45 protein-coding genes and 1 pseudogene (1 of these 46 running past the window's edge) are annotated in these 57671 nt (G+C 71.1%); 25 read left to right on the plus strand and 21 right to left on the minus strand.

What is annotated here, in order from left to right; translation table 11 throughout:
* A partial coding sequence (locus ACZ7P3_RS21395) for a carboxyl transferase domain-containing protein (RefSeq protein ID WP_472083908.1) occupies positions 1-386 on the minus strand: 386 nt, incomplete at its 3' end.
* Between the two features lie 111 nt (positions 387-497).
* Between ACZ7P3_RS21395 and ACZ7P3_RS21400 the strand changes: the two genes are divergently transcribed.
* Positions 498-1358 (plus strand): biotin--[acetyl-CoA-carboxylase] ligase, encoded by an 861-nt coding sequence (locus ACZ7P3_RS21400; RefSeq protein ID WP_472083910.1) that lies wholly within the window; start codon positions 498-500, stop codon positions 1356-1358.
* A 1062-nt stretch (positions 1359-2420) separates the two neighbouring features.
* Positions 2421-3539 carry an adenylate/guanylate cyclase domain-containing protein gene (locus ACZ7P3_RS21405; protein WP_472083912.1) on the plus strand — a complete coding sequence of 373 codons (1119 nt, stop codon included), beginning with the start codon at positions 2421-2423 and terminating at the stop codon, positions 3537-3539.
* Positions 3540-3564: 25 nt separating this feature from the next.
* On the opposite strand, the gene ACZ7P3_RS21410 is transcribed toward ACZ7P3_RS21405, so the two are convergent.
* A complete protein-coding gene (locus ACZ7P3_RS21410) occupies positions 3565-4191 on the minus strand; it encodes a hypothetical protein (RefSeq protein WP_472083914.1) in 627 nt (208 codons plus the stop codon).
* 216 nt (positions 4192-4407) lie between these two features.
* Here ACZ7P3_RS21410 and ACZ7P3_RS21415 point away from each other — a divergent pair, with 216 nt between their 5' ends.
* The 3 genes from ACZ7P3_RS21415 to hutH all read left to right on the plus strand — a co-directional run bounded on the left by ACZ7P3_RS21415 (position 4408) and on the right by hutH (position 8249).
* Positions 4408-5202, plus strand: a complete 795-nt coding sequence (locus ACZ7P3_RS21415) for an enoyl-CoA hydratase/isomerase family protein (protein ID WP_472083916.1) — start codon at positions 4408-4410, stop codon at positions 5200-5202.
* A 243-nt stretch (positions 5203-5445) separates the two neighbouring features.
* Entirely contained in the window at positions 5446-6600 is a 1155-nt protein-coding gene (locus ACZ7P3_RS21420) for a GGDEF domain-containing protein (RefSeq protein WP_472083918.1), read from the plus strand.
* A 110-nt stretch (positions 6601-6710) separates the two neighbouring features.
* A complete protein-coding gene (gene hutH, locus ACZ7P3_RS21425) occupies positions 6711-8249 on the plus strand; it encodes a histidine ammonia-lyase (protein WP_472084587.1) in 1539 nt (512 codons plus the stop codon).
* A gap of 140 nt (positions 8250-8389) precedes the next feature.
* Here hutH and ACZ7P3_RS21430 read toward each other — a convergent pair whose 3' ends face one another.
* Positions 8390-8752, minus strand: a complete 363-nt coding sequence (locus tag ACZ7P3_RS21430; RefSeq protein ID WP_472083920.1) for a hypothetical protein — start codon at positions 8750-8752, stop codon at positions 8390-8392.
* Positions 8753-8862: 110 nt separating this feature from the next.
* On the opposite strand from ACZ7P3_RS21430, the gene ACZ7P3_RS21435 reads away from it, so the two are divergent.
* The 5 genes from ACZ7P3_RS21435 to ACZ7P3_RS21455 all read left to right on the plus strand — a co-directional run bounded on the left by ACZ7P3_RS21435 (position 8863) and on the right by ACZ7P3_RS21455 (position 16642).
* A complete protein-coding gene (locus ACZ7P3_RS21435; RefSeq protein WP_472083922.1) occupies positions 8863-9210 on the plus strand; it encodes a hypothetical protein in 348 nt (115 codons plus the stop codon).
* A 222-nt stretch (positions 9211-9432) separates the two neighbouring features.
* Positions 9433-10677, plus strand: coding sequence for a L,D-transpeptidase (locus tag ACZ7P3_RS21440; protein WP_472083924.1), 1245 nt, complete (start codon positions 9433-9435; stop codon positions 10675-10677).
* Between the two features lie 139 nt (positions 10678-10816).
* Positions 10817-12289 (plus strand): ABC transporter permease, encoded by a 1473-nt coding sequence (locus tag ACZ7P3_RS21445; RefSeq protein WP_472083926.1) that lies wholly within the window; start codon positions 10817-10819, stop codon positions 12287-12289.
* Between the two features lie 124 nt (positions 12290-12413).
* Positions 12414-13097 carry an ABC transporter ATP-binding protein gene (locus ACZ7P3_RS21450; protein ID WP_472083928.1) on the plus strand — a complete coding sequence of 228 codons (684 nt, stop codon included), beginning with the start codon at positions 12414-12416 and terminating at the stop codon, positions 13095-13097.
* 242 nt (positions 13098-13339) lie between these two features.
* The gene (locus ACZ7P3_RS21455) at positions 13340-16642 is read left to right on the plus strand and encodes a S8 family peptidase (protein ID WP_472083930.1); all 3303 of its coding nucleotides are present in this window, start codon (positions 13340-13342) and stop codon (positions 16640-16642) included.
* Between the two features lie 274 nt (positions 16643-16916).
* Here ACZ7P3_RS21455 and ACZ7P3_RS21460 read toward each other — a convergent pair whose 3' ends face one another.
* The gene (locus ACZ7P3_RS21460; protein ID WP_472083932.1) at positions 16917-17864 is read right to left on the minus strand and encodes a helix-turn-helix domain-containing protein; all 948 of its coding nucleotides are present in this window, start codon (positions 17862-17864) and stop codon (positions 16917-16919) included.
* 180 nt (positions 17865-18044) lie between these two features.
* Here ACZ7P3_RS21460 and ACZ7P3_RS21465 point away from each other — a divergent pair, with 180 nt between their 5' ends.
* Entirely contained in the window at positions 18045-19088 is a 1044-nt protein-coding gene (locus ACZ7P3_RS21465) for an NAD(P)-dependent alcohol dehydrogenase (RefSeq protein ID WP_472083934.1), read from the plus strand.
* A gap of 364 nt (positions 19089-19452) precedes the next feature.
* Here the strand turns inward: ACZ7P3_RS21465 and ACZ7P3_RS21470 are convergent, their stop codons facing one another.
* Entirely contained in the window at positions 19453-20571 is a 1119-nt protein-coding gene (locus tag ACZ7P3_RS21470) for a hypothetical protein (protein WP_472083936.1), read from the minus strand.
* Between the two features lie 509 nt (positions 20572-21080).
* Between ACZ7P3_RS21470 and ACZ7P3_RS21475 the strand changes: the two genes are divergently transcribed.
* The gene (locus ACZ7P3_RS21475) at positions 21081-22235 is read left to right on the plus strand and encodes a cystathionine gamma-synthase (protein WP_472083938.1); all 1155 of its coding nucleotides are present in this window, start codon (positions 21081-21083) and stop codon (positions 22233-22235) included.
* Between the two features lie 9 nt (positions 22236-22244).
* Here ACZ7P3_RS21475 and ACZ7P3_RS21480 read toward each other — a convergent pair whose 3' ends face one another.
* The 3 genes from ACZ7P3_RS21480 to ACZ7P3_RS21490 form a co-directional block, all read right to left on the minus strand.
* A complete protein-coding gene (locus ACZ7P3_RS21480; protein ID WP_472083939.1) occupies positions 22245-22493 on the minus strand; it encodes a hypothetical protein in 249 nt (82 codons plus the stop codon).
* Between the two features lie 25 nt (positions 22494-22518).
* A complete protein-coding gene (locus tag ACZ7P3_RS21485; protein ID WP_472083941.1) occupies positions 22519-23025 on the minus strand; it encodes a sigma factor-like helix-turn-helix DNA-binding protein in 507 nt (168 codons plus the stop codon).
* 133 nt (positions 23026-23158) lie between these two features.
* The gene (locus tag ACZ7P3_RS21490) at positions 23159-23665 is read right to left on the minus strand and encodes a MarR family winged helix-turn-helix transcriptional regulator (protein WP_472084588.1); all 507 of its coding nucleotides are present in this window, start codon (positions 23663-23665) and stop codon (positions 23159-23161) included.
* Between the two features lie 161 nt (positions 23666-23826).
* On the opposite strand from ACZ7P3_RS21490, the gene ilvA reads away from it, so the two are divergent.
* The 3 genes from ilvA to ACZ7P3_RS21505 all read left to right on the plus strand — a co-directional run bounded on the left by ilvA (position 23827) and on the right by ACZ7P3_RS21505 (position 27179).
* Positions 23827-25056, plus strand: coding sequence for a threonine ammonia-lyase (gene ilvA, locus ACZ7P3_RS21495; protein WP_472083943.1), 1230 nt, complete (start codon positions 23827-23829; stop codon positions 25054-25056).
* A 285-nt stretch (positions 25057-25341) separates the two neighbouring features.
* Complete coding sequence (locus ACZ7P3_RS21500) at positions 25342-26325, plus strand: ATP-binding cassette domain-containing protein (protein WP_472083945.1); 984 nt, start codon at positions 25342-25344, stop codon at positions 26323-26325.
* Positions 26322-27179, plus strand: coding sequence for an ABC transporter permease (locus ACZ7P3_RS21505; RefSeq protein WP_472083947.1), 858 nt, complete (start codon positions 26322-26324; stop codon positions 27177-27179). Before ACZ7P3_RS21500 ends, ACZ7P3_RS21505 begins: the two co-directional genes overlap by 4 nt.
* 62 nt (positions 27180-27241) lie before the next feature.
* Here the strand turns inward: ACZ7P3_RS21505 and greA are convergent, their stop codons facing one another.
* Both greA and ACZ7P3_RS21515 read right to left on the minus strand, forming a co-directional pair.
* A complete protein-coding gene (gene greA / locus ACZ7P3_RS21510) occupies positions 27242-27742 on the minus strand; it encodes a transcription elongation factor GreA (protein ID WP_472083949.1) in 501 nt (166 codons plus the stop codon).
* Between the two features lie 211 nt (positions 27743-27953).
* Complete coding sequence (locus ACZ7P3_RS21515; protein WP_472083951.1) at positions 27954-28352, minus strand: DUF4307 domain-containing protein; 399 nt, start codon at positions 28350-28352, stop codon at positions 27954-27956.
* Between the two features lie 148 nt (positions 28353-28500).
* Between ACZ7P3_RS21515 and mca the strand changes: the two genes are divergently transcribed.
* Complete coding sequence (mca, locus tag ACZ7P3_RS21520) at positions 28501-29382, plus strand: mycothiol conjugate amidase Mca (protein ID WP_472083953.1); 882 nt, start codon at positions 28501-28503, stop codon at positions 29380-29382.
* On the plus strand, positions 29375-29638 hold the full coding sequence (locus tag ACZ7P3_RS21525; protein ID WP_472083955.1) for a hypothetical protein: 264 nt from the start codon (positions 29375-29377) through the stop codon (positions 29636-29638). Before mca ends, ACZ7P3_RS21525 begins: the two co-directional genes overlap by 8 nt.
* A gap of 63 nt (positions 29639-29701) precedes the next feature.
* On the opposite strand, the gene ACZ7P3_RS21530 is transcribed toward ACZ7P3_RS21525, so the two are convergent.
* Complete coding sequence (locus tag ACZ7P3_RS21530; RefSeq protein ID WP_472083957.1) at positions 29702-32905, minus strand: tetratricopeptide repeat protein; 3204 nt, start codon at positions 32903-32905, stop codon at positions 29702-29704.
* Between the two features lie 431 nt (positions 32906-33336).
* Between ACZ7P3_RS21530 and ACZ7P3_RS21535 the strand changes: the two are divergent.
* From ACZ7P3_RS21535 to ACZ7P3_RS21565, 7 genes and pseudogenes are all read left to right on the plus strand, one after another.
* A pseudogene (locus ACZ7P3_RS21535) lies at positions 33337-34134 on the plus strand (thioredoxin domain-containing protein); the annotation flags it as partial.
* Between the two features lie 56 nt (positions 34135-34190).
* The gene (locus tag ACZ7P3_RS21540) at positions 34191-35849 is read left to right on the plus strand and encodes a recombinase family protein (protein WP_472083959.1); all 1659 of its coding nucleotides are present in this window, start codon (positions 34191-34193) and stop codon (positions 35847-35849) included.
* Positions 35850-36238: 389 nt separating this feature from the next.
* Positions 36239-38284: a thioredoxin domain-containing protein gene (locus ACZ7P3_RS21545; RefSeq protein ID WP_472083961.1), complete on the plus strand. Its 2046-nt coding sequence runs from the start codon at positions 36239-36241 to the stop codon at positions 38282-38284.
* A 214-nt stretch (positions 38285-38498) separates the two neighbouring features.
* Entirely contained in the window at positions 38499-39767 is a 1269-nt protein-coding gene (locus tag ACZ7P3_RS21550; RefSeq protein WP_472083963.1) for a glycosyltransferase, read from the plus strand.
* Complete coding sequence (locus ACZ7P3_RS21555) at positions 39764-41416, plus strand: ArnT family glycosyltransferase (RefSeq protein WP_472083965.1); 1653 nt, start codon at positions 39764-39766, stop codon at positions 41414-41416. The genes ACZ7P3_RS21550 and ACZ7P3_RS21555 overlap by 4 nt, the downstream gene beginning before the upstream one ends.
* Positions 41413-42591, plus strand: coding sequence for a glycosyltransferase (locus tag ACZ7P3_RS21560; protein WP_472083967.1), 1179 nt, complete (start codon positions 41413-41415; stop codon positions 42589-42591). Before ACZ7P3_RS21555 ends, ACZ7P3_RS21560 begins: the two co-directional genes overlap by 4 nt.
* Entirely contained in the window at positions 42588-44984 is a 2397-nt protein-coding gene (locus ACZ7P3_RS21565) for a galactose oxidase-like domain-containing protein (RefSeq protein WP_472083969.1), read from the plus strand. The genes ACZ7P3_RS21560 and ACZ7P3_RS21565 overlap by 4 nt, the downstream gene beginning before the upstream one ends.
* Before the next feature lie 56 nt (positions 44985-45040).
* On the opposite strand, the gene ACZ7P3_RS21570 is transcribed toward ACZ7P3_RS21565, so the two are convergent.
* The 4 genes from ACZ7P3_RS21570 to trhA form a co-directional block, all read right to left on the minus strand.
* Entirely contained in the window at positions 45041-45769 is a 729-nt protein-coding gene (locus ACZ7P3_RS21570; protein ID WP_472083971.1) for a Mut7-C RNAse domain-containing protein, read from the minus strand.
* 33 nt (positions 45770-45802) lie between these two features.
* On the minus strand, positions 45803-46435 hold the full coding sequence (locus ACZ7P3_RS21575) for a TetR/AcrR family transcriptional regulator (protein ID WP_472083973.1): 633 nt from the start codon (positions 46433-46435) through the stop codon (positions 45803-45805).
* 5 nt (positions 46436-46440) lie between these two features.
* The gene (locus tag ACZ7P3_RS21580) at positions 46441-48009 is read right to left on the minus strand and encodes a DHA2 family efflux MFS transporter permease subunit (protein WP_472083975.1); all 1569 of its coding nucleotides are present in this window, start codon (positions 48007-48009) and stop codon (positions 46441-46443) included.
* A 111-nt stretch (positions 48010-48120) separates the two neighbouring features.
* Positions 48121-48834, minus strand: a complete 714-nt coding sequence (gene trhA, locus ACZ7P3_RS21585) for a PAQR family membrane homeostasis protein TrhA (protein WP_472083977.1) — start codon at positions 48832-48834, stop codon at positions 48121-48123.
* Between the two features lie 292 nt (positions 48835-49126).
* Here trhA and ACZ7P3_RS21590 point away from each other — a divergent pair, with 292 nt between their 5' ends.
* Positions 49127-50950 carry a phosphoenolpyruvate carboxykinase (GTP) gene (locus ACZ7P3_RS21590; protein WP_472083979.1) on the plus strand — a complete coding sequence of 608 codons (1824 nt, stop codon included), beginning with the start codon at positions 49127-49129 and terminating at the stop codon, positions 50948-50950.
* 250 nt (positions 50951-51200) lie between these two features.
* Here ACZ7P3_RS21590 and ACZ7P3_RS21595 read toward each other — a convergent pair whose 3' ends face one another.
* The 6 genes from ACZ7P3_RS21595 to ACZ7P3_RS21620 form a co-directional block, all read right to left on the minus strand.
* The gene (locus ACZ7P3_RS21595) at positions 51201-51803 is read right to left on the minus strand and encodes a hypothetical protein (RefSeq protein WP_472083981.1); all 603 of its coding nucleotides are present in this window, start codon (positions 51801-51803) and stop codon (positions 51201-51203) included.
* Entirely contained in the window at positions 51790-53331 is a 1542-nt protein-coding gene (locus ACZ7P3_RS21600) for a substrate-binding and vWA domain-containing protein (RefSeq protein ID WP_472083983.1), read from the minus strand. Before ACZ7P3_RS21600 ends, ACZ7P3_RS21595 begins: the two co-directional genes overlap by 14 nt.
* Complete coding sequence (locus tag ACZ7P3_RS21605) at positions 53328-54527, minus strand: toxic anion resistance protein (RefSeq protein WP_472083985.1); 1200 nt, start codon at positions 54525-54527, stop codon at positions 53328-53330. Before ACZ7P3_RS21605 ends, ACZ7P3_RS21600 begins: the two co-directional genes overlap by 4 nt.
* 15 nt (positions 54528-54542) lie before the next feature.
* Positions 54543-55637: a hypothetical protein gene (locus tag ACZ7P3_RS21610; RefSeq protein WP_472083987.1), complete on the minus strand. Its 1095-nt coding sequence runs from the start codon at positions 55635-55637 to the stop codon at positions 54543-54545.
* Between the two features lie 320 nt (positions 55638-55957).
* Entirely contained in the window at positions 55958-56377 is a 420-nt protein-coding gene (locus tag ACZ7P3_RS21615) for an SCO4983 family protein (protein ID WP_472083989.1), read from the minus strand.
* A 121-nt stretch (positions 56378-56498) separates the two neighbouring features.
* On the minus strand, positions 56499-57671 hold the 3' portion of the coding sequence (locus tag ACZ7P3_RS21620; RefSeq protein ID WP_472083991.1) for a pyridoxal phosphate-dependent aminotransferase. It continues 39 nt past the right edge of the window; the window shows 1173 of its 1212 coding nt (coding positions 40-1212); the start codon falls outside the window, past its right edge — the gene reads right to left on this strand; it ends in the stop codon at positions 56499-56501.

Raw genomic sequence — 57671 nt, forward strand, 5'->3', positions numbered from 1 at the left:
GTCTTCAGGGCGAAGTCCATCACCTTGACGATCTTCTGTCCGTAGACCTCGCCGAGGGCGCCGCCGAAGACGGTGAAATCCTGGGAGAAGACGGCTACGGGGCGGCCGTCGACGGTGCCGTAGCCGGTCACGACGCCGTCGCCGTAGGGGCGGTTGTTCTCCAGGCCGAAGTTGGTGGAGCGGTGCCGGGTGAACTCGTCCAGTTCGACGAAGGAGTCCTCGTCGAGCAGCAGCTCGATCCGCTCACGGGCCGTCAGCTTGCCCTTGGCGTGCTGCTTTTCGACGGCGCGTGCGGAGCCGGCGTGCGTCGCTTCGTGGATACGGCGCTGCAGATCCGCGAGCTTGCCCGCGGTCGTGTGAATGTCGATCTCTTCCGGCTCGGACATCGGGATCGCGGCTCCCTGCCTGCTCAAAAGGGGGGACGGTTACTCATCCGTAGCGTAGTGGCGCGCCTCGGTGTCGGCAGTGCGGCGTTTCCCACACCTAGGGTGACTTGCATGACGCCGCACAATGCATCAGACGACAGCCGTTGGTCCGACCTGGAACGTCCTCCGCTGAACGCCGCGGCGCTGCGGCGCGGGCTGCTGCGGGAGGGCAGTCTGTGGTCGCAGGTCGAGGTGGTCCAGCGGACCGGGTCCACCAACTCCGACCTGGTGGCCCGGGCCGCGGCCGGCAAGGCGGGCGAGGGCGCGGTCCTGGTCGCCGAGGAGCAGACCGCCGGGCGCGGTCGGCTGGACCGCCAGTGGACGGCTCCGGCGCGCTCCGGGCTCTTCTTCTCCGTCCTGTTGAACCCGGCGGAGGTGCCGGTGGCACGCTGGGGGTGGCTGCCGCTGCTCACCGGGGTGGCGGTGGCGACCGGGCTGGCCCGGGCCGCGGGCGTGGACACGGGGCTGAAGTGGCCCAACGACCTGCTGGTGAGCGTGGGCGGTGAGGAGCGCAAGGCCGGGGGCATCCTTGCGGAGCGGGCCGGGGACGACGGTGTGGTCATCGGTGTCGGTGTCAACGTGACGCTGCGGGCCGAGGAGCTGCCGGTTCCCCGGGCGGGGTCGCTGGTGCTGGCCGGGGCCGTGGGGACGGACCGGGATCCGCTGCTGCGGGCGGTGCTGCGGTCGCTGGAGGAGTGGTATCGGCGGTGGCGGGAGGCTGGGGGGGATCCTGTGGGCAGTGGGTTGCAGGAGACGTATGCGGCGGGGTGTTCGACGCTGGGGCGGGTGGTGCGGGCCGAGTTGCCGGGGGATCGGGCGATCGTGGGGGAGGCCGTGGCGGTCGATGGGGACGGGCGGTTGGTCATCGCGACCGAGGAGGGGGTGCAGGAGCCGGTGGGGGCGGGGGACATCGTTCATCTGCGGCCTGCGTGACGGTGCCCGCGGTGCCTGCGGCTGGGTGACGGTGCCTGTGCCTGGGTGGGGGCGCCTGCGGCCTGCGTGACGGTGCCTGCGGCTGGGTGACGGTGCCTGCGGCTGGGTGACGGTGACGGTGCCTGTGGCGGTGACGGTGCCTGTGCCTGTGCGGCTGGGTGGGGGTGCCTGTGGCGGTTGTGCCTGCGGCGCCTGTGCGGCTGGGTGGGGGTGCGCGTGGCGCCCCGGGGCGGTGGTGGGTCGGGGCCGCGTCGGGGGGTGTCCGTCCTCGGAACGGCGCGGAATCGGTTGTCTGCCGAAGTTCCGGTGTTGACGCGCCAACCGCTGCGGGCGGACACCCCCCGCCCCGTCCCCTTCCCGCCGTGGGCGTCTGGCGCCTGCGCGTGGACCTCCCCGTCCCGACCGCCCTGCGCCCTCCCCCTTCGCGCCATGGGTGACGACCGTGGATGGGGCGGCCCCCATGTTTCTGCGCCGTGGGTGACGCCGCCTGTGGGGTGACGCCGTCTGTGGGGTGGAGAGCCGCCGCCGTCCCGGTTCCTTCGCGCCGTGGGTGCCTGCGGGGAGATCCCGATCCCCGTCCCGCCGTCCCGCCGTCTCCCCGTCCCGCCGTCCCGCCGTCCCGCCGTCTCGCCGTCTCGCCGTCTCGCCGTCTCGCCGTCTCGCCGTCCTGCCGTCTCGCCGTCCCGCTGTCCTGCCGTCCCGCCGTTTCGCGTTCCCCTCGTCCCCTCGTCCCCTCCCCCTTTCGTTTCGTTGCCCTCGCCTTGTGCGCCTCGCTGTGGGCGGCTGCGGCTGCGGCTGCGGCTGCGGCTGCGGCTACGACGGCTACGGCTACGGGTGCGGCTACGGGTGTGGGTGCGGGTGTGGCTGTGGAGGTGGGAGTGGCGTGGCTGCTTTTTCTCTTGTTTTCTGGGGGGTGCGGGGTGGCTCGTTGTGGGGGTGGGTGGGCTGGGTGGTGTCGATGACCTGGTGTCGGGCCAACCCAACGGAGTGAGCTGGCGCACAGCTGCCGTAGAGTTGAGGCCGGTCGATACCTGACCGTGGCAGATCGGAAGGGCAACAGGCGTGACCGTCGACGACACGGGCTCCGGCGCGGACGGCCGCGTGGACCCCCACGCCGCCGACTCCGGCGAGGACCCGCTCGCCCTGCGTCTCGAACACCTCATCCTGGGCGCGGAGCGCCGCTACACCCCCTTTCAGGCCGCCCGCAGCGCCGGCGTCTCCATGGAGCTGGCCTCACGCTTCTGGCGGGCCATGGGGTTCGCCGACATCGGGCAGGCCAAGGCGCTCACCGAAGCCGACGTGCTGGCTCTGCGGCGTCTTGCCGGTCTCGTCGAGGCGGGGCTGCTCAGTGAGGCCATGGCCGTCCAGGTGGCGCGGTCCACGGGACAGACCACCGCCCGACTGGCCGAATGGCAGATGGACTCTTTCCTGGAGGGCCTGACCGAGCCCCCGGAGCCGGGCATGACCCGTACCGAGGTCACCTATCCGATCGTCGAGCTGCTCCTGCCCGAGCTGGAGGAGTTCCTCGTCTACGTCTGGCGCCGCCAGCTCGCCGCCTCGGCCGGCCGTGTCGTGCAGACCGGCGACGACGAGGAGATGGTCGACCGGCGCCTGGCCGTGGGCTTCGCCGACCTCGTGGGGTTCACACGGCTGACCCGCCGGATGGAGGAGGAGGAGCTCGGCGAGTTGGTCGAGGCCTTCGAGACCACCGCCGCCGACCTGGTGGCCGCGCGCGGCGGCCGGCTCATCAAGACCCTCGGCGACGAGGTGCTCTACGCCGCCGACGACGCGGGCACGGCCGCGGACATCGCCCTGCGTCTGGTCGAGACGATGGCGAACGACGAGACCATGCCCGAGCTGCGTGTGGGCATGGCCTTCGGCACCGTGACCACCCGTATGGGCGATGTCTTCGGTACGACGGTGAACCTCGCCTCCCGGCTGACCTCGATAGCACCGCGTGACGCCGTGCTGGTCGACAGCGCCTTCGCCCAGGAGCTGATCCGCACCAGTGAGGCCCCCGCCTCGGAGGCCGAGGCGGCCGAGGCCGCGGCCGCCGCGGAGAAGGAGGGCGAGGAGCCGCCGGCGTACCGCTTCGCGCTCCAGCCCATGTGGCAGCGCCCGGTGCGCGGGCTCGGCGTGGTCGAGCCATGGCTGCTCGCTCACCGCGAGGACCAGTCCTGAATCCCGTCGGCCCGTCTTCCCGGGCCTAACCCGGCAGGTCCACACACAGGCCGATCACCGGCACGCACACCCCGCCGCCCTGCGCGGGCGGCGGCGAGCTGTGGCTCGGGGCCGGTGCCGGGGCCCGGGTGGGCGTGGGTGTCGTGGGCGAGGGGCGCGGCGGAGGGGCGGACGCGGTGGCCGTCGGGTACGGGGCGCCGGTCGGGATGGTGGTCGGGACGTCGGCGTCCGTGCTGCCGGGGGGTGTGGTGGGGGTGGCCCCTGCCGTGGCTCCGGCCGTGGGGTCGGTCGTGGCCGTGGTCAGCGGGTCGGCGCTCGCGCCGCCCATGGCGGATGTGGCCGAGGGGCGGGGGGTGGGGGCGGAGCCGAGGGTGGCGGAGGCGTCCGCCGGCCGGTCCGTGGCGCTGCCGCCCGGGTCGAGCCGGGGCTCGGCCTCCGCGGTGCCGGGGGTGCCCACCCCCGGGTCCGGGGCGACGCGGACGAGGCTGAGGACTCCGGCCGCGAGCGCCAGGCCGCCGGCGGCCAGCAGGACCTTGCGGGGGCGGGGCTTGCGGTGCCGGCCGCGGCGGACGGCGGGCAGCGTCGGCTCCGCCGCCGGCCCGGGCCGCTGGTCCGTCTCGGCCGTACGGGACTGAGCGCGTATCGGTGTCATGAGGTTCCCTCCCCGCCGCGCGCCCGGGGCGCGCCGTGGCGGTGCGCACGCTATGCGCTGCTGTGGGCGGTGTGGGGTGAGACGGCCGGGATGTCACTCGAACGGGCGTAGTACGCCGGGCGGGATCGGCTCTTTTCAGGGGCTCTTTCCCGGGGTGGGGTACGGCTGCGATGATCGGGCCGACAGTGAGTTAACCCGCGTTAACCGGAGGGTGTCATGGGCGAGGAGCGGTTCGGGGAGTTCGTGCTGGTGCGGCGGCACGGGCACGTGGCGGAGCTGGTGCTGGACCGGCCGAAGGCCATGAACGCCGTCTCGACCGGGATGGCCCGCTCCGTCGCGGCCGCCTGCGCGGCGCTCGGCGCCGACCGGGAGGCGCGGGTGGTCGTGGTGACCTCCTCCCATGAGCGGGCCTTCTGTGTCGGGGCCGATCTGAAGGAGCGGAACTCCTTCAGCGACGCGGATCTGGTGCGGCAGCGGCCGGTGGCGCGGGGTGCGTACACCGGGGTGCTGGAGCTGCCGATGCCGACGATCGCGGCGGTGCACGGCTTCGCGCTGGGCGGTGGTTTCGAGCTCGCCCTGTCCTGCGATCTGATCGTGGCGGACCGTACGGCGGTGGTGGGGCTGCCGGAGGTGTCCGTGGGGGTGATTCCGGGCGGTGGCGGTACGCAGCTGCTGCCGCGGCGGGTCGGGGCGGCGCGGGCGGCCGAGCTGATCTTCTCCGCGCGGCGGGTGGAGGCGGCGGAGGCTGCCGAGCTGGGGCTGGTGGACCAGCTGGTGGAGGAGGGGCGGGACCGGGAGGAGGCGCTGGCGCTGGGTGCGCGGATCGCCGGGAACTCTCCGGTCGGGCTGCGGGCGGCGAAGCGGGCGCTGCGGCTGGGGCACGGGCTGGATCTGCGGGCCGGGCTGGAGGTCGAGGACGCGGCCTGGCGGTCGGTGGCGTTCTCGGGGGACCGGGCCGAGGGGGTCGCGGCCTTCAACGAGAAGCGGAAGCCGCAGTGGCCCGGGGAGTGAGCCGGGAGGGGGAGTGAGTGGAGTGGGTGGAGTGGGTGTGGTGGTGGTGAGCTGGTCGGGCTGCTGCTCCCCGGGGGTGCGGGGGGTGCGGGGGTGTGTGGGCGGTTCCGGTCTGCGAGGGCCGTGGGGATCGGAAGTGTCGGAAGTGGTGGGTGGGGGCCGACCGCGGCCCACATTGTCTCCGGCCACCTGATCGCCTTATCGGTCTCACCGTTTGCCGGATTTCCTCCTTAATCTGGTGGAATGGCTGAGGACGAGCGGCTGGCCGCTGTGGTGTCGCTGGCCCAGGGCATGGCGGCGGCCCGGACGCCGCAGGACTCGTGGCGGGCCGCCGCGCTCGGTGCGTGCCGGGCGCTGGACGGCGGCTTCGCCGCGCTGTCGGTGTGGGAGCGCGAGCTGGGGCGGCTGCGGGTCCTGGTGAACGTCGGGGAGCGCCGGGCGGACGAGGAGGAGTTCCCGGAGGCCGAGGCCTATCCGGTGCACCAGTTCCCGGAGATCACCGAGTTCCTGCACGAGCGGTGGGCGGGCGGGGGCGGACCCACCGCGTGGGTGGAGACCGCGGAGGGCACGGCGGCCGGTACCCCCGGCTACTTCCACCACCGCGTCGCCGCCCTGCGCCGCAGGGGACGCGGCTGCTGTCTGGTCGCACCCGTCGTGCTGCACGGCAGGGCCTGGGGTGAGCTGTATGTCGCCCGTGCGGTCGGTGCGCCGGTGTTCGGGCCGGCGGACGCCGACTTCGCCACCGTCCTGGCCGCCGTCGTCGCCGCGGGACTCGCCCAGACCGAGCGGCTGGAGGAGGCCCGCCGGCTCGCGTTCACCGATGCCCTCACCGGCCTCGCCAACCGCCGCGCCGTGGACGTGCGCCTGGAGGAGGCCGTCGAGCGGCACCGCGCGGACGGGGTGGTCGTCAGCCTCGTCGTCTGCGATCTCAATGGGCTCAAGAGGGTCAACGACACGCTCGGGCACGCCGTCGGCGACCGTCTGCTGGAGCGGTTCGGCTCGGTGCTGTCGCTGTGCGGGGCGATGGTGCCGGGCGGGCTCGCCGCGCGGCTCGGCGGGGACGAGTTCTGTCTGCTGGCGGTGGGGCCGCCCGCCGACGACGTGGTCAAGGCGGCCGATGAACTGTGCCGCCGCGCGGCCGAGTTGGAGCTGGGCGAGGGCGTGGCGTGCGGGGTCGCCTCGACCGAGGATCCGATCGGGCCGGTGCGGGACGCCCGGCGGCTGTTCCGGCTGGCCGACGCCGCGCAGTACCGTGCCAAGGCCGTGCGCGCGGACCGGCCGGTGGTGGCCGGGCGGGAGGGGCCGGACGATCCGGTCGTACGGTTGGCGGACGAGTCCCCGCTGGAACCGCCGCCCGCGCATGCCGATCGCCGTCGTTTCCGCGGCCGGAGGTCGTGAGGTGAGGCGGGGCGCGGACCGTGAGGCGAAGCACACGGTCCGGTAAGGGGTGGACCCGTTCCCCACTAGTGACATCAACGCATTCAATGCGTACGCTCCTGAATATGGATATGCACACTGTGGTGGTGGGGACGTCCGGTGTCACCGCGTCCGACGTTCTCGCCGTGGCGCGCGGCGGCGCCCGCATCGAGCTGTCGGCCGAGGCGGTGGCGGCCCTCGCGGCGGCCCGGGAGATCGTGGACGCCCTGGCGGCGAAGCCGGAGCCGGTCTACGGCGTCTCCACCGGTTTCGGAGCGCTCGCGACCCGGCACATCAGCCAGGAACTGCGCGCCCAGCTGCAGCGCAACATCGTCCGCTCGCACGCCGCGGGCCTGGGGCCGCGGGTCGAGCGGGAAGTCGTGCGCGCCCTGATGTTCCTGCGGCTCAAGACCGTCTGCTCCGGACACACCGGCGTCCGTCCCGAGGTCGCGCAGACCATGGCGGACGTGCTGAACGCCGGGATCACCCCGGTCGTGCACGAGTACGGCTCCCTCGGCTGCTCCGGCGACCTGGCCCCGCTGTCCCACTGCGCCCTCACCCTCATGGGAGAAGGGGACGCGGAGGGCCCCGACGGCAGCGTCCGGCCCGCCGGCGAACTGCTCGCCGAGCACGGGATCCAGCCGGTCGAGCTGCGCGAGAAGGAGGGCCTGGCGCTCCTGAACGGCACCGACGGCATGCTCGGCATGCTGGTCATGGCCCTGGCCGACCTGGACACCCTGTACAAGTCCGCCGATGTCACCGCCGCCCTCAGCCTGGAGGCGCTGCTCGGCACGGACAAGGTCCTCGCGCCCGAGCTGCATGCCATCCGCCCGCACCCCGGGCAGGGCGCCTCCGCCGCGAACATGCTGGCCGTGCTCAAGGGTTCGCAGCTCACCGGGCACCACCAGGACGACGCGCCGCGCGTCCAGGACGCCTACTCCGTGCGCTGCGCTCCGCAGGTCGCCGGTGCCGGCCGGGACACGATCGCCCACGCCCGGCTCGTCGCCGAACGCGAGCTCGCCTCCGCCGTCGACAACCCGGTCGTGCTGCCCGACGGCCGCGTCGAGTCCAACGGCAACTTCCACGGCGCCCCGGTCGCCTATGTGCTGGACTTCCTCGCCATCGCCGCCGCGGACCTCGGCTCCATCGCCGAGCGCCGCACCGACCGGCTGCTGGACAAGAACCGCAGCCACGGCCTGCCGCCGTTCCTCGCCGACGACGCGGGTGTCGACTCCGGCCTGATGATCGCCCAGTACACCCAGGCCGCGCTGGTCAGCGAGATGAAGCGGCTGGCCGTACCGGCCTCCGCGGACTCCATCCCGTCCTCCGCCATGCAGGAGGACCACGTGTCCATGGGCTGGTCGGCCGCGCGCAAGCTGCGCACCGCCGTCGACAACCTGGCCCGGATCATCGCCGTGGAGCTGTACGCCGCGACCCGCGCCATCGAGCTGCGTGAGGGCCTGACCCCGGCGCCCGCCTCCCGGGCCGTGATCGACGCCGTGCGCGCCGCGGGGGTGCAGGGCCCCGGTCCCGACCGCTTCCTGGCGCCCGACCTGGCCGCCGCCGACGCGTTCGTGCGCGGGGGCCGTGTCGTCGCCGCCGTGGAGCCGGTCACGGGGCCGCTGCGGTAGAGCCGCCGCACGAGCCGACCGCAAAGGGGTCCCGTCCCGGAGGACGGGGCCCCTTCCGCCGCTGTTCCCGCGTCACTTCGGCCCGGCCGACCGGGCCCTGACCGCTGGGGCGGCCCTTGCCGCCCGGGCGTCGGGGGAATTCAGAAACCGAGGCGCTCCCGGCGCACCGAATACACCACGAATCCGGCGCCGATGGCGAGGAACGCGCTGCCGCCGATGACGTACGGCGTGGTGTCGAAGCTGCCGGTGTCGGCGAGTTCGGTGGTGTCCTGTGCGGCCTCGGTGGTGGCCGTGGTGGTGGCCTCGGACACCGCCCGGGCCTGCTGGGCGACCCGCGTCGCCGTGGTGGCCGAACCGGTCTGCGCCGTGGTGGCTGCACCGGTCCGCGCCGCCGCTCTCGCCGGTCCGTCCTGGGAGGCGTTGGCGGACGGGACGAACCACAGCGCGCAGAGCAGGGTCCCCGCGGCGGTGGCGGTCAGCAGCGAACGGCGAGCGGTTGACACGGAATATCGATCCCCCTTGTGGCGCTGGCGAATTGGCCGTGTGGGGCGATGTTAGTGAAAGTCGCGGGTCACAGGAAAGTCACGGGAGGTTTCGGTCGTACGCTCCCGGCATGAGAGCTGAAGAGACATCACGGTTTGTACGGCTTCGGGTGGAGCTGGTCCTCGAGGTGCAGGACGAGGACGGGCTGACCAAGGCCGCGTTGCGCCGGCTCGCCGGTGATCCGGAGCTGCCGCCGGAGGAGCGGGCTCACGCCGAGGGGGCTGTGACGGAAGACACCGCGGAGGCCCTCGCCTATCTCGTGGATCCGTTCGACCTGGTCAGCGAGGTGCCCGGAGTGGAGCTCCAGCAGGCCTCCTGGTCCAGCGAGCGGATCGAGTACGACCCGGACTCGCCGGACTGGGAGCTGGACGAGGATGATGGGGCGGACGACGACGAAGAAGAGGTCGGCATCGGCTGAGCGTTCCGGGGGTACCCCATGACCCCGGGCGGCAACCGCCGTCCGGGGTTTCGTCGTCTCAGGGGGCGCACGGACGACTTCCTCACCACCCCGCTCGCGGGCGGACGTGGGATGGCCCACATCCACAAGCCATGTGGAACGGGGCGGATCGGCCGTACTTTTGAAGGTTCCCCGGCGGGGGCCCGGGGTTTGACGTATTCGGCAACGATGGAGAAGCGTGTGATGACGGACAGTAAGCGGCGCAAGGGCCTGACGGTCGCGTCCGCACTGCTCGGTGGTGTGCTGGCACTCACCGGATGTTCCGGCGGCGGCAACACCAAGGCGGCCGACGACAAGACATCCCAGGCCAAAGCCGACGCGGCGGCGGCCAAGAAGTCGTCCGAGGCACAGATCACGATCACGCCCAAGGACGGCACCGACAACGCCTCCATCAACAACTCGGCCGCCGTCCGGGTCGCCAAGGGCTCCCTCACCGGTGTGTCCATGACCACCGCCGACGGCAAGGCCGTCGCGGGCGCGCTGTCCGCCGACAGGACCAGCTGGAGGCCCACCGCCCAGCTGGAGCGCTCGACCACCTACAAGGTCGCCGCCGAGGCCAAGGACTCCGCCGGCCGGGTCGCCCACGAGAACGCCTCCTTCACCACGGTCTCGCCGACCAACAGCTTCATAGGCAGCTTCACGCCGGAGAACGGCTCCACCGTCGGCGTCGGCATGCCCGTGTCGATCAACTTCGACAAGGCGATCACCAACAAGGCCGCCGTCCAGAAGGGCATCACGGTCACCTCCAGCAGCGGTCAGGAGGTCGTGGGCCACTGGTTCAACGCCAACCGCATCGACTTCCGTCCGGAGCAGTACTGGAAGGAGAACTCCACCGTCACGCTGAAGCTGGCGCTCGACGGTGTCCAGGGTGCGAGCGGCGTCTACGGCGTGCAGCAGAAGACGGTCACCTTCCACATCGGCCGCAACCAGATCTCCTACGTCGACGCGCAGACCAAGCAGATGAAGGTCACGCAGGACGGCAAGGTCGTCAAGACCATCCCGATCTCGGCCGGTTCGCCGGAGCACAAGACGTACCAGGGCATCATGGTGATGTCCGAGAAGTTCAAGGAGACGCGCATGAACGGCGCGACCGTGGGCTTCACCGACGGTGACGGCAAGGGCGAGTACGACATCAAGGACGTGCCGCACGCCATCCGGCTGACCAGCTCCGGCACCTTCCTGCACGGCAACTACTGGGGTGCGAAGTCCGTCTTCGGCAACGTGAACACCAGCCACGGCTGTGTGGGCCTGTCCGACACCAAGGGCGCGAACGACCCGAGCACCCCCGCCGCGTGGATGTACAACAACTCCCTCACCGGTGACGTGGTCGTCATCAAGAACACCGGCGACAAGACCGTCGCCCCGGACAACGGCCTCAACGGCTGGAACATGGACTGGGCCCAGTGGAAGGCCGGTTCGGCCGTCTGACGTCCGGCACCCGGTCCACAGCTCTTCCGATGCCGCCCCCAGGGGCGGCATCGGTGTTTCCGGGCATGGTCACAGGCTTCTCATGCTTCTTTTATTTCGGCCTTATCGAGTCATCACGCACCGTACCTAGCTTGCGGGCATGTTCTTCACCTACCTGAGGCGCGAACTGCGCCGCCGCAGAAAGGCGGCCCTCGTCGTCGCCTCCGGTCTTGCGCTGGGCATCGCCCTCGTCATCGTGGTCAGCTCCGTGTCCAGCGGCATGGGGAAGGCCCAGGACAAGGTGCTCCAGTCGCTGTACGGCCTGGGTACGGACATGACCGTCACCAAGGCACAGACACCGACCGGAAGCAGCTCGCAGCGGCCCCGCTTCCAGTTCGGCGCGCGGGGCAACGACGACAAGTCCACCCAGAGCAGCGACCGGGTCATGGTCCAGGGCTTCACCACCCTGGCCTCCTCCACCGTCACCAAGGTCGCGGCCCAGAAGGGCGTCTCGTCGGCCGTCGGCGGGCTGAGCCTCAATGTGTTCAAGGTCAGCGGCCAGTTCACCCGCGGCCAGTTCCAGCAGAACGGCAACGGCGGCGGGTTCCGGCGCGGCGGCGGCAGCGGCGCGCCGCAGGGCGAGGTCAGGGGCGGCGGCGCGAACTTCGACATCAACCAGTACAGCGTCTTCGGCACGGACGTCACCAAGTCCGCGCTCGGGCCGCTGACCTCCTCGAAGATCACCAGCGGCCGCACCTTCGCGGCCACGGAGACGGACGCCAAGGTGGCCGTGGCCGATTCGGCCTACGCCAAGGAGAAGAAGTACAAGGTCGGCTCGACCGTCACCGTCAAGGGCGTCGCGTTCAAGGTGATCGGGATCGCCACCGCCGACAGCGGCGACCCGGCGGCCAACCTCTACATCCCGCTGCAGCAGGCCCAGACCCTCGCGGGCCAGAAGGACAAGGTCACGACGGTCTACGTCAAGGCGACCGACTCCCAGCAGATCGACACCGTCAAGGGCGCGATCCAGAAGAACGTCTCGGGCACGACGGTCACCACCTCCTCCGACCTCGCCAAGACGGTCTCGGGCTCCCTGTCCACCGCGTCCTCCCTCGCCACCAAGGTCGGCAAGTGGCTGTCCATCGCGGTGCTCGTGGCCGCGTTCCTGGTCGCCGGTCTGCTCACCTCCTCGGCGGTCTCCCGCCGGGTGCGCGAGTTCGGCACGCTGAAGGCCCTGGGCTGGAAGTCGGGCCGGGTGACCCGGCAGGTGGTCGGCGAGGCCGTCGTCAACGGCCTGGTCGGCGGCGCCCTCGGCATCGCGCTCGGCCTGGCGGGCGCGTACGCCGTCACGGCCGTCAGCCCCACCCTGCAGGCGCAGCTCGGCGGGGGCACCGGTGGCGGTGGCTTCGGCGGGGGCGGCTTCGGCGGGGGCGGCTTCGGCGGTGGTGGCGGCGGCTTCGGCGGACGGCGTGCGGCGAAGACCCTGGAGGTGGCGCTCACCGCACCGGTCAGCGTGACGACGATCGTCCTCGCGGTGGGCCTCGCCGTGGCCGGCGGCCTGATCGCGGGAGCGTTCGGCGGCTGGCGGGCATCGAGGCTCCGCCCGGCGGACGCGCTGCGGCGCGTGGAGTAGCGCTGCGTCGGCCGCATCCGGCGAGCCCGCCGGCCCGAGGGGCGCGGGTCACCGCGCGACCGGCCCCCGCCGGCCCGCGGCCGACGACGACCCGCACCACCCCGAACCCCACCCAGGAGCCACCATGTACGACCTCAGAAACGTGACCAAGCACTACACCAGGGGCAAGGACACCGTCCGCGCCCTCGACGGCATCGACCTGACCATCGGCGACGGCGACCGCCTGGTCATCCAGGGCCCGACGGGCGGCGGCAAGTCGACGCTCCTGCAGATGCTCGGCGGCCTCGACCGTCCGAGTGCGGGCGAAGTCGTCCTGGACGGCATCGACCTGGCCCAACTCTCCGAGGCCCGCCTGACGAAGGTCCGCAGCGAGAACATCGGCTTCGTCTTCCAGTCCTTCAACCTCATCCCCACGCTCACCGCACAGGAGAACGTGGAGACCGCCCTCGTCCCGCTCGGCATCAAGGGGAAGGAGCGGCGCGAACTCGCCGCCGAGGCGCTGCACTCCGTCGGTCTCGGCGAACGCCTGTCCCACCTGCCCTCCGAAATGTCCGGAGGGCAGCAGCAGCGCGTCGCCATCGCCCGCGCACTGGTCAAGAGGCCCAAGGTGCTCCTCGCCGACGAGCCGACCGGCAACCTCGACGAGGGCATGCGCGACGAGATCATGGACGTACTCGAACGCCTGTGGAAGGAGCACGGGCTGACCTTCATCATGGTCACCCACGACTCCGCGATCGCCAGGAAGGCACCACGCCTGGCCACCCTCCGCAAGGGCCGGATCAGCGTGCAGGAGAACGCGGGTGCCTGACGGCGCATAACACCGTTGGGACGCACGGGACTTCGCGATCGTGTAACGGAGTCCCGCCCGGTGCGTAACAGTTCCGGGCAGCGCTTTCTCACTGTCTTCTCATCTATTGAGCCGTCAGATCACCCCCCGGCATACTTCGGCATCCGGGGGGTTGACGCGCAGTTGTGCGGGACGACCCCCCGCCGGGTGAATGGGGAATTCGCCCGGTACTCCATCTCCAGGGGGAGAACTTGCGCAGACAAGTGAAAAGAGCAGCTGCGGCCACCGTGGCCACCGCCGCAGCCGTCGCCCTCGCCGCGGGTATGACCAGCCCCGCGTCGGCGAAGGCCGGGCAGCGTGACGCTTCCGCCGCCTCCTCGTTCACCGCCGAGCACCACGTCACCCTGATCACCGGCGACCGTGTCGCCCTCGATGCCAAGGGCCGCGTCGTCGGCCTGCAGCGGGCCAAGGGGCGGGATCACATACCCTTCCAGGTCCGCAAGGCGGACGGGCACACCCTCGTCGTCCCCGCGGACGCGGCCCGCCTGGTCGCCTCCGGCACGCTGGACCGGCGCCTGTTCGACATCACCGAGCTGAACAGGGCCGCCACCCGCAAGGCCCAGAAGAACGGCCTGAAGGTCATCGTCGGCTACAGCGGCACCGCCGCGGCCGCCAAGGCCGACGTCCGCGACGCGGGCCACCTGCGCCGCAGCCTCAAGGCGCTGAACGCGGACGCCGTGCAGACCCCGGTCAAGGACACCACCGAGCTGTGGCACGCCGTCACCGACGGCGACCGGACCGCCTCGGGCATCGCGCACGTCTGGCTCGACGGCGTCCGCAAGGCCTCGCTCGACAAGTCCGTGCCGCAGATCGGCGCCCCGACGGCGTGGGCGGCCGGCTACACCGGCAAGGGTGTGAAGGTCGCCGTCCTGGACACCGGTGTGGACACCACCCACCCGGACCTCAAGGACCAGGTGATCGAGTCCAAGAACTTCACCCCGGCGGCCGACGCCAAGGACCACTTCGGCCACGGCACGCACGTCGCCTCCATCGTGGCGGGCACCGGCGCCAAGTCGGGCGGCAAGTACAAGGGTGTCGCTCCCGACGCCAAGATCCTCAACGGCAAGGTCCTGGACGACACCGGCTCCGGTGACGACTCCGGCATCCTCGCCGGCATGGAGTGGGCGGCCGCGCAGGGCGCCTCCGTCGTCAACCTGAGCCTCGGCGGCTACGACTCGCCCGGCATCGACCCGCTCGAAGCCGAGGTCAACAAGCTCTCCGCCGAGAAGGGCGTTCTGTTCGCGATCGCCGCGGGCAACGACGGCCCGCAGTCGATCGGTTCGCCGGGCAGCGCGGACGCCGCGCTCACCGTCGGCGCCGTCGACAAGAAGGACAAGCTGGCGGACTTCTCCTCCACGGGTCCGCGCGTCGGCGACGGCGCGATCAAGCCGGACGTCACCGCGCCCGGCGTGAGCATCACCGCCGCCGCGGCCAAGGGCAGCGTCATCGACCAGGAGGTCGGCGAGAAGCCCGAGGGGTACCTGACCCTCGACGGCACCTCGATGGCCACCCCGCACGTCGCCGGCGCCGCCGCGATCCTGAAGCAGGAGCACCCCGACTGGGGCTACGCCGAGCTGAAGGGCGCGCTCACCGGCTCCGCCAAGGGCGGCAAGTACACGCCGTTCCAGCAGGGTTCGGGCCGGATCGCGGTCGACAAGGCGATCAAGCAGTCCGTGATCGCCGACCCGGTCTCGGTCGCCTTCGGTGTGCAGCAGTGGCCGCACACCGACGACAAGCCGGCCACCAAGCAGCTGACGTACCGCAACCTCGGCGACAAGGACGTCACGCTCAGCCTGACCACCACGGCCACCAACCCCAAGGGCCGGACGGCTCCGGCGGGCTTCTTCAAGCTCGGCGCGACCACGGTGACGGTCCCGGCGCACGGCAAGGCCTCCGTCGGCCTCACGGTCGACACCAGGCTGGGTGGCACCGTCGACGGTGCCTACTCCTCCTACGTGACCGCGACCGGCGCCGGACAGACCGTCCGCACGGCCGCCGCGGTGCAGCGCGAGGTGGAGTCGTACGACGTCACGCTCAAGTTCATCGGTCGTGACGGCAAGCCGGCTCCCTACTACAACACCGACCTGACCGGTGTGGCGGGCCTGGCGAGCGGCCAGGAGCTGGCCCCCTACGACAAGTCCGGCACGGTGAAGGTGCGCGCGCCCAAGGGCACGTACATCCTCAACACCGCCGTCTTCAAGAACCCGCAGGACGCCACCAAGGGCCTCGACTGGATCGCCCAGCCGAAGCTGACCGTCGCCAAGAAGCAGACGATCACGGTCGACGCGCGCAAGGCCAGGCCGGTGGACATCACCGTCCCGGCCACCGGCGTCAAGTCCGTGTTCGCCGCGCCGGAGTGGGACGTCACGATCGGCGGCAACCAGTACGGCTACGGCTGGTTCCTGGACACGTACAAGAACTTCCGCACCGCCCACCTGGGCCCGGCGCTGCCCTCGGGCGCGCTGTTCCAGCAGTGGGACGGCCACTGGTCCAAGGGCGCGAGCGAGCAGTACGACGTCACGTCCGGCGGCCCGGTCAAGCGGCTCGCCACCGGCTACACCAAGCACTACAGGGCGAGCGACCTGGCCACCGTCAAGGCCGGGCTCGGCGCCGCCGCCGGCGGCAAGACGGGCTCCGTCACCGCCTCGGGCTGGCTGCCCGGCAGCTCCAGCGCCTCCGGCATCAGCATCCCGCAGAAGCTGCCCGGCACCCGCACCCTGCACCTGTCCGCCAAGGGCGGCGTGAAGTGGGGCCTGGAGTTCGAGCAGGACGGCGCGGTCGACCAGGACGGCTTCCCGGTCCCCGACTCGTCGTACTCGGTCGGCGCCCAGTCCTTCACGGCGGGCAAGACGTACACGAGGACCGTCAACACCGCGGTCTTCGCCCCGCTCGTCAACACCGACCTCGGCCTGTTCCGCGACGGCAACACCATCTACGGCTCGCTGCCGCTGTTCGCCGACGGCGCCGGGAACATCGGGTACTCGACGTTCACCTCGGTCAACACGAGCCTGTACCGCAACGGCACCAAGGTCGGCTCCAACGACGACCCGCTGTTCGGCGACAAGGTCTTCACGGTCCCGGCCGGTGACGCCGCCTACAAGCTGACCACCTCCGTCAAGCGCTCGGCCAAGGTCGCGAACGCCTCCACGCGGATCGACGCGACCTGGACCTTCCGCTCCAAGAAGCCGGCCGGCGCTCTCGCCAAGCTCCCCGCCTCGGCACTGTCCTTCGGCGCCAGGACCGGCCTGGACAGCCGCGTCGGGGCCGGCAGGACGATGACCTTCCCGGTCGCCGTGGAGGGCTCGGCCGCGGGCCGCAACCTGAAGTCCCTGTCCGTCTACGTCTCCTACGACGGCAAGACCTTCAAGAAGGTCGGCGTCCACAACGGCAGGATCACCGTCAAGAACCCGGCGAAGGGCAAGGGCATCTCGTTCCGCGCCCAGATCGCCGACAAGAAGGGCAACACGTCGACGATCACGATCTACAACGCCTACTTCGGCAAGTGAGCCGTACCAGCTGAACAGGCCGTGAGCGCGCGGCCCGCCGGAGCAGCGGCTTCCGGCGGGCCGTTCGTGTTTCCGGGCTCGCCCGACGGCTCACGTTTCCGGGCTCGCCCGACGGCTCACGTTTCCGGGCTCGCCCGACGGCTCACACGGTCGCCCGCATCCGGTGGCGCGCCCCCGGACAGCGGCGGGCGGACCTCCGGTCCGCGCGCACCCGCGCCGGCCCTTCGGCCGGGCAGCCGGTGCCGAGGCGGAACCGGGGAGCGACGCCGTCGTATCAGGGGTGATCGGCGCGGGCGCCGTCGTGCGTCCGGTGTGCCGGCGCCGGACCGTCCGTGCCCGCGCGGGTCGCGTCCGTCCCCCAGCTCGCCAGGAGACGCAGGGCCTCCGCCGACGGGGAGTGCGGCTCCGCGTGATAGATGATCAGCGCCTGGTCGCCGTCGTCCGCCACCCGGAACGTCTCGTAGTTCAGGGACAGGTCCCCGACCAGCGGATGGCGCAGGCGCTTGACCCCGTGGCTCTTCTCCTTGACGTCATGGGTCGCCCACAGCCGGCGGAACTCCTCGCTCTTCACGGAGAGTTCGCCGACCAGGGCGGACAGCCGCGGGTCGTCGGGATAGCAGCCCGCGTCCATCCGCAGGGCGCAGACGATGTCGATCGCCTTCGACTCCCAGTCGATGAACAGATCACGGTACTCGGGGTGCAGGAAGACCAGCCGGGCCCAGTTCCGCTCGGCGGCCGGGAGCTCCGGCCAGTCGCCGAAGACGGCCGCGGCCATCCGGTTCCAGGCGAGGATCTCCGAGCGGCGGCCGACGATGTACGCCGGCACGCCGTCCATCGTGTCCAGCAGGCGGCACAGCGCCCCCCGCACCTGCTGCTGCCGTGCCGCGGGCTTCTTCTTGTGGGCCTTCGGCTTGGCCAGGTGGGTGAGATGGGCGTGCTCGGCGTCCGTCAGCCGCAGGGCGCGGGCGATCGAGTCCAGGACCTCGGCCGAGACGTTCCGTCCGTTGCCCTGTTCCAGCCGGGTGTAGTACGCCACCGACACCCCGGCCAGCTGGGCCAGCTCCTCGCGCCGCAGCCCGGGCACCCGGCGGTGCCGTCCGAAGTCGGGCAGCCCCACGTCCTCGGGCTTCAGCCGGGCCCGCCGGCTGCGCAGGAACTCGCTCAGCTCGGCCCGCCGGTCCAGGGACCGGCCGGCGGCGGCTGCTTCCGGCTGTTCGTCCATACGGCCAGTATCTGCCCTGTCACCTGGTCCTATGCCCGCGAGCCTGACCCCGCCAGTGGTAGGCACGGCGGTCGTACGCAAACCGGGGGACTGGGTGGCGCACGGGGATCGGATGCAGGCTGGAGACGTGCCCGGTCGGAAGGTCACCGGGCACGGAACCTCTGCTAGGAGAACACCGGCATGACCACTGTTGCTGCCTATGCCGCGCCCGCACCGAAGGCCCCGCTGGAGCGGACCACCATCGAGCGGCGTGCGGTCGGCGAGTTCGACGTCCTCATCGACATCAAGTTCGCCGGTATCTGCCACTCCGACATCCACCAGGCCCAGGACGGCTGGGCCCCGGGCATCTTCCCGATGGTCCCCGGCCACGAGATCGCGGGCGTCGTGGCCGAGGTCGGCCCCGGCGTGACGAGGTTCGCCGCCGGTGACCGGGTGGGCGTCGGCTGCATGGTCGACTCCTGCCGCGAGTGCGACAACTGCACGGCCGGTCTGGAGCAGTACTGCTCCAAGGGCGGCCCCACCTGGACCTACAACGCCGTCGGCAAGGACGGCGAGCCCACCTACGGCGGCTACTCGGAGAAGGTCGTCGTCGACGAGAACTACGTCGTCCGTGTCCCCGAGGGGCTCTCGCTGGACTTGGCCGCGCCGCTGCTCTGCGCGGGCATCACCACGTACTCGCCCCTGAAGCACTGGAACGCCGGTCCCGGCAAGAAGGTCGCCGTCGTCGGCCTCGGCGGGCTCGGCCACATGGGCGTCAAGATCGCGCACGCGCTCGGCGCCGAGGTCACCGTACTGTCGCAGTCCCTGCGCAAGAAGGACGACGGGCTCCGGCTGGGGGCCGATCACTACTACGCCACCAGCGACCCGGACACCTTCGAGGACCTGGCGGGCACGTTCGACATCATCCTGAACACCGTCTCGGCGCCGCTCGACTTCTCCGCGTACGTCTCCCTGCTGCGCACCGACGGCACCATGGTGAACGTCGGCCTCCCCGAGGAGCCGGTGCAGATCGTGCTCCAGTCCCTGTTCGGCAACCGCCGCAGCATGAGCAGCTCCGGCATCGGCGGCATCGCCGAGACCCAGGAGATGCTCGACTTCTGCGCCGAGCACGGCCTGGGCGCGGAGATCGAGCTGATCCGCGCCGACCAGATCAACGAGGCGTACGAGCGGGTGCTGGCCAGCAACGTCCGCTACCGCTTCGTCATCGACACCGCCACGATCTGAGCCGCGGGCAGCGGGCAGCGGGCGGCGGGCGGCGGGCCGCGCTGCCGGCGCCGTCACGATCCCGGCGCCGGCAGTGCCATCCATCCCGTCAGGGTCACGACGCCTCCCGGCGCAGGCACGACCCGCATCCCCGATCGATGCTTGAGCAGGGCCTGCAGGATCACAGGCCTACCGGCTTGCCGGCTCACTGGCCTGCCGGCCTACTGGCCTACGGGCTTGTCGGCTCACTGGTCTCCAGCGCGGCCTCGGGGCCGTCTTCCGGTGTGCTCTCCGAGGCCCAGCCGGGCAGGCGTGGGGCTCGTCGGCCTCGGTGACGGCGATGCCGGCAGGTTCCGGTCAGCCGGTCAGCCGGTCAGCCGGTCCGTCAGCCGGGCAGGTTTGCCGGGCTGCCGCCGTTCGCCTCGTACCCGGCCACCGCCAGCGCGCGGTACAGGGCGAACTCGGCCGCCGGGTCGGCGGTCAGGGTCCAGGGCAGCGCGCCGACATGGCCGTCGACGTGTATCAGCTGGTCCATGGCCTCTGCCCAGCGCTCGGCGCGCACCAGGAAGAAGACCAGCAGGTGGCGGACGTGGGCGAGCACCGGGTCGTCGGGGCGGGCCGCGTGCACCGCGTGCAGCGCGCCGTGCATCGCCTTGGTGACGACCTCGCTCTGGTAGAAGCTCGCCACCAGGTTCACCTCGGGGAGGTGCTCGAAGACCGCGAAGAGCGGCAGCGCGGCCAGCAGCGAGCCCTCGGGTGCGCGGGCCGCCGCGGCCTCGGCGAAGGCGTACGCCTGCTCGCGGGAACCGTGCCACTTCTCGCACCAGTAGTGCAGCGCGGCCAGGTGCGCCCCCATGTGGTGCGGGGCGCGGTCCAGAACGTTCAGCCACAGCTTCTCGAACTCCGGCTGCGGATGGGCAAGGCCGCGGGCGACGGACAGCTCGACGATGTACGGCACCGGGTCGCCGGGAGCCAGCAGCGCCGCCTGCCCGCACGCCTCCCGGGCCTCCTCCATGATGATCCGGAACTCGTCCGTGCCCGGCGTGGCCGTCCGCCACGCCTGCTGCACCAGGAACTCGGCGTGCACCGCCGCGCCGCCCGCGTCCTTCGGCTGCTCGGCCCGCCACACCCTGAGCCACTGTCCGCCCGGTATCTCGTGCACTCCGCCCGGCCGCTGCTGCAGTTCCAGGGCCACCGCGCCGGCGAAGGCCTGCACCCGCTGCCAGCGCACCTCGCCCTCGGTCTCGGTGCCGGCCAGCAGCTGGGCGGCCGCGCGGTAGTCCTGCGTGCGCTGCACCAGGTCCAGGACGTCCAGCAGATCCTCGTCGGGGCCGGGCATCCGCACGTCCAGGTCCTCCTGGCGCACGAAGCCGTAGCGCGCCGGATCGGCGGCGTCCGGGTGGCTCGCGGGAACCTGCTCGATCAGCCCGCGCCTGCGCCGAACCAGCGGGAGGATCACGAAGCTCAGCAGGAGCAGGGCCATGAGCAGCCAGAGAATCACCATGTCTCAAGCGAACCAGACACGGCCGACAATTGGCCAACCTCGCCCGCCGGGCCTGTGGAAAACTCCGGCGCGGGTCATGACAGAGGCGGCCACCGCCGCCGCACACCGCCGCCCGCCGCCGCCCACCAGGGGCGACCGCGGTCCGGCCCCGCCGTGCGCACAAGCCGCTGTGCGCACAAGCCGCCGTGCGCACCGGCCGCCGTACGCACAGGGTGCCGTACGCACAAGCCCCCGGCGCACAAGCCGCCGACCGCACCGGGCGCCCTGCACACAAGCCGCCGTAAGGACCGGCTGCTGCACGGACCGGCCGCCGCACGGACCGGTTGCCGTACAGACCGGCTGCCGTGCGCACCGGCCGCCGTACGCCCAGGGTGTCGTACGCACAAGCCGCCGAACGTACTGGCCGCCCTACGCACAGCCCGCCGTACGCACAGGGAAAACCCTTTCGCCGGGGCCGTGCGACCCCGCCGTCCGGCACCACCCGCGTGAGCGCACTACGCTCGGTGCCCATGAGCGACAGGCATATCAGTCAGCACTTCGAGACCCTCGCGATCCATGCGGGCAACACCGCGGATCCCCTCACCGGCGCGGTCGTCCCGCCGATCTACCAGGTCTCGACCTACAAGCAGGACGGCGTCGGCGGCCTGCGCGGCGGCTACGAGTACAGCCGCAGCGCCAACCCGACCAGGACCGCCCTGGAGGAGAACCTCGCCGCGCTGGAGGGCGGCCGCCGCGGCCTCGCGTTCGCGTCCGGCCTGGCGGCCGAGGACACCCTGCTGCGCACGCTGCTCAGCCCCGGCGACCACGTGGTCATCCCGAACGACGCCTACGGAGGAACCTTCCGCCTCTTCGCCAAGGTCGTCACCCGGTGGGGCGTGGAGTGGTCCGTCGCCGACACCAGCGACCCGGCCGCCGTCCGTGCCGCGATCACCCCGAAGACGAAGGCCGTCTGGGTGGAGACCCCCTCCAACCCGCTGCTCGGCATCACCGACATCGCCGCCGTCGCCCAGGTCGCCCACGACGCCGGTGCCAGGCTCGTCGTCGACAACACCTTCGCCACCCCCTACCTCCAGCAGCCGCTCTCGCTCGGGGCGGACGTCGTCGTGCACTCCCTGACCAAGTACATGGGCGGCCACTCGGACGTGGTCGGCGGTGCGCTGATCGTCTCCGACCAGGCGCTGGGCGACGAACTGGCCTACCACCAGAACGCGATGGGCGCCGTCTCCGGTCCCTTCGACTCCTGGCTGGTGCTGCGCGGCACCAAGACCCTCGCGGTGCGCATGGACCGGCACAGCGAGAACGCCACCAAGGTCGCCGACATGCTGACCCGGCACAAGCGCGTGACCAGCGTGCTCTACCCGGGGCTGCCCGAGCACCCGGGCCATGAGACCGCCGCCAAGCAGATGAAGGCCTTCGGCGGCATGGTGTCCTTCCGGGTCGAGGGCGGCGAGGAGGCCGCCGTCGAGGTGTGCAACCGCGCCAAGGTGTTCACGCTCGGCGAGTCGCTCGGCGGTGTCGAGTCGCTCATCGAGCACCCCGGCCGGATGACGCACGCCTCCGCGGCCGGCTCCGCCCTGGAGGTTCCCGCCGACCTGGTGCGCCTGTCCGTGGGCATCGAGAACGTCGACGACCTGCTGGAGGACCTGCAGCAGGCCCTGGGCTGACGGTCCGCGTCACCAGCCGGTGATCGGTGGAGTCGTCTGCGACGGCGGCTCCACCCAGGGGTGGGCGTGCGCCGCCCACACGGTGAACGCCACGGCCGCGGCGCACAGCAGCAGCCACAGCAGGCGGTGCTCCAGGCGCCTGCGCCGCAGCACCCGGTTGCCGCGGCGGACCACCTCGCCGTACAGGTCCGGGGGCACGGGGGCCGGTGCCTGCTCCATGATCCGTCGCGCCGCGGCCTCCCGCTCCGTCCGGTTCACCGGGTCCTGCCCGCGCTCCGGCGCCTCATGAGGGCGCCACCTTCGCACCGCCCATCGCGCGCGGTGCGGCCGTACGCGCAGGATGCAGCAGGGTGGCCGTCGCACGGTCGCAGATGGTGTGCACGCGCTCGGATGGGAGGCCGAGCAGGGCCGCCGTCTGCTCCTCGGCGACCCCCTCGTACAGCCGCAGCACCAGGATCAGCCGCTCCTGCGGTGTCAGGGCGGCGAGCGGGCTGCGCGGATGGGCCCGGGTACGGCCGAAGGCGCCGTACTGGTGCCATGTCCCGTGCGAGAAGCGTGTGGCGAGGTACTGGCGGGCGCGGTCGTACGGGTCCTCGCCGTGCAGCCGGTCCCAGCGGGCGTAGGTGTGGGCGAGGGCCAGCGTCAGCAGTCTCCGCGCGCGCGGGTTGGCGTCCGGCGCCTCGGCGGTGAGCAGGGTGGCGGCATGCAGCAGCCGTCCGGCCGCGCCCGCCACGAACGCCTCGAACTCCCGGGCCCGGCGGGCATCGCGGGATGCCTGCCGATCGCGCACCGCGCCTCCCCCCTGAGGGGGCCCTGTCCGGCACGCGGCGGATGAACCGCGTACCACGCAGGACCCGGTCTCATATGAGGCCAGCGGCGGCCCAAGGTCAATACTCCGGACCGCACCCGTGCGGCAGGTCGCCTCAGGCCGTCGGCGGCTCCTCCGGGGACGGCACCCCCTGGACCGTCATACGGGCGGAGAGCGCGCTGTTGAAGCGGGTGAGGAGCGTGCAGAACTGCTCGCGCTCCTCCGGCGCCCAGTCGTGAGTCAGCTCGGCCATCAACTGACGCCGCGAGGAGCGCACTTCCTCCAGCCGGGAGACGCCGCGCGGCGACAGCTGGAGCACCACCGCCCGCCCGTCCTCCGGGTGCGAGGTGCGCTTGACGAGCCCGGTGTCGACCAGCGGAGCCACCTGCCGGGTGACCGTGGACGAGTCGATCCCCATGCTCGCGGCGAGCGCCTTGACGCCCATCGGACCTTCGTTGTCCAGACGGTTGAGCAGCAGGTACGCGGCGCGGTCCATGGAGTTGCGCACCTGCCCGACCCCACCGAGCCGGGTCTGCTCCGCACGGCGGGCGAACAGCGCCACCTCGTGCTGGAGGGTGTCGAGGAGACCGGTGTCACCGAGGGTCGTCATGTCCATCGACATTTCAGGTGTTGTGGGCATGGCCGGAGGCTCGCTTCATGAAGGGTGCTGGGTTGGGGGACAGGGTACGCGGCCCGGGGGCGAGCCGTACCGGCGCTGCACAAACCGGTCTCGGAGGTTGGTCACACCCGTCGTGTGCGACCGTGAACTGCGAGACTTGAGTCATGAGCTACGGCACGGCTGACTCCTTGCGCTCCGTCACCCTCGACGATGTGCGCGGAGCCCAGAAGATGCTCTCGGGTGTGGCGCGGGTGACCGCGATGGAAGGCAGCCGGCACCTGTCCCAGCTGATCGGCGCGCCGGTGCACCTCAAGTGCGAGAACCTGCAGCGGACGGGCTCGTTCAAGCTGCGCGGCGCCTACGTTCGGATCGCCGGACTGCTGCCGGAGGAACGTGCCGCCGGGGTGGTGGCCGCGAGCGCCGGGAACCACGCGCAGGGCGTGGCGCTGGCCTCCTCGCTGCTGGGTGTGCACGCCACGGTGTTCATGCCGAAGGGCGCCCCGCTGCCGAAGATCAGTGCCACCCGGGACTACGGCGCCGAGGTGCGCCTGCACGGCCAGGTGGTCGACGAGACGCTCGCCGCGGCGATCGAGTACGCGGCCGGGACGGGCGCGGTGTTCATCCACCCCTTCGACCACCCGGACGTGATCGCCGGCCAGGGCACGGTCGGCCTGGAGATCCTGGAGCAGTGCCCGGAGGTGCGCACGATCGTCGTCGGCATCGGCGGCGGCGGGCTCGCGGCCGGGATCGCGGTCGCGGTGAAGGCGGTACGGCCGGACGTCAGGATCGTCGGGGTGCAGGCGGAGGGCGCCGCGGCCTACCCGCCCTCGCTCGCGGCCGGCCGGCCGGTACCGGTGCAGAACCCGGTGACGATGGCCGACGGCATCAAGGTGGGCCTGCCGGGCCTGGTGCCGTTCGGGATCATCAGCGAGCTGGTGGACGAGGTCCGCACGGTCAGCGAGGACCAGCTGTCGGCCGCGCTGCTGCTGTGTCTGGAGCGGGCCAAGCTGGTCGTCGAGCCGGCCGGGGCGAGCCCGGTGGCGGCTCTGCTCGGCGAGCCCGGCGCCTTCCCCGGCCCGGTCGTCGCCGTGCTGTCCGGCGGCAACGTCGATCCGGTGCTGCTCCAGCGGGTGCTGCGGCACGGCATGACCGCGCAGGGCCGCTACCTGGCGGTCCGGCTGCGGCTGACGGACCGGCCGGGCGCCCTCGCCACGCTCCTCGGGGTGCTGTCGGTGGTCGACGCCAACGTCCTCGACGTGAGCCATGTGCGAACCGATCCCCGGCTCGGGCTCACGGAGGCGGAGGTGGAACTGCACCTCGAGACGAAGGGACCGGCCCACTGCGCCGAGGTCGGCCATGCCCTGCGCGAGGCGGGCTACACGGTCATCGACTGAGCCCGGACGGGGCCTGCCGGGGCGCTGTCGGGGCGCTCTCGGGCGGCGGTGTCGTTCGTTCGGGGAAATCCATTGATGGACGCGATACATCGCGTTATGGTGTGTCGCGTGGCCGCCGGTCCGCCGCCGGCCCACCGGATCGCGGGCGGAAACCGCAGACAGGAATCTGCGGACAGCAATCCGCAGGCGGAGTTCCGCAGGTGGAAAACTGCGGGCGGCTCCGGGCGCGCAAACCTACTCTCTCTTCCGACTCTTCCGAAGAATCCCGACGACGTGGAGACTCACATGCCAGGCGCCATCTATGCCGAAGGCCTCGTGAAGACCTTCGGCGACGTAAAGGCACTGGACGGCGTCGACCTCGATGTCCCCGAGGGCACGGTCCTCGGCCTGTTCGGGCCGAACGGCGCCGGCAAGACGACGACGGTCCGCTGTCTGACCACCCTGCTGCGTCCCGACCACGGCAAGGCGGTCGTCGCGGGCGTGGACGTGCTCAAGCACCCCGACACCGTCCGCCGGTCCATAGGCCTGTCCGGCCAGTTCGCGGCAGTCGACGAATACCTGACCGGCAGGGAGAACCTCCAGATGGTCGGGCAGCTCTACCAGATGAAGGCCAAGGCGGCCAAGCAGCGCGCGGCCGACCTGCTGGAGCAGTTCAACCTCGCGGACGCGGCCGACCGCCCCGCCAAGACCTACTCCGGCGGCATGCGCCGCCGGCTCGACCTCGCCGCCGCCCTCGTGGTCTCCCCGCCCGTGATGTTCATGGACGAACCCACGACCGGCCTCGACCCGCGCAACCGCCAGCAGCTGTGGGAGGTCATCAAACAGCTCGTCTCCGGCGGTACGACCCTGCTGCTCACCACGCAGTACCTCGAAGAGGCCGACCACCTGGCCCACGACATCGCGGTGGTCGACCACGGCCGGGTCATCGCAACGGGCACCTCCGACCAGCTCAAGGCCCGCACCGGCGGCGAGCGCGTCGAGGTCGTGGTGCACGAGCGCGACCACATGGCCGGCGCCGCCGAGGTGCTGCGCGGCTTCGGCAAGGGCGAGACCACCGTCGAGGAGCACACCCGCAAGCTCACCGTCCCCGTCACCGGCGGCGCCAAGCTGCTCGCCGAGGTCATCCGGGAGCTGGACGGCCGCGGCATCGAGATGGACGACATAGGACTGCGCCGCCCCACCCTCGACGACGTCTTCCTGTCCCTGACCGGGCACGTGGCCGAGGCCGCCGAACAGAGCGGGACGAACGGCAAGGAGGCCGTGAAGTGAGTGCCGTGACCGACACCGCGCCCCTGGCGACACCCGGAAACTCCATCGGCCGGTCCGTCCGCGACTCGCTGATCGTTGCAAAACGCAATCTGATCCGTATGTCCCGCATTCCCGAGGTGGTGATCTTCGGGCTGATACAGCCGATCATGTTCGTGGTGCTGTTCACCTACGTGTTCGGCGGGTCCATGAAGATCGACGGCAGCACCAGCGCCGAGTCCTACAAGAACTTCCTGATGGCGGGCATCTTCGCGCAGACCGTCACCTTCGCCACCGCCAGCTCCGGCGCGGGCATAGCCGACGACATGCACAAGGGCCTCATCGACCGCTTCCGCTCCCTGCCCATGGCGCGCGGCGCGGTGCTGACCGGGCGGACCCTCGCCGACAGCGTCCAGACGGCGCTCACCCTGCTGGTTCTCGCCGTCGTCGCGCTGGTGGTCGGCTGGCGGGTCGGGACCTTCCACGACACCGACGCGGGCCGGGTCCTCGCCGCGTTCGCCCTGCTGCTCCTGCTCGGGTACGCGTTCACCTGGATCGGAGCGCTGATCGGCCTGACCGTGCGCACCCCCGAGGCGGCCACCTCCGGCGGGCTGGTCTGGCTCTTCCCGGTGACCTTCATCTCCAACGCGTTCGTGGACACCAGCAACATGACCCCGTGGCTGCGTCACATAGCGGAGTGGAACCCGTTCAGTGCCACCGTCCAGGCGGCCCGCGTGCTGTTCGGCAGCCCCGGTCAGTCCCAGTCGACCGCCTGGCCCATGCAGCACCCGGTCTGGGCCTCGCTGATCTACTCGGTCCTGATCGTCGTCGTGTTCCGCACCCTGGCGGTCCGCAAGTACCGCTCGGCGACCGCCTGACGAGACGGCAGCGCCCCCGGCGTCACACGGACACCGGGGGCGCGATACGAAGCCGGGGGGGCTCAGTCCGAGTAGGGCTTGGCCTCCAGGATCTTCACCGAGGCCTTCTTGCCGTTCGGCAGCTCGTACTCCGCGTTCTCGCCGACCTTGTGGCCGATGACGCCGGAGCCGAGCGGGGACTGCGGCGAGTACGTCTCGATGTCGGAGCTCGCGTACTCGCGGGAGGCGAGCAGGAACGTCATGGTGTCGTCCTCGTCACCGTCGAAGGCGATCGTCACGACCATGCCCGGCGCGACGGCACCGTCCGCGGAGGCCGTAGCCTCGCCCACCTGGGCGTTCTCCAGAAGCTGGGTCAGCTGGCGCACGCGCAGCTCCTGCTTGCCCTGCTCCTCCTTGGCCGCGTGGTACCCGCCGTTCTCGCGCAGGTCGCCCTCCTCGCGCGCGGCCGCGATCTTGGCGGCGATCTCCGTGCGCGCAGGACCAGTAAGGTACTCAAGCTCATGCTTGAGCTTGTTGTACGCCTCCTGGGTCAGCCAGGTGACGTTCTCGCTGGTCTGGGTCACAGGGTGCTCCTCGTCGGTACTGGGAATACAAATCATCGCCCTACCCAGAAGCATGTTCCCTCTTGGAAGGGCGAAACCACGAGCCTAACAATTCCGCGGCCAAAGGGGGAGGACATAAGCCGTCAGAATCGCATCAACGCAGGTCAGCGCATACGCATTGTGGGTGACACCGGGCGCTGTCCGGCACCGGCGGGCCGGTTCGGCCGGTGGATCAGCCCGCGTGACAGCCGAGCAGCTCGGCCGTCGTGCCCTTGGCCGTCGTACGGAGCGTGACGACCCTGTCGATGCGCGTGGCCGGACCGGTGAAGCGGAAGTCCGCCCGGCCCACCTCGGCGCCGTCGGCGCTCTGGGAGCGCAGCGTGCAGTAGCCGGAGGCGTCCGCGTCCTTGTGGACCTCCAGGTGCACCCGGACCGCGTCGTCGGACGCGTCGAAGGTGATCACCTGGGCGCTGATCTTGTTCTCCGCCACGTAGTGGTAGGCGAAGTAGCCGACCAGGGCGAGCAGGGCCGCGCCGAGCACCGTGCCGGCGATCCTGAGCTTGCGGTCGGCGCGCTCGTCCGAGGAGCGGCCGTAGCGGCCCTCGGGCAGCCGCGTGCTCGCCGTACTCATGATCGTCCTCCCGGCAGGGTCGGGACCTTGTCCCGAAAAGGGGCCCCGGGGCGCGACCCCGGAATTATTCGCCCCCCGATTCGGTCACTATAGAAGCCGCCGATCGCACCCGAAGACACCGGGGCGCCGACATACCAAGGATTGAGTCTTGACTGACCAGCTGCGACTGATGGCCGTTCACGCGCACCCCGACGATGAGTCGAGCAAGGGCGCGGCCACCATGGCGAAGTACGTGTCCGAGGGGGTGGACGTGCTGGTGGTGACCTGCACCGGCGGAGAGCGTGGGTCCATCCTCAATCCCAAGCTGCAGGGCGACGCATACATCGAGGAGCACATCCACGAGGTGCGCAAGAAGGAGATGGACGAGGCCCGCGAGATCCTCGGCGTCGGCCAGGAGTGGCTCGGCTTCGTCGACTCCGGCCTGCCCGAGGGCGACCCGCTGCCGCCGCTGCCCGAGGGCTGTTTCGCCCTGGAGGACATCGACAAGGCGGCGGCCGAGCTGGTGCGGAAGATCCGCGCCTTCCGTCCGCAGGTGATCACCACCTACGACGAGAACGGCGGCTACCCGCACCCCGACCACATCATGACCCACAAGATCTCGATGGTGGCGTTCGAGGGTGCGGCGGACGCCGAGAAGTACCCGGAGGCCGAGTACGGACCGGCCTACCAGCCGCTGAAGCTCTACTACAACCAGGGCTTCAACCGTCCCCGCACCGAGGCCCTGCACAACGCGATGCTGGAGCGCGGCCTGGAGTCGCCGTACGGGGAGTGGCTCAAGCGCTGGAACGAGTTCGAGCGCACCGAGCGCACCCTGACCACGCACGTTCCGTGCGCGGACTTCTTCGAGATCCGTGACAAGGCGCTGATCGCGCACGCCACGCAGATCGACCCCGACGGCGGCTGGTTCAAGGTGCCGATGGAGCTGCAGAAGGAGGTCTGGCCGACGGAGGAGTACGAGCTGGCGAAGTCGCTCGTCGACACCTCCCTCCCCGAGGACGACCTCTTCGCGGGCATCCGCGACAATGCCTGACATGAGTGCAAGCGTGAGCCTGGCAGTGACGCATCTCGTCCCCCTCGCCAAGGAGGTCGACGAGAACAAGGTCACCCCCGGCGTCCTCGGTTTCATCGTCTTCGCGGTGATGGCCCTGGCCGTGTGGGGCCTGATGAAGTCGATGAACAAGCACATGCAGAAGGTCGACTTCAAGGAGGCGGCCCCCTCCAAGAAGGAGGCCGCCCCGGTCGGCTCGGGCAAGGCCTCCGACCCGGTCGAGCCGCGGCAGGGCTAGGCACGCGGCAGGGCTGGGACACAGGGCCCGATGGCTTCGGCACCGCCGGGTCCGACGGCCGTCTCACTGCTGCGCCGGTACCGTCACCCCCATCACCTCCCGGGCGTGGCGGTCCGGCGTCATGTGCAGGCGCCAGGCCTGCCAGCCCGTCTCCAGGCTGACGCCCCGCTCCAGCAGCAGGGCGTAGGCCGGTACCCACTCGCCCAGCTTCTCGTCCCGCAGCGGATGCGTGGCGCGCGACAACTGGGCCAGCTCCTCCTGGGCCACCGCCGTCCCCACCTCGATCCCGCCCGGTGCCGCGTACGGCAGCAGGGTGCAGCGCAGAAAGCGCGCCCAGTCCTCTCCGCGGCGGTCGCCGAGGGACGTGAAGAGGGTCAGCGCCTCGTCGCACAGGGCGAGCGCCTGCTGGATCCGGGCGTTGCCGGCGTCCACCACCGCCAGTTCCAGGCAGGTCCAGGCCTCGCCGTGGGCGACGCCGATGCGCTGGAAGTCGGCGCGGGCGTCGACGAGCAGCTGGCGGGCGAAGCCCGAGTTGCGCAGGGATCCGGTCTGCGCGGCCCGCTGGTCGCGGGTGGCCCGGGCCGAGTGGTGCCGGGCGCAGGCGAGGCCGTAGACGTCCCGCATCCGGGAGAACATCGTGCGGGAGCGTTCCAGGTCGCGCACCGCCTGGCTCAGTTCACCGGTCTCCTCCAGGGCCTGGCCGAGGTAGTACAGCGTCCAGGCCTCGCCGCGCGCGTCCTCGTTGTCCCGGTGCCGGGCCGCCGCCCGGCGCAGCGCCTCGGCGGCGGGGGAGGGATCGCCGTCGACCAGCCGTGCCCGGGCCAGCTGGGTCAGCGCCCAGGCCTCCCCGCGGGCGTCGTGGGTCTGGCCGTACCGCTCCAGGGCGGCCCGCAGTTCCCTCTCCGCGCGCGGTACGTCGCCCATGCGCAGCGCCAGCTGGCCGAGCTGGAAGTGGGCCCAGGCCTCGCCGTGCAGGGAGCCGCCCTCGCGGTGCAGGACCAGTGAGCGGGTGAGCAGGTCCAGGGCCTCCGACAGGCGGCCGCGGTCGCGCTGGACCGCGCCCAGCGCGTGCATCGTCCAGGCCCGGTCCGTCTCCAGTTCCGGGGCCGCCTGCAGGTCCAGAGCCTCCTGGAGCCTTGCCGCCGCCTCGGTGAGGTTGCCCTGGTGGTGCAGGGTGATCCCGAGGGAGCACAGGGCGCGGGCCGCACCCGCGTCGTGATGGGCCTCCCGGTAGAGGTCCACGACGGAGGCGAGGGTGGTGCGCGCCTTGTCCAGCTCGCCCAGCTGGCGGGCCGCGATACCGGTGCGCCACTGCACCGAGCGCACCAGCAGACCCTGGTCCACCGCCTGGGCCAGTTCGCTGATCTCGCCGAGCCGGTAGAGGTCGCCGCGCAGCAGGCAGTAGTCGCACAGTGCGCCCAGCAGGTTCTGTACGGCCGCCTGGTTCACGCCCTCGGCCTGGCGCAGGGCCGCCGTGATGAAGCTCGACTCGTCGTCCAGCCAGCGCAGCGCCTCGTCCAGCGAGGTGAAGCCGTGCGGGCCGAACCGGTCCGAACGCGTCGACATGTTCCCGTCGACCAGCCGCAGCACCGAGTCGGCGAGCTCCGCGTAGTTCACGATCAGCCGCTCCTGTGCGGCCGCGCGCTCGGCCGGGTCCTCCTCGTCCAGCAGACGGCCCTGGGCGAAGGCCCGCACCAGATCGTGCAGCCGGTAGCGGCTGCCGCGGACGTGGTCGATCAGACCGGCCTGCGCGAGGGCGACCAGATGCCGGGTGGCCTCCGGTTCGTCGGTGGCGAGCAGGGCGGCGGCCGCCGCCGCGCCGAGCGAGGCCCGGCCGGCCAGCGCGAGCCTTCTCAGCAGCCGGCGCGTGGTCTCCGGCTGGTCGGAGTAGCGCAGCCACAGCACCCGCTCCACCGGATCCACCGGGCCGTACGCGTCCAGGTCCGTGGCCAGCTGCCGGGGCGAGCGCGGGCCCAGCGCCGAGCCGGCGGCGCGCAGGGTCAGCGGCAGGCCTCCGCACAACTGCCGGATCAGGTCGGTGGATTCGGCGTCGTACGGGCCCGAGGCGTCCTCGGCGGCCGCGCTCAGCAGTTCCTCGGCGCCCGCCGCGTCCAGGGGCCGCACCGGCAGGTGGTGCACCCAGGCGGGCAGGTCCGCGGGCAGCTCCAGGGCGGTGCGCGCGGTGACCAGGACCAGACTGTCGGAGTGCTCCGGCACCAGTGCGCGTACCTGCTCCGGGTCCCAGGCGTCGTCCAGCACGATCGTCACGGGCAGGCCGGTCAGATGCCGGTGGTAGAGCTCGCCGAGCCGCTTGACCTGCTGGTCGGGGGAGGAACGCTCGCGGAACAGCAGTTGCTCGCGGGGTGCGCCGAGGCGGTTGAGCAGGTGCAGCAGGGCGTCGCGGGTGGGCAGGGACGGTCCCTCCCGGCTGCCGCCGCGCAGGTCCACCACGACCGCGCCCCGGAAGTGGTCCTTCAGCTCGTGCGCCGCGCGGACCGCGAGCGTCGTACGGCCGGAGCCGGGCTCGCCGTGCAGCACGACCACCGTCGGCCGGGTCTCGGTGGCCGCACGGGCCGCCTGCGCCCACTGCCTGATCCGCGCCACCTCCTGGCGGCGGCCCGCGAACGGACCGGCCGGTACCGGCAGTTGACCGAACGACTGCTCCAGCACGGTGCGTCTGCGGGCCGCCGCGCTCTTGTCCGAACCGCGCAGCGCCGGGCCGCCCGGCGGCTTGGGGCCCGTGGAGGCGCTGAGCACCCGCTGCTGGTCGAGGAACGGGCGGATGCCGCGCACCTCCAGTGCGGTCAGCCACTGCAGCCGCAGCTGCTCCGGGCCGCCGGGCTGGCCGGCCGCGCCCGCGCGATGGTGGGCCGCGGGCAGATGGGAGCCGGCCACCTTGATCACGGTGACGGCGGCACCCAGCACACCGGCGGCGACGCCCGCCCCGGCCGCCGTGCCCGCGCCGGTGCCCAGGGACAGGTCGGCCACGGCCGCGCCTGCCGCCGTGACCGCGGCCACCAGCAGGGCGGTTCCGGCGCCCTGGCGTGCGTAGCGCTGGCCGAAGGTGAGGCGGCCCGCCTCGGTCTCGGCGAGTGCTTGCGCATAGGCCTCGTACTCCTCGGCGGCCGGCCGCGCGATGGTGTCCAGGGCCCCGCGTGCCCGCGACAGCAGCAGCCGTCCGTCGGTCCGCCCGCCGGAGCGGCGCACCTCCTCCTCCACGGCCCGCGCCAGCAGCCGCTCGGCCTCCGCCCGATGGTCGTTCCGCATGTCCCGTCCCCCTCCGGCGGCAACTCCTTTGCCTACGAGTGTGCTTCGGGGGTGGCGGGAACGCGAGGGGGCGGTGATCAGGGGCTGGGTGAGGGTTGCACGGCAGCCCGCCGGTGCAGGGCCGTCCTGCGCGTGGGCGCCGGCCCGGTGCCCTTCCGGCACACCACGCCCGCGCCGGCCGCCATGGGCCCGGCGCTGCCGAGCCAGGCCTGCTGTCCTGCGGTGTCCGGACGCTCGATCCGGTGGAGCGGCAGGACATGTTCGAGGTCGGCCCGTTCTGCTCGCCGGCGCTGCTGTTGGCGGCGGCCGCGTCCGCAGAGCCGGTGTCCGCCGTCTCGTGCGCCGGCTCCTTGGGCGGTGCGAAACGCGGGCGCAAGCAAGCCCGTGCGGGCACCACTGGCCGGGCCGGGCATTGCGAGAGGCTGGGACGTATGAACCGGTTGGCTGGTGTGACCTCGCCTTATCTGCTTCAGCATGCCGACAATCCCGTCGACTGGTGGCCCTGGACGCCGGAGGCATTCGAGGAAGCGCGGCGGCGTGAGGTTCCCGTTCTGCTGTCGGTCGGCTACTCGGCATGCCACTGGTGTCATGTCATGGCCCACGAGTCCTTCGAGGACCAGGCCACCGCCGACTACCTCAACGAGCACTTCGTCAGCGTCAAGGTCGACCGTGAGGAACGCCCCGACGTCGACGCCGTCTACATGGAGGCCGTCCAGGCGGCCACCGGCCAGGGCGGCTGGCCCATGACCGTCTTCCTCACCCCGGACGCCGAGCCCTTCTACTTCGGGACGTACTTCCCGCCCGCGCCCCGGCACGGCATGCCCTCCTTCCGGCAGGTGCTGGAGGGCGTCCGGCAGGCCTGGGAGGAGCGGCGCGACGAGGTCGGCGAGGTCGCCGGGAAGATCGTGCGCGACCTCGCCGAGCGGGAGATCAGCCACCAGGGTGCCGAGGCGCCCGGTGAGCAGGAACTCGCCCAGGCCCTCCTCGGACTCACCCGGGAGTACGACCCGCAGCGCGGCGGATTCGGCGGCGCGCCGAAGTTCCCGCCGTCCATGGTCCTGGAGTTCCTGCTGCGCCACCACGCGCGCACCGGGTCCGAGGGCGCACTGCAGATGGCCCAGGACACCTGTGAGCGGATGGCCCGGGGCGGGATCTACGACCAGCTCGGCGGCGGCTTCGCCCGCTACTCCGTCGACCGTGACTGGGTGGTGCCGCACTTTGGGAAAGTGGCTGTCTAAGATCCATCACTTACGTACCATTTCCCCTGAGAACAGAGGGGGTTGTGGTGCGCGAGGATCACGCGACGCTCGTTGAGTTGGGGCTCAGCTCTGAGGAACTGGGAACTCTGGGATTGGACAAGGCTGCGACGGCGGACCCGCCCGGCCTCATGGATGCCTATCTGCGACGCAGCAACAAAAAGGAAGACCTGGCCACGCTGCGGGGGCATCTGCGAGACGTGGTGCGCTGGGCGCAGGCGAACGGGCTTCAGATCCGGCACGTCTGGTTTGAACAGCTCTCGGCTTCCAAGGCCTACGTACGGCGCAGGAAGTTCGAGAAGGCCACACAAGCGATCATGGACGGCAAGTCCAAGACGCTCGCTGTGTGGAAGACGGACCGCTTCGATCGGCGCGGCATGGGGGCGGTGGGCCGGATGCTCGACGAGTTCGACCGCCGGCAATCGCGGCTCGTCTCCGTATCCGAAGGGTTGGACTCGTCGCAGGGCGGCCGCATGGTCTTCGCGATCCTGAGCGAACGCGCCAGGGAGGAAGCGAAGGACATAGCGAAGCGCGTGAAGATCGGCCATGACTCGCACAAGGCGGAAGGTCGAAGAGGAACGGGCAGGCCACCGTTCGGTCTCTACAGCGCCCCCGGAAGCGGCAAGGTCGAACCCCATCCCGACGAGTACGGCACAGCTCGCAGGCTGGCGGACCTCCTGCTCGACAAGAGGACGACGAAGGACACGGCCCACCAACTCAATGACGAGGGATGCCGGACCCGGAGCGGTGCCACCTGGTCGCCCACGGCGGTGAGCAAGCTGGCTCAGTCCCCGCTCTTCGCGGGCATGGTCCCGGTCCGGCGTCGCAAGACGGACGAGCACGGCAACCCGTTGGACAGTTGGGAAGGGTACGGCGAGCCCCTGCGCAATGAGAAGGGCGAAGTCGTCATGTGTGGCAAGGGGGTTGTGACGTCGAGCGAGTGGTTCAAGATCAAGGCCCTCATCGCAGAACGGACCGATGATCGGTGGGCGAGGGGGAAGCCGGAAGCGAAGTACCTGGGGACGGGGAGCTACCGATGCGGGCGGCTGCGGGACAAGAAGGGCGCGGGCGAGCTTGATCCGTGTGGCGGCTCGATGAGCCACCGTGGCGGACGCTACCGGTGCGAGGTCCGGCAGACGCGGGGCAAGTCGATCTGCGAGGGAGTGGTGACCCTCGCCGACCGCATCGACCATGCGGTTGGACAGGCTTGGATCCACCACATCACCGCCCTTGAGCCCGGTGACCCGGTGGTCATCGAGATAGCCCGTCGATGGCTGGCCTTCGCGGACCCCGAAACGCAGGCGAAGAAGGACGAGGCCCAGAAAGCCCTTGAGGCGGCCCAGCGGCGTGTGAAGAAGCTCGAAGACGACTTCTATGTGTACGGGAAGATGGACGAAGAGCGCTTCGAGGAGCTGAGCGAAGGGCAGCGCGCCGTTATCGAGTCCGCCACGGCGACCCTTGAAGCGTTGGACGCGGAGGCGGACCTCTCGCCCCTCACCCAGATCGACACTCTGCGTGAGGCGTGGGAAGCGGCGGATATGGCGGACAAGCGGATACTCCTGAAGTGCGCCCTTGGAAGGAAGGGCATCACGGTCAAGCCCGCCGCACGGCAGGGAGACCACACCCCGATCCTGGAACGACTTGAGTTCGACTGGCTGTCGAAGAGGGACACCACCACCGAGAAGTGAGTTCGAAGCGCACTTCCGTGATCGCGGCGGCGCGGGGCGGCAGGAGTGGGAGGACAAGGCCCGTCCCGGTCGCTGAGCTACAGAAGGGCAGGCGGCCGAGACGGTCAGCAAGGGGGCGGGGACCGTTTCCCCACTACGTGCTGCGAGAGGAATGGTCCCGTGCCCGTTGTGCCCCACGGATCCGGAGAACGGGTGCCGTGGTGCGCGCGGTGCGGGGCGTTCTTCGGGCTCTCCCTGCCCGCCTGCCGGGGTCTGTGGTGGTGGCGCAGTGCCGCCACTCGTCTGCCGGTCCGGCCGCGCGAGCACTGGGCTGGCACCTCTTCGTCCTGTTCGTGCGCTGCCTCCGTGGCGCATGGGCGGGGCGGAGGCGGGTGCGCAAGGATGGGGGTATGCCCAACCGACTCGCGCAGGCCACGTCTCCGTACCTCCTTCAGCACGCGGACAACCCCGTTGACTGGTGGCCCTGGGAGATCGACGCGTTCGAAGAAGCCCGGCGGCGTGACGTCCCTGTGTTCTTGAGTGTCGGCTACAGCGCCTGTCACTGGTGTCACGTCATGGCGCACGAGTCGTTCGAGGACGACGACACGGCCGCGTACATGAACGAGCACTTCGTGTCCGTCAAGGTGGACCGTGAGGAGCGGCCCGACGTGGACGCGGTCTACATGGAGGCCGTGCAAGCCGCCACCGGGCAGGGCGGCTGGCCCATGTCCGTGTTCATGACGCCGGACGGGGAGCCCTTCTACTTCGGCACCTACTTTCCGCCCGAGGCTCGCCATGGCATGGCGTCCTTCCGCCAGGTGCTCGAAGGTGTGCACAGCGCCTGGACGAGCCGACGGGACGAGGTGGGGGAAGTCGCGGGGAAGATCACTCGGGATCTTGCCGCGCGGGAGTTGAGCGCCGGGGATGCCGGGACGCCCACCGAGGAGACTCAGGCTCTGGCACTCCTCCAACTGACCCGAGACATCGACCCCACGAGCGGCTGGTTCAAGGGAGACACCAAGTTCCCGCCGTCGATGGTGATCGAGTTCTTGTTGCGCCACCACGTGCGGGCCGGTTCCGTGGCGGCGCTGGAGATGGCGGAAGGGCTGTGCGGCGCGATGGCTCGTTCGAGTCTGTACGACCAGGTGGGGGGCGGGTTCCACCGGTACGTGCTCACACCGAGGGCGGGTGGACCCTTGGTGCCGCACTTCGAGAAGATGCTGTACGACAACGCGCTGCTGTGCCGGGTCTACGCGCACCTGTGGCGGGCCACCGGATCCGGTCTGGCCCGCCGTGTCGCGCTGGAGACCGCCGACTTCCTGGTGCGTGAACTGCGCACCCCTGAAGGCGGGTTCGCCTCGGCGCTCGATGCCGACAGCGAGGACGGCAGCGGACGGCACGTCGAGGGCGCGTACTACGTGTGGACCCCCGAGCAGCTCCGCGCCACGCTCGGCGACGAGGACGGCGACCTGGCCGTCCAGTACTTCGGGGTGACCGGGGAAGGCACCTTCGAACACGGGCGGTCCGTCCTCCAGCTTCCGCAGACCGAGGGCGTGTTCGACGCCGAGAAGGTCGCGTCGGTCAAGGGCCGGCTGCTGGAGAAGCGGGCGCAGCGCCCCGCCCCCGGCCGGGACGACAAGGTCGTCGCCGCCTGGAACGGCCTCGTGATCGCCGCGCTCGCCGAGACCGGCGCCTACTTCGGCCGCCCCGACCTCGTCGAGGCCGCCGTCGGCGCCGCCGACCTCCTCGTACGCGTGCACCTGGACGAGCACGCCCGGCTCGCCCGCACCAGCAAGGACGGCCGGGCGGGCGCCAACGCGGGCGTGCTGGAGGACTACGCGGACGTCGCCGAGGGCTTCCTGGCGCTGGCGTCCGTGACGGGGGAGGGGGTGTGGCTCGACTTCGCCGGACTGCTCCTCGACCATGTGCTCGCCCGCTTCACCGACCCCGGCAGCGGCGCCCTGTACGACACCGCCTCCGACGCCGAGCGGCTCATCCGCCGGCCCCAGGACCCCACCGACAACGCCACCCCGTCCGGCTGGACCGCGGCGGCCGGCGCCCTGCTGGGCTATGCCGCCCACACCGGTTCGCAGTCCCATCGGACGGCCGCGGAACGGGCGTTGGGGGTCGTCAGGACGCTCGGGCCGCGCGTGCCCCGGTTCATCGGCTGGGGGCTGGCCGTCTCGGAGGCGCTGCTGGACGGGCCCCGGGAGGTCGCCGTCGTCGGTCCGTCCCTCACCGAGGAGCGGACAACCGCCCTGCACCGTACGGCACTTCTGGGCACCGCCCCGGGCGCGGTCGTCGCCGCGGGGACTCCGGACAGTGACGAGTTCCCGCTGCTCGCCGACCGTCCGCTCGTGGGCGGTGAACCGGCGGCGTACCTCTGCCGTAACTTCACCTGCGACGCCCCGACGACGGATCCGGAACGGCTGGGAGCGGCGCTGAACACCCGCTGAACAGGGCAGAGGCAGGGGAGGGCGGAGGAGTCGAACTGTCCGTATGTGAGCGGGTGTTCGGATAGGTACCGCTTCCCGCACGACGTTCCGAAACACGCTATTTATCGGAACAGCTCCCGCATTTCACAGATCCCCCCTACTGTCTCCACTGCGCGCGACGGGTGTGACGCACCGTCGTGTGCACAGGGGGTAATGGGGATCTGGGGGGATCTTTTTGCTGACGTCTGTCTTCATCGCTGCCGTCTCACTGGCACTGTTCTGGATGGCGGCCTTCACTCTGTGGTGGCAGATGCACGCGTGGCGTACGCCCGAGGTGCTGGCCTCCACCCGGTTCGGCAGACCTGACGGGGGCGAGCACGTCTCCTTCTCGCTGCTGCTGCCGGCCCGCCACGAGCAGGCCGTGCTCGACCACACCATCCAGCGGCTGCTGGAGTCCACACACACCGACTTCGAGATCATCGTGATCGTCGGGCACGACGACCCCGAGACCACGGCGGTGGCCGAGCAGGCCGCCGCCCGTGACCCGCGGGTGCGGGTGGTCGTCGACACCCACGAGAAGAAGAACAAGCCGAAGGCCATGAACACGGCGCTGCCGCACTGCCGCGGCGATGTCGTCGGGGTCTTCGACGCCGAGGACCAGGTCCATCCGGAACTGCTCGCCCACGTGGACCACGCGTTCCGGACGACGGAGGCGGACGTCGTCCAGGGCGGTGTCCAGCTCATCAACTTCCATTCCAGCTGGTACAGCCTGCGCAACTGCCTGGAGTACTTCTTCTGGTTCCGCTCCCGGCTGCACCTGCACGCGCAGAAGGGGTTCATCCCGCTCGGCGGCAACACCGTCTTCGTGCGGACCGCCGTCCTCAGGGAGGCGGACGGCTGGGACCCCGACTGCCTGGCCGAGGACTGCGACCTGGGCGTACGCCTGTCCAGCACCGGCAAGAAGGTCGTCGTCGCCTACGACTCCGACATGGTCACCCGCGAGGAGACCCCCGGCTCGCTGATGTCGCTGCTCAAGCAGCGCACCCGCTGGAACCAGGGCTTCCTGCAGGTGTACCGGAAGAAGGACTGGCGGCAACTGCCCGCCCTCAGGCAGCGGCTGCTCGCCCGGTACACGCTGATGACCCCGTTCCTGCAGGCCTTCTCCGGCGTGATCATCCCGCTCAACGCGGCCGTCGCGCTCTTCCTCGACGTCCCCGTGGGCATCGCCTTCCTCACCTTCCTGCCGCTGGTCACGGCCGCCGTCACCTTCGTCTTCGAGGTGGTCGGACTGCACGACTTCGGCAAGCAGTACGGCCTCAGGGTCCGCCTCGTCCACTATGTGAAGCTCGTCGTGGGCGGCCCCTTCTACCAGGTCCTCCTCGCCGGTGCCGCGATCCGCGCAGTGTGGCGCGAGCAACGCGGCCGGAACGACTGGGAGTTGACCACTCATGTCGGCGCGCACCTCACCGCGGCCGAGCCCATGCGAGAGGACGTTCCTGCGTGACCTCCACTCTTCCCGCGGTGACCGCTCAGAAGGTCCCCGCGCAGAACCGGCCTGCGCCCGAGGCGCGTTCGACCGGCCGAACAAGTCCTCCGGAGCGGCTCCGCTCCTCCCGCCCCGACCTGTTGGTGTGCGGTCTTCTGCTGGTGGCGATCCTCGTCGTCCAGGGCTGGAACATCGCCGACTACCCGACCCTCAGTGACGACGAGGGCACCTACCTCGCCCAGGCCTGGGCCGTCCAGCAGGGCAGGGGCCTGGCCCACTACACCTACTGGTACGACCATCCGCCGCTCGGCTGGATCCAGATCGCCCTGCTCAGCTGGATACCCTCGGCGCTCAGCCCCGGCTCGATGACCGTCGGCTCCATGCGGGCCACCATGCTCGTGGTCGGCGCCGTCAGCGCGGTCCTGGTCTACGTCCTCGGACGGCGGCTCTCCCTGCCCCGCTGGGCCGCCGGGCTCGCCATGGCCCTGTTCGGACTCTCCCCGCTCGCGGTCGTGCTCCAGCGGGAGATCTTCCTCGACAACATCGCCGTGATGTGGCTGCTGCTGGCGTTCTGCCTGGCCGCCTCGCCCAGCCGGCACCTGTGGCACCACTTCGGCGCGGGCCTCGCGGCCGCCGCGGGCGTGCTCACCAAGGAGACGATGCTCGTCGTCCTGCCCGCCCTGTTCGTCACCATGTGGCGGCACAGCCACCGCGACACCCGCAAGTTCGCGCTCACCGGAGCCGTCACCGCCTGCACCCTGATCGGCTTCTCCTACCCGCTGTTCGCCCTGCTCAAGGGCGAGCTGTTGCCGGGCGCCGGGCACGTCTCCCTGTGGGACGGCATCACGTACCAGATGTCCAGGCCGGGTTCGGGCTTCATCCTGGACACCTCCTCCGGTTCCTACGGCGTGCTGCACTCCTGGCTGTACTACGACCGGGTGCTGCCCCTGGGCGGTCTCGCCGGAGCCCTGCTCCTGCTGGCCACCTGGCGCTGGTCGGTCACCGCCCGGGCGCTCGCCGGACCGGCCCTGACCGTGGCCGTCCTGGCCGCCGTGGCCCTGCGGCCGGACGGCTACCTGCCCGCCATGTACGTGATCGGCGCGCTGCCCTTCCTCGCCCTGGTCCTGGCCGGCGGCGCCGCCTCCGTCACCCACGCGGTGCTGCGCCGGTGGCGCAGGGAGGGCGAGGGGCGGTACCTCACCGGTGGCCGGTACGCGCTCGCCGCCGTCCTCGCCGTCGCCGCCGGCGCCTATGTCGTACCGCACTGGTACGACGGCGACCGCACCGCGCTGACCGCCGACGCCAACAAGCCCTACCGGCAGGCCTCCGCCTGGCTGAGCACCCGGGTCGAGAACCCGAAGAGCACCCGGGTCCTCGTCGACGACGCCCTCTGGCTGGACCTCGTCCACGCCGGATACCGGCCCGGGCTCGGCGCCATCTGGTTCTACAAGGCCGACCTCGACCCGGCCGTCACCAAGACCATGCCGCACGGCTGGCGGGACCTCGACTACGTCGTCGCCTCGCCCACCGTCCGCCGCGACGCCAAGGACCTGCCCCATGTCAGGGCGGCCATCCAGCACTCCACGCCGGTCGCCACCTTCGGCACCGGGGACGACCGCATCGAGATCCGGCAGATCGGCACGGCAGCCGCGGGAGGCGCGCGATGAGCAGCCACGAGTACACCGCCCGCGTCCCGGGCCTGGACGCGGTCGAAGTCCCCGAGCCGGGCGCCGTCACCATCGTCGTCCCGACCTTCAACGAGTCCGCGAACGTCCGGCAGCTGCTGCACCGGATCACCGAGGCGGTGCCCGTCCGGCTGCCCTGCGAGGTCCTCTTCGTGGACGACTCCACCGACGACACCCCCGAGGTGATCCGCGAGGCCGCGCAGGACTGCCCGTTCCCGGTGGCCGTGCTGCACCGCGAGGAACCGGCCGGCGGGCTCGGCGGGGCGGTGGTCGAGGGGCTGAAGGCGGCCGCCTCGGAGTGGATCGTCGTCATGGACGGCGACTGCCAGCATCCGCCGTCCCTGGTACCGGAGCTGGTGGCCACCGGCGAGCGGGCGAACGCCGGGCTCGTCGTCGCCTCCCGGTACATCAAGGGCGGCAGCCGGGCCGGGCTCGCCGGCAGCTACCGGGTGGCCGTCTCGCGCGCCGCCACCTGGCTGACCAAGGCCCTCTTCCCGCGCAGGCTGCACGGCATCAGCGACCCGATGAGCGGATTCTTCGCCATCCGGCGCAGCGCGGTCACGGCGGAGGTGCTCAAGCCGCTCGGCTACAAGATCCTCCTGGAGCTGGCCGTCCGCAGCAGACCCCGGCAGGTCGCCGAGGTGCCGTTCGTCTTCCAGGAGCGGTTCGCAGGCGAGTCCAAGTCGACGGCGCAGGAGGGCTTCCGCTTCCTGCGCCACCTGGCCGGGCTGCGCACCGCCTCACCGGTCGCCCGCATGGTGGGCTTCGGGCTGATCGGGGCGAGCGGCTTCGTGCCGAACCTGGCCGGACTGTGGGCGCTGACCGCGCTCGGCCTGCACTACCTGCCCGCCGAGATCCTCGCCAACCAGCTCGGCGTCGCCTGGAACTTCCTGCTCATCGAGCAGCTGCTGTTCCGCGACCGGCGTGCGCACCGCCGCTGGTGGGACCGGCTGGGCCGGTTCGCGCTGCTCGCCAACGCGGACCTGGTGCTGCGCATCCCGCTGATCGCGCTGCTCGTCGGCCGGTTCGGGATGCAGGCCCTGCCGGCCACCGCGCTCGCGCTGGTGCTGACGTTCGTCCTGCGCTTCGCCGGGACCGAAGCGCTGGTCTACCTCCCGCGCCGCGGGGGTCGTACAACCGCAAGGAGAGCCGTGTGAACAAGCACCGCAGACGGACCGCGCTGGTCGGGGTGGGGGCCCTGACCGCCGGTCTGCTCCTGACCGCACCCCAGCCGGCCGAGGCGGCGAACCTGGTGCAGAACCCGGGCTTCGAGACCGCCGGTACGGACGGCATGCCGTACTGCTGGGAGAAGTCCGGCTGGGGCGACAACGACTTCGCCTTCGAGACCACCTCCGACGCCCACTTCGGCACGAAGGCCATGAAGGTCACGCTGACCCGCAGGGCCGACGGCGACCGCAAGGCCCTGATCACCGAGTCCACCGCGTGCGCGCCGGTGGTGAGCGTCGGCAGGCAGTACGACCTCGGGCTCTGGTACAAGACCACGACGCCCGATGCCAACATCACCCTCTTCCGGCACGACACCACGGCCGGCTGGCAGTACTGGACGGACCTGAAGACCCTGGACATGGCGGCCGCCTGGACCGCGGCCACGGTCCGCACCCCCGAGGTCCCGGCCGGCACCGACCGGATCACCTGGGGTGTCTCCGTCTACGGCACCGGCTCGGCCACCACCGACGACTACACCATGGAGCAGGTCCCGGACACGCTGCCGCCCGCCCAGTGCACCGGCACGAACGACCAGTGCGCGAACGGCAGCTGGTCGGTGCTGCCGACGCAGAACCCGGTCCGCTCCATGCACTCCGTCGTCCTCAACAACGGCAAGGTGCTGCTGATCGCCGGCTCCGGCAACAGCGAGGAGAACTTCGACGCGGGCACCTTCACGTCCGCGGTGTACGATCCGGCGAAGGGCACCTACAAGGTCATCCCGACGCCGAAGGACATGTTCTGCGCGGGCCATGTGCAGCTCCAGGACGGCCGGGTGCTCGTCATGAGCGGCAACAAGGCCTACCCGGTCGCGGGCGGGCACGGCTACGAGGGGTTCAAGGAGTCGTACGTCTTCGACCCGAAGACCGAGACCTACAGCAGGACCAACGACCTCAACGACGGCCACTGGTACCCCTCGGCGACCGAGCTGGGCAACGGTGACGTCGTCTCCTTCGGCGGCCTGCGCGAGGACTCCACCGGCTCGGTGACCGCCGAGTACTGGTCGGACAAGGACCAGCAGTGGCTGCCGCTGTGGAAGGTCAACCAGACCTGGTCGTACTGGGGTCTGTACCCGTCGATGATCCTGATGCAGGACGGCCGCCTCTTCTACACGGGCAGCCACGTCTTCGGCAACAACATCCCCGGCACCGGCTCGGCGGTCTACGACTACGGCGCGGGCACCGTCACCCAGATCCCGGGGCTGCAGAACAAGGACGAGCGGGACCAGTCCGCCAGCGTGCTGCTGCCCCCGGCGCAGGACCAGAGGGTCCTCACCATCGGCGGCGGCAACATCGACTCCAACCCGGACGCGAACCGCCTGACCGACCTCATCGACCTCAAGCAGCCGAACCCGTCGTACACCGCCGGGCCGCCGGTCCCGCAGGGCACGGTCGACCTCGGCACCGGACCCCGGCCGGAGACCGGCAACCAGGGCAAGATGTACGTCTCCGCCGTGCTGCTGCCCGACGGCAAGGTCCTGGAGACGGGCGGCGCCCTGCACAACCGGGCCGACCCGGTGTACGAGTCCTCGATCTACGACCCGGGCACCAACACCTTCGACCCCGTGGCCGCCGACCCCGAGTCCCGCGGCTACCACTCCTCGGCGTTCCTGCTGCCCGACGGCCGGGTGATGGCCACCGGCGACAACCCGGGCAACGGCACCTGGAACCACAACGTGTCGATCTACACCCCGCCCTACCTCTACCAGGGCACCCGGCCGACGATCACCTCGGTGATCAACCAGGAGTGGAAGTACGGCGACACCCAGCGGATCACCGTCGACCGGCCCATCGCCAAGGCCGAGCTGATCCGCCCGGCCGCGGTCACCCACTCCTCCGACCCGAACCAGCGCTTCGTCGACCTGCCGCTGTCCGTCGACGGCAACAACGTCGACCTGAACGTGACCAGCAACCCCGACCTGGCCCCGCCCGGCTGGTACATGCTGTTCGCGGTGGACGCCAACGGGGTGCCGTCGGTGGCCAAGTGGGTGCACCTGCAGGGTCCGGCCGCGCTGAGCGCCTCCGACGCGTCGGCGCACGTGCACTCCTTCGCCGACGACCTCGGGGGCAAGGTCTCCGGGCCCGGCGCGAAGAGGACGTCACAGAAGGTCAGCCCGACCATCTCCGGCTGCGACCGGCACTACGGCTCGGTCAACGTGTGCGTGCCCACGGTGTTCCCGCCGCAGGTGAAGAAGACGGCGGCGGGGCGCTGCGCCTGGCTTCAGCAGAATCACTACGGGCGGCTGAAGGTCAACGGCGGTGACGATCCCCTCGGATTGGACCGCGACAGGGACAGGATCGCGTGCGGGAGGGGCGACGTGCGTTAGTCACCGCGGGCGCGCGGGGGCTGGTCGCACAGTTCTCCGCGCCCCTTCGGGGCGCTTCACTTCCGTCCGCTGACATCCAGGGCGCGTTCCACGATCGCCTCCAGCTGGTCGTGGTGCGCGCCCTTCCAGTAGGCGCGGCCGCACTCGGTGCACTGGGCGAAGACGTCGTACGAGCGCTGGGTGCCGCCCTTGAGCTGGTCGGCGACCTCTTCCTTGGTGGCCTTCCTCAGCAGCCCGTTGCAGGCGGTGCAGCGGGTCCAGGGGTGCAGATCGGGGGCGAAGCGGTCCAGGACGTCCGGCAGCTGCTCGTCGGGGCGGGTGCTGTAGACGTAGGCCCCGGCCCACAGCTCGCGGCGGCGCAGCAGGCCCCGGTCGCGGCTCAGCATGACCCGCTTCTCGGCCGCCGAGCGCGCGGCCAGCGCCGGGTCGCCGATGTCGGTCGACTCGTAGGCCGCGTCCACGCCGAGCAGCCGCAGACGGCGGGCCAGGGTGCCGAGGTGGACGTCGAGGAGGAAGCGGAGCGGGGCGCCGGGGACCTGCTGCGGGCGCTGCACCGCGCGGACCGAGACGTGCTCGGCCGCCGCCGGGATGTGGGACACCGGCACCTCGCGGCCGTCCACCACCAGCGCGCCGACCTCCGTCAGCGGGATCCCGAGGGACTCGATCACATGGCCGAGGGTGGAGACGCCGTCCGTGCCGAGCGCGGTGGCGCCGGTGCGCCGCGCGGGCGGCACGAACAGGTGCAGCGCGGGGGCGACTTCGACCTGGATCTCGGTTCCGTTCACCTGGCCAGCATCGCACGGGCGGCGCCCGGAACCTCAGGGTTTTCCGCTGGGCAGGCCGCACGCCAGGACGTCCACGGCACGCTCCATGAGGTCCGCCAGATCGCCCTGGTGACCGTTCTCCGCCCAGTACATGGAGACCTCCATCAGGCCGCCGATGAGGGACATCGCGTACACCCGCACCTCCAGGCCGTCCTCCGGCAGGCCCGAGCGTTCCGCGACGGCCCGGCGCAGCAGCAGGCCGGTGGCCGACATGCTCTCGATCATGCGGGCGCGCACGGCGGGGACCTCCGCGGTCAGGCGTGTCCGCAGCCGGGCCACCTCGGGGTCCTCGTGCATGCCCACCGTGACGGCTTTGCGCACCACGTACCGCAGGGAGTCGACGAGCGGCTCGTCCGCGGGGCGGGCGCGCAGTTCCTCCAGCATGACCGCGTCGTACTCGTCCGTGAGGACGATGTCCTCCTTGGTCGGGAAGTAGCGGAAGACGGTGGACGGCGACACCTCCGCCCGCTCGGCGATCTGGTCGACCGTCGCGGCGTCGTAGCCCTGTTCCTCGATCAGGGCGTACGTCGCCGCGCGGATCGCCTCCCGGGTCTTGATCTTCTTGCGTTCGCGCAGGCCGAGACGGGGCCGGTCGGCGGCGGAGGCGGAGGATTGTGCAGCCGTCATGCGGGTCATTGTCCGGCATTCCCCGCGGGCTCGGCCACGACCGGGTTCTTCTCTCCTTCCGTGCGTCGCAGGACCGGGGCGTTCGGCAGGAACGCGGCGGCGAGCAGTGCCGAGACCAGGGCGGCGGCGGCGCACACCAGCAGGACCACGCCCATGCCGTGGACGTACGCGCTGTTCGCGGAGGCGGCCAGGGACGAGGATCCGGTCTTCTGCGCGATCAGGTGCGCGGCGACGACCGAGTCCCCGGCGGTGTGGGCGGCCGGTGCGGGCAGGCCGGTCACGTCCAGCCGGTCGCGGAAGACGTTGGCCAGCAGGCTGCCGAGCAGGGCGATGCCGATCGCGGAGCCGACCTGGCGCAGGGTCATCAGCAGTCCGGAGCCGCTTCCGGCCCGGTCCCGGGGCAGCGTCCCGAGGGCACCGGTCATGGCCGGCACCAGCGCGAAGCCGAAGCCGAGTCCCGCGAGGGAGAGCCACAGGGCGATGAAGCCGTAGCCCGAGCCGGTCGTCGTACGGCTGCCGAGCAGGGCGGCGAAGGCCAGCACGACCAGGCCCGCGGTGACCGCGGCGCGCGCCCCGAAGCGGGTGGCGAGCGGGGGAGCGAACTTCGCGGCGACGGACAGGCCGAGGACCAGCGGCAGCATCCGGATGCCGGTGCCGAGGGTGTCGTTGCCGAGGACGGCCTGGAGGTAGGGCGGCAGCACGAACATCAGCCCGGACAGCACGAACATCACCAGGGTCGCGGCGACGGTGTTGAACAGGAAGCCGCGCTGCGCGAGCAGGCTCATGTCCAGCATGGGGTGCGACACCCGGCGCGAGCGCAGCACCAGCCCGGTGATCAGGACCGCTGCCGCGGCGAACATGGCGAGGACCAGCGGGTCGCCCCAGCCGCGGTCGGGGGCCTCGATGATCGCGTAGATGAGCGCGCCGAGCCCCACGGTGGTGAACGCGGTGGAGACGGTGTCGACCGTCGGGGAGGCCGGGTCGCGGGTCTCGGGCAGCAGCAGGACACAGGCGAGGATGCCGAGCGCGACCATCGGGATGTTGATCAGGAAGACCGAGCCCCACCAGAAGTGGTCGAGCAGCCAGCCGCCGATGATCGGTCCCAGCGGCAGGCCCAGTGCCGAGCCGGTGGAGACGAGGCCGACGGCCTTGCCCTGTTCGTCGGGCGTGAACAGCGAGGGCAGCACGGACATCGCCAGCGGTGTGATCAACGCGGCGCCGATGCCCATCACCGCGCGGGCGGCGATCACCAGGCCGACGTCACCGGCCATGGCGCCCAGCACGGAGCCGGCCAGGAAGATCACGAGCCCGGTGATCAGCATCAGCCGTCGTCCGAACCGGTCGCCCAGCAGCCCCGCCGGAAGCATCAGGGCGGCGAAGACGACGACGTACGCGTCCGCCATCCACTGCTGCTGGCCGGTGGTGGCGCCGAGCTGCCCCGCCATGGTCGGCAGCGCCACGTTGAGGATCGTCATGTCGAAGCCGAGCACCAGCGTGCTCGCGACCAGGGCGCCGAGGGCCCACCAGCGGCGGGGGTCGGGACGGGTGTCGTCGGTGTGCGTGACAGTAGCCATGAAATGAGAGTAGCTCTCAAAAGCTATGCCATGTCAATCTGAATCTGCTGTCGGAACAGAAAAAGGCCACGGCTTGCGAGCCGTGGCCTGGGAGCGGGAGGGGTGGAGGGGTTATGCGTGCTGGTACGCCACCAGCGAGATGCCGACGTAGTGGACGACGAACGCGGCGAGCGTGAAGGAGTGGAAGACCTCGTGGAAGCCGAACCAGCGCGGTGAGGGGTTCGGCCGCTTGATGCCGTAGATCACACCGCCGGCGCTGTAGAGGAGGCCGCCGACGATCACCAGGACCAGGACGGCGATGCCGCCGGTGCGCATGAAGTCGGGCAGGAAGAAGACGGCGGCCCAGCCCATCGCTATGTAGCAGGGGGTGTAGAGCCAGCGCGGGGCGCCGACCCAGAAGACACGGAAGACGATGCCCGCGGTCGCCGCGGCCCAGATGCCCCACAGCAGCCACTGGCCCTTGGCGCCGGGCAGGAGCAGCATGGTCAGCGGCGTGTAGGTGCCCGCGATGATCAGGAAGATGTTGGCGTGATCGAGGCGGCGCAGGATGCCGTCCATCCGGGGGCTCCAGTTGCCCCGGTGGTACAGCGCGCTGACGCCGAAGAGCAGGCACGCCGTCAGGACGTAGATCCCGCAGGCGATGCGGCCTCTGCTGGAGTCGGCGAGGGCGGTGAGCACGAGGCCCGCGATGAGCACGGCCGGGAACATGCCGAGGTGCAGCCAGCCGCGGAGTCTGGGCTTGACCGGATGCGGCAGGGAGAGCGCTGCGGGACCGCGGCCGGCGGCCGGAGTGTCCGTGGGCGCGTCGGGGACGGGCGCAGTCATGCGGGGCATGGTACCTACGGCTTCGTAAGTCGCGTGTGAGCGCGCCCTGGTGAGCGGACAGAACGCAAAAAGTCCTTCCGTTGAACTCCATGTGGACGCAAAAAATCACGGAAACCGTGGCATTCCTCACGTCGCTCACCTGTGATGCCCTCTGGACAGATGGGCACTAGAATCGGATGATCAAATGAGTGCGGTCGGCACCGGATGAGCGCCAGACAGTCGACACTGTGAAGCATCCGGGTCGCGGCCCCCACGGGGCGACAAGACAAAAATCCCTCTTTTAGGAGCAATCGTGGCGCGCGACATCGCGGCTCCCACCGGCATCCCCACCAACCACCAGGAACTGATCTCGTGGGTCAACGAGATCGCCGAACTGACGCAGCCGGACAGCGTGGTCTGGTGTGACGGATCCGAGGCCGAGTACGAGCGTCTCAGCGAGGAGCTCGTCGGCAAGGGAACCTTCAAGAAGCTCGACCCGATCAAGCGCCCGCACTCCTACTACGCAGCCTCCGACCCGACCGATGTCGCGCGCGTCGAGGACCGGACCTTCATCTGCTCGGAGAAGGAAGCGGACGCCGGACCGACGAACCACTGGAAGGCGCCCGCGGAGATGCGGGAGATCTTCCAGGGCGAGAAGGGCCTGTTCCGCGGCTCGATGCGGGGCCGGACGATGTACGTCGTCCCGTTCTGCATGGGCCCCCTCGGCTCCCCGCTGTCCGCGCTCGGCGTGGAGATCACCGACTCCGCCTACGTCGCCGTCTCCATGCGCACGATGACGCGCATGGGCCAGGCGGTCCTGGACGAGCTGGGCGACGAGGGCTTCTTCGTCAAGGCCGTTCACACCCTGGGCGCCCCCCTGGAGCCCGGCCAGGAGGACGTGCCCTGGCCCTGCAACCAGACCAAGTACATCTCCCACTTCCCGGAGAGCCGCGAGATCTGGTCGTACGGCTCCGGCTACGGCGGCAACGCGCTGCTCGGCAAGAAGTGCTACGCCCTGCGCATCGCCTCCGTCATGGCCCGCGACGAGGGCTGGCTGGCCGAGCACATGCTGATCCTCAAGCTGACCCCGCCGCAGGGCGAGTCCAAGTACGTTGCCGCCGCCTTCCCGAGCGCCTGCGGCAAGACCAACCTCGCCATGCTGGAGCCCACGATCTCCGGCTGGACCGTGGAGACCATCGGCGACGACATCGCCTGGATGCGGTTCGGCGAGGACGGCCAGCTGTACGCGATCAACCCCGAGGCCGGTTTCTTCGGTGTCGCGCCCGGCACCGGTGAGCACACCAACGCCAACGCGATGAAGACGCTGTGGGGCAACGCCGTCTTCACCAACGTCGCGCTCACCGACGACGGCGACGTGTGGTGGGAGGGCATGACCGAGGAGTCGCCCGCCCACCTGACCGACTGGAAGGGCAACGACTGGACGCCGCAGTCCGGGACCCCGGCGGCCCACCCCAACGCCCGCTTCACGGTGCCCGCCTCGCAGTGCCCGATCATCGCGCCGGAGTGGGAGGACCCGAAGGGCGTGCCGATCTCGGCGATCCTCTTCGGCGGCCGCCGCGCCACCGCGGTGCCGCTGGTGACGGAGTCCTTCGACTGGAACCACGGCGTCTTCCTCGGCGCCAACGTGGCCAGCGAGAAGACCGCCGCCGCCGAGGGCAAGGTCGGCGAACTGCGCCGCGACCCGTTCGCGATGCTGCCGTTCTGCGGCTACAACATGGGCGACTACATGGCCCACTGGGTCGACGTGGCCAAGGACAAGGACCAGTCCAAGCTGCCGAAGATCTACTACGTCAACTGGTTCCGCAAGAACGACGCGGGCAAGTTCGTCTGGCCGGGCTTCGGTGAGAACAGCCGGGTCCTGAAGTGGATCGTGGAGCGGCTGGCCGGCAAGGCCGAGGGCGTAGAGACCCCGATCGGCATCCTGCCCACGCGGGACGCGCTGGACACCAACGGCCTCGAACTGGCCGACTCCGACCTCGACTTCCTGCTCACGGTCGACAAGGAGGTCTGGCGCGAGGAGGCGGCCCTCGTGCCCGAGCACCTCAACACCTTCGGCGACCACACGCCGAAGGAGCTGTGGGACCAGTACCGCGCGCTGGTCGAGCGCCTGGGCTGAGACCCGCGGGAAAAGACTCCACGGCCGGTTGGGAGGGATGCCCTGACCAGCGATCGTCACGGCCGGCCGTGGTGACACCGACGAGGGCCCCGCACAACGACGTGCGGGGCCCTCGCCTCATGCCTGCCGCGCCCGCCGGCGTGCGGAGCCTTTGCCTCACGCCTGCAGCGCATCCTGGCGTGCGGGGCCCTCGCCCGGCGTCTGCTGCGCGGCCCACTGCGCCTGCGCGGCCTGCGGAAACCTGCCGCGTCTACTGCGAACGGTCCTCCAGGTAGCGCGTGTGTGTCTCCTGACGCCGTGCCTCCGCATCGCGCAGGGCCGACGCCAGGCGCCCGGCCTCCTCGCGGAGCAGGGTGAGCTGGCGTTCCAGGTGCTGTTCGGGCGGCTCGGTGCCCGGCGTCAGCCGGGTCCACCACCGGGTGCGCACGAAGGTGTCCACCGCCTCCGGGACGTCCTGCCGGACGGCCCGGGAGAGGGTGTGGACGCCCTCGGGGTCCTGGGCGAGTGCCTCGGCGACCCAGCCGGGCTCCAGCAGCGCGGCCAGCAGGTCGGTCAGTTCGGTGAGCCGGGCGGCGGGGGCGGGCGGCAGGTCGATGTCCGCGAGATAGCCGCCGAGCCTGCCGAAGTCGGCGCGCACCGCGTCGAGCTGGGCCGAGGGATCGGGGAAGTCCGGCGGTGCGGGCCGCTCCGGCGGCGCGATCAGTGCGCCCGCGCCGTAGAGTCCGGCGACCACGACGGGCCAGTACGGGCCCGCGACCCCGGTGAAGGTCAGCACCAGGCCGACCAGGCCGCAGGCACCCCCGGCGAGGTTCTTGCGGGACTCCAGATAGCCGAGGACCTTACTGGTAGCCACGGATCTCCTCGAAGGCGCCGTCCAGCGAGCCGTTCCGGGCGTCGAAGAGGCGGCCGCCGGTCAGGTCGGCGATGTGCGCCAGCTCGGCGCGGTCGGAGTCGCCGAAGAGGATCGGGAAGACGGGGGTGTCCCGCCGGGTCCCGGTGAGCCGGCGGTAGAACCCGTCGAAGTCCCCGGCCTTCTTGCCGGTGGTGTTCTCGCCGTCGGTCATCAGCACGATCGAGGTGAACGTGTCGCGGTCGGCGCCGAGGTGGTCGTAGGCCTTCTCCAGGGAGGTGTAGATCGCGGTGCTGCCGTCGGCTTCGAGGGAGTCGGTGTCCTGGCGGATGGCGTCCAGTCCGGCCTTCGGGTCCCCGGGGTCCACGACGTGCGTCCGCACGCTCTTCACGCCCGAGCCGAACGGCATCAGCGTGACCTCCTCGCGGTCGCGGAAGTCGCCGGTGAGGCCGGTGAGCGCCTTCTTCAGCGCGTCCAGCCGGTCGCCCTCCATGGAACCGGAGGTGTCGAGGACGTACACGGTGCGCGAGGGGCGGCGCAGCTTGTTCTCGTAGGAGTCGAGGAGCCCGTCGGCGACGGAACGGCTGCCGGGGAAGGGCAGTTCGCGCCGGCGCCCGGTGTCGAGCCCGGCCGCGGGCGGCACCGAGGGGACGACCGGGCGGCGGTGGGTGGTCCCGGTGATGAGCCGCTGCACCGCCTCGGTGCGCAGGTCGTCCGTCACCTTGCGCACGTCCTCCCGGGTGCGCGCGCCGGTCGAGGCGAGCGAGGAGAGCGGGTAGTCGGCGGTGACGACGCCGTCGGCGGGGCGGATCACGGTCAGACCCGGGATGCCCTTGAGCACCGACTCGTAGTTGAACAGGGCGTCGACGGTGCCGCGCCGCTTGTACGCCGTCGCCAGCCAGCCCGACGAACCCGACGTGAGCTTCTGGCCCTTGAAGAACTCCTTCAACCGGGGTGTCGCCTTCGCCACGTCCGCGTCCGTCAGCGCGGACTGGGCGCCCGAGAGGGCCGAGGCGACGGAGATGAGCGTGGAGAAGCCGGAGTTGGAGCGGGCCGGATCGGTCATGCCGTAGGTGAGCTTCCCGTCCTGTACGGCCTGCTCGATCTGTGCCCAGGTGACCTTGTCCGGCTGCCAGCCGAGCGTGCGGACGGTGGCCGGCCTGACGCCGATGGCGACCGGGCTGGACATCACCGGTGTCTCGGAGACCACCTTCTTCGCCGCGTCGGGGCGCAGCCGCAGATAGTCGTCGGAGGACAGCCACAGCGCGTCGTACGTCTTGTCGGCCCTGCCCTTGGCGAGCAGGTCGACGGCGTCCAGGGTGCCCATGTAGGTGGGGCGGACGGTGACGCCGGTGTCCTTGCGGACGCGGTCGAGGACGGCGGTCATGTCGCTGAGTTCGCTGGAGGCGAGGATGCGCAGGGTGCCGGGCTTCGGGGCGGTCGCGTCGTCCTGGTGCTTCTCGGCCGTGCAGGCGGTCAGGAGCGCGGCGGCCGAGGCGAGCAGGGCCAGCGCGCGGGTGGTGCGTCTCATCCGAGCCCGCCCTCCAGTGCGTTCTGCGAACGGCTGCGCTCCAGGTGGGTGCTCGCGCCGTGCAGCTCGTCCGACAGGGACTGGATCGTCGAGGCCATCGCCTCGGTCGCCTGCACCTTGTAGGTGTCGATGGCGTCGAGGGTGCGGTAGATCTGCTGGAACGCCGAGCGCAGCGTCTCCGCGCCGACGGCCGGGTCGGCGGCGATGCGCTGGATCTCACCGCTCTGGGTGGAGATCATCTCGGCGTTGCCCCGGATGAGGTCCTCGGTGGTCCCGCGCAGGGCGTTGACCTGCTCGATGACCTTCTTCTGGCTGTCGAGGGCGGAGGCCAGCATCACGGAGATGCGCAGGGCCGAGACGGTGGTGGTGGCCGCCCGGTCGACGCCCTTGATCAGCTCGTCGTTGTTGCGGCGTACGACGTCCATGGCGAGGTAGCCCTGTGCGCACACCGCGAGCTGGGTGAGCAGGTCCTGGTGCTTCTGCCGGACCGGGAAGAGGACGTCGGCGCGCAGACCGTCGGCCTGCTCGGGGTCCGCGACCCGGTCGATGTGCTGCTCGACGGCCCCGTCCAGGGCCTCGGTGAGCACGACGTACTCCTGCAGCTTGCCCATGGTCTCCCACAGGCGCACCCGCTCGGTCTGCAACGCGGCGTTGTCGCGGCGCAGTTCGTCCTGGCCGCCGCGCAGCGAGCCCACGATCCGGTTGAGGGTGCCCTGCGCCGAGGCGTACTTGGCGACGTGGTCGCGCAGCTTGTTGCCGCCGGGCAGCCTGGAGAGGAACTTGCGGCCCCGGCTCACCGGCAGGTCGCGCGGGTCCAGGTCCTCGACGACCCGGCGGAGTTCCACCAGTGAGCCGGCGACCTTCGACTGCGCGTCCCCGCCCTTGTCGGGCAGGCTGCGCACGGCCCGCTCCAGCATGCGGTTGGACTGCGCGGCGGCGGTGCGCATGTCTCCGGCGCCGAGGGACGTGATCTCCCCGATCTTTCCCGCGAACTCGGGCGAGCGGGCGTCGAGCGAGGCGAGCCCCTCGACGTAGCCGGCGGCCTTGCGCGCCATGTCGGCACGGACGCCGTCCTCGACGGGCACGAGCCCGCCGGCCTTGTCCCGGGGCACGGGCGGTACGGCCTCGGGCGGGGTGAGCGTGAACCCGTCGTCGCCGGGCGGGGTGAGCGTGAACTCACTGTTTCCGGTGGTCATGTGCTGGTCCCCCCGTCATCCGCGCGCCCGGCGGGCCATCTCGTGCAGCACCGCGGAGGTGGGCACGGGCGCCTGCCGGACGCCGGTCAGCTTCTGGTTCAGGTAGTCGGTGTGGTCGGCGGTGGCGGCGACGAACTCGGCGGTGTCGCCCTGCGGCCTGAAGCCGTGCCGGACGGCGAGCTTGCGCAGGGTGGGGTCGGTGCTGAGGAGTTCGCCGAGCGCACGGCCGTCCGCGTCCAGCGGTACGACGGTGTGGTCGCTGTTGACCGTGGTGTCCGGGTAGAGGACCACGAGGTCGTCCGTGCCGGTGCCGGTGCCGGTGCCGTGCTGCTGGGCGAGGAGCGAGGCGACCTGTGACTCGTACACGAGCACCAGCGGATTGCCGGCGCCGCTGATGAAGTCCCGGAAGACCGCGTCCGAGCTGGACTGCTGGGCGCCCTGGACGCTGACCAGCTTGTGCAGCAGCGGTGCGGTGCGCTCGATGTCGGCGTTGTCCGCGGTCACCTTTCCGCCGCCTGCGACGTAGGAGGCGGCGGCGAGGTAGAGGGCGCCGGAGTTGGAGGTCTCCGGGTCGGTGCTCGCGATGTAGAGGGTGCCGGTCAGCTCCCCGTGCCCGGCGGATCCCTTGAGCTGCTGCCAGGTGCGGTCGTGCCGGGCGGCGTCCAGATAGGCGGCCATCTTCAGCGTGCCGCGGCTCTTCCCGTCCAGGGCGGCGAGGCCGTTCGCGGCCAGCACGTCGGCCGCGTTGCGATGGGCCACGACCACGAGGGGGGAGTAGAAGGGCCGGGGCAGCGGCTCCTGCACGTGGTACTTGGCGGCCAGCTGGTCGGCGGGCGCCTGGCTGGACGGGAAGGCGAAGTCGTACCCCTTGAGGTCCAGGCCCTCCATGGCCCAGGAACCCGATGCCTCCGTTCTGACGGTGAATCCCTTGGCGGCAAGGGCCTTCACCACGTCGGGATCGGCGAAGAAGTCCGCCTTCTCCGATCCGATCACCCCGCGCACGGTCTTCGTTGCCGTGCCCTTGTCCTCTCCTTGGCGGCCCGCGACGACGGCAGTGACCACGCCGCCGATCAGCAGGACCGCGAGGACGATTCCTGCGATTCGTCTCACGCGGGGGAGCGTGCTCCCGGAATCCAACATTCCCCGAGGCGGACGGTGAACGGGGGGTGATATACCGGCCCCGGCACTGCAACGCCCCAAGACCCGCACGACGAACGCCGCCTGGCACATTGACCCCGCCCGCTGCAGCGCCCCAAAGGGGCGCGGGGAACTGCGCGATCAACCACCGGACACCCGCAGCCGCTGGACGGGCCGAGCCGAAGCGGCGAAGACGCGTCGGGGCCGAGCCCAACGCAGTGCATGGCGCCCGGTCCGCGCGTCGCTGCGGGTGCACGCGGACCGGGGCCGTTCGAGGGACCCCTGGAGCGGGGTCAGTGAGCCGTGCTCAGTTCCTTCGGCCCGGCCAGCGCCGCGGCGTGGGCGTCCATGCGCTCGGCCGAGAGGATCGCCGCGGCCGTGTCGGCGCGCGAGGCGGCGACCACGAGGGCGCGGCCCGCGAGCGCGTGGGCCCGCCGGTGCAGGTCCTCGGGCGCACCGGCGGCGGCCGGCGCCGCCCGCAGCGGTGCGCGCCCGCTCCGCAGCCGGGACACCTCGACGGCGAGCCGCCCGGCCGCCGTGTCGAGGTCGCCCGAGGGGGCGAGGGAACGCAGTTCGTCGGTGACGGCGAGCAGTGCGGCGAGGTGTCCGGCGAGCTGGATGTCCAGCTCCTCCTCGCGCGACCGGTGGGGAAAGTCGGACGGGGTGCCGGCCATCGGGCTGTGGACCGACTTGGTGCGGATCGGTTCGTACATGGGGATGGCCTCCTGTGCTCTGACAGGAAGCCATCCTAGCTTGGATTTCGTCTAAAGTTGAGCCAGGTCACGGATTGCGGTCCGCCGGTCTCCGTCCGCTACGACTGGCCGCATTCGTCCGCTACGACTGGCCGTACCCGTCCAGGAAGGTCCCGATCCGCGTCACGGCGTCCCTGAGATCACCGGCGCTCGGCAGCGTCACCACCCGGAAGTGATCGGGTTCGGGCCAGTTGAAGCCGGTGCCGTGGACGACCATGATCTTCTCCTGGCGCAGCAGGTCCAGGACCATCTGCCGGTCGTCCTTGATCCTGAAGACCTGTGGGTCGAGGCGCGGGAAGAGGTACAGCGCCCCCTTGGGCCGTACGCAGCTGACCCCCGGGATCCGGGTGAGCAGCTCGTAGGCGACGTCCATCTGCTCCTTCAGCCGCCCGCCCGGCAGTACCAGGTCGTTGATCGACTGGCGTCCGCTGAGCGCGGCGACCACGCCGTGCTGGCCCGGCATGTTCGCGCACAGGCGCATGTTCGCCAGGATCGTCAGGCCCTCGATGTAGGAGTCGGCGTGGGCGCGCGGGCCGGAGACCGACATCCAGCCGACCCGGTAGCCGGCCACCCGGTACGCCTTCGACATGCCGTTGAACGTCAGCGTCAGCAGATCGGGGGCGACGGCGGCCGTGGGGGTGTGCGTGGCGCCGTCGTAGAGGATCTTGTCGTAGATCTCGTCGGAGCAGACCAGCAGGTTGTGCCGGCGGGCGATGTCGGTCAGGCCCTTGAGCATCGCCTCGTCGTAGACCGCACCCGTCGGGTTGTTCGGGTTGATGATGACGATGGCCTTGGTCCGGTCGGTGACCTTGCGCTCGATGTCGGCGAGGTCGGGCATCCAGTCGGACTGCTCGTCGCAGCGGTAGTGGACGGCCGTGCCGCCGGACAGGGAGACGGCCGCCGTCCACAGGGGATAGTCGGGGGCCGGGACCAGCACCTCGTCGCCGTCGTCCAGCAGGGCCTGCATCGCCATCACGATCAGCTCGGAGACGCCGTTGCCGATGAAGACGTGCTCGACGTCCGTCTCGATGCCGATGGTCTGGTTGTGCATGACGACCGCGCGGCGGGCGGCCAGCAGGCCCTTCGCGTCGCCGTAGCCGTGCGCCGTGGAGACGTTGCGGAGGATGTCCTCCAGGATCTCCGGGGGGCACTCGAAGCCGAAGGCGGCGGGGTTGCCGGTGTTGAGCTTCAGGATGCGGTGACCGGCCGCCTCCAGCCGCATCGCCTCCTCGAGAACCGGGCCCCGGATCTCGTA

It is taken from the genome of Streptomyces sp. NPDC107581, from assembly GCF_055657175.1.

Excerpts from the sequence above, each read along its gene's own strand:
- ACZ7P3_RS21560 (WP_472083967.1), top strand. The coding sequence starts at position 41,413 with ATGAGCAGCCACGAGTACACCGCCCGCGTCCCGGGCCTGGACGCGGTC.
- ACZ7P3_RS21400 (WP_472083910.1), top strand. The coding sequence starts at position 498 with ATGACGCCGCACAATGCATCAGACGACAGCCGTTGGTCCGACCTGGAA.
- ACZ7P3_RS21475 (WP_472083938.1), top strand. The coding sequence starts at position 21,081 with ATGAGCGACAGGCATATCAGTCAGCACTTCGAGACCCTCGCGATCCAT.
- ACZ7P3_RS21615 (WP_472083989.1), bottom strand. The coding sequence starts at position 56,377 with ATGTACGAACCGATCCGCACCAAGTCGGTCCACAGCCCGATGGCCGGC.
- ACZ7P3_RS21490 (WP_472084588.1), bottom strand. The coding sequence starts at position 23,665 with ATGTCGATGGACATGACGACCCTCGGTGACACCGGTCTCCTCGACACC.
- hutH (WP_472084587.1), top strand. The coding sequence starts at position 6,711 with ATGCACACTGTGGTGGTGGGGACGTCCGGTGTCACCGCGTCCGACGTT.
- ACZ7P3_RS21470 (WP_472083936.1), bottom strand. The coding sequence starts at position 20,571 with ATGGTGATTCTCTGGCTGCTCATGGCCCTGCTCCTGCTGAGCTTCGTG.
- ACZ7P3_RS21445 (WP_472083926.1), top strand. The coding sequence starts at position 10,817 with ATGTTCTTCACCTACCTGAGGCGCGAACTGCGCCGCCGCAGAAAGGCG.
- ACZ7P3_RS21530 (WP_472083957.1), bottom strand. The coding sequence starts at position 32,905 with ATGCGGAACGACCATCGGGCGGAGGCCGAGCGGCTGCTGGCGCGGGCC.
- ACZ7P3_RS21415 (WP_472083916.1), top strand. The coding sequence starts at position 4,408 with ATGGGCGAGGAGCGGTTCGGGGAGTTCGTGCTGGTGCGGCGGCACGGG.
- ACZ7P3_RS21500 (WP_472083945.1), top strand. The coding sequence starts at position 25,342 with ATGCCAGGCGCCATCTATGCCGAAGGCCTCGTGAAGACCTTCGGCGAC.
- ACZ7P3_RS21575 (WP_472083973.1), bottom strand. The coding sequence starts at position 46,435 with ATGACGGCTGCACAATCCTCCGCCTCCGCCGCCGACCGGCCCCGTCTC.
- ACZ7P3_RS21600 (WP_472083983.1), bottom strand. The coding sequence starts at position 53,331 with ATGAGACGCACCACCCGCGCGCTGGCCCTGCTCGCCTCGGCCGCCGCG.
- ACZ7P3_RS21525 (WP_472083955.1), top strand. The coding sequence starts at position 29,375 with ATGCCTGACATGAGTGCAAGCGTGAGCCTGGCAGTGACGCATCTCGTC.
- ACZ7P3_RS21420 (WP_472083918.1), top strand. The coding sequence starts at position 5,446 with ATGGCTGAGGACGAGCGGCTGGCCGCTGTGGTGTCGCTGGCCCAGGGC.
- ACZ7P3_RS21515 (WP_472083951.1), bottom strand. The coding sequence starts at position 28,352 with ATGAGTACGGCGAGCACGCGGCTGCCCGAGGGCCGCTACGGCCGCTCC.
- ACZ7P3_RS21545 (WP_472083961.1), top strand. The coding sequence starts at position 36,239 with ATGCCCAACCGACTCGCGCAGGCCACGTCTCCGTACCTCCTTCAGCAC.
- ilvA (WP_472083943.1), top strand. The coding sequence starts at position 23,827 with ATGAGCTACGGCACGGCTGACTCCTTGCGCTCCGTCACCCTCGACGAT.
- trhA (WP_472083977.1), bottom strand. The coding sequence starts at position 48,834 with ATGACTGCGCCCGTCCCCGACGCGCCCACGGACACTCCGGCCGCCGGC.
- ACZ7P3_RS21605 (WP_472083985.1), bottom strand. The coding sequence starts at position 54,527 with ATGACCACCGGAAACAGTGAGTTCACGCTCACCCCGCCCGGCGACGAC.
- ACZ7P3_RS21580 (WP_472083975.1), bottom strand. The coding sequence starts at position 48,009 with ATGGCTACTGTCACGCACACCGACGACACCCGTCCCGACCCCCGCCGC.
- ACZ7P3_RS21450 (WP_472083928.1), top strand. The coding sequence starts at position 12,414 with ATGTACGACCTCAGAAACGTGACCAAGCACTACACCAGGGGCAAGGAC.
- ACZ7P3_RS21440 (WP_472083924.1), top strand. The coding sequence starts at position 9,433 with ATGACGGACAGTAAGCGGCGCAAGGGCCTGACGGTCGCGTCCGCACTG.
- ACZ7P3_RS21460 (WP_472083932.1), bottom strand. The coding sequence starts at position 17,864 with ATGGACGAACAGCCGGAAGCAGCCGCCGCCGGCCGGTCCCTGGACCGG.
- ACZ7P3_RS21465 (WP_472083934.1), top strand. The coding sequence starts at position 18,045 with ATGACCACTGTTGCTGCCTATGCCGCGCCCGCACCGAAGGCCCCGCTG.
- ACZ7P3_RS21410 (WP_472083914.1), bottom strand. The coding sequence starts at position 4,191 with ATGACACCGATACGCGCTCAGTCCCGTACGGCCGAGACGGACCAGCGG.
- ACZ7P3_RS21435 (WP_472083922.1), top strand. The coding sequence starts at position 8,863 with ATGAGAGCTGAAGAGACATCACGGTTTGTACGGCTTCGGGTGGAGCTG.